Genomic DNA, 54913 nt, shown 5'->3' with positions numbered 1-54913 from the left:
GGTCAGCCAGCGGCTTGCCGGCGGTCTGGCAGGTCGGGCAGTACTGCAGGCTCGAGTCGGCGAAGGAGACCTCCCGGACGGTGTCCCCGCAGACCGGACAGGGCAGCCCGGTCCGGGCGTGGACCTTGAGCCCGGAGCGCTTCTCACCCTTCAGCTCCGCCGCCCGCTGACCCATCGACCGGTCGACCGCGTCGCCCAGGACCTGCCGGGTCGCCGCGTGCAGGGTTGCCAGTTGGCCGTCGGTGAGCTTGTTGGTGAGCGCGAACGGCGACAGCTTCGCCGCGTGCAGGATCTCGTCGGAGTAGGCGTTGCCCACCCCGGCCAGCACCGACTGGTCCGTCAGCACCCCCTTCACCTGGCCGCGCCGGCTGCGGAGCCGCTCGGCGAAGGTGGGCAGGTCGGCGGCGAGCGCGTCCGGGCCGAGCTTGGCCACCCCCGGCACCGCCGCCGGATCGGTCACCAGGTAGGCGGCGAGCTTCTTCTGGGTGCCGGCCTCGGTGAGGTCGAAGCCGGAACCGTCGTCGAGACGGACCCGCACGGCGATCGGGCCCTTGCCGGGGCGCAGCGGCGCCGCGGACGGGAAGGCCTCCCGGTAGTGCAGCCAGCCGGCCCGGGCGAGATGGACCACCAGGTGCAGGTCGCCGTCGAAGAGCACGTCGAGGAACTTGCCGTGCCGCCGGGCGTCGACCACCGCCCGGCCGGCGACCGCGGTCGGCGCCGGGTCGTACGTCTTTAGGGCGCTGATCGCGGCGACCTCGAGCCGGTCGACCCGCCGCCCCACCGCGCGCTGCCGCAGGTACCCCGCGAGCGCCTCAACCTCCGGTAGTTCGGGCACGACACAACGGTAGCCTTCTTTCCGGTGAGCGCGAGGAATGAGCTTGCGAGTCCCGCAGTCGCGAACGAAAGGCGAGCTCCGTGAGAATCGTGGTGGCGCACAACCGGTACCGGGAAGCCCAGCCCTCGGGCGAAAACACCATCGTCGACTCGGAGATCGGCCAGCTCACCGCCGCCGGTGTCGAGGTGCTGCCGTTCATCCGCAGCTCGGACGAGATCCCGTCGATGTCGAAGGCGGCGAAGGCGCTGCTGCCGATCTCGCCGATCTGGGCGCCGCGGGCCCAGCACGACCTGAGCCGGCTGCTCACCGAGCACCGGCCGGACGTGCTGCACCTGCACAACCCGTACCCGTTGCTCTCGCCCTGGGTGGTGCGGACCGCGCACCGGCACGGCGTGCCGGTGGTGCAGACGGTGCACAACTACCGGCAGGTCTGCTCCTCGGGGATCTACTTCCGCGACGGCGTGATCTGCCAGGACTGCAAGGGCCGGGCGCTGGGCGTACCGGCGATCAAGCACCGCTGCTACCGCGACTCGGCGGCGCAGAGCGCGCTGATGGCGACCACCCTGGCCGTGCACCGGGGCACCTGGCGGTCGGTGGACCGGTACATCGCGCTCACCTCGGCGATCGCCGACCACCTGCGTGACTACGGCATTCCGGACGAACGCATCGTGGTGAAGCCGAACGCCGTGCCGGATCCGGGCCGGCCCGCGCCGCTCGGCGACGGGTTCCTCTACATGGCCCGGCTCTCCCCGGAGAAGGGCGTCGACCTGCTGCTGGACGCCTGGCGTCGGCATCCGGTGGGCGCGCTGGGCACGCTGCGGGTGGCCGGCGACGGCGAGCTGCGCCCGCTGGTCGAGGCAGCCGCCGCCGAGCGCCCCGACGTGGTCTACCTGGGCCAGCTCGACCGGGCCGGGGTGCGCGCGGCGGTCGAGGCCAGCGCGGTGGTGATCGCCGCGTCGATGTGGCACGACGTGCTGCCGACCGTGATCATCGAGGCGCTGGCCAGCGGCCGGCCGGTGCTCGGCACCGCGCTCGGCGGCATTCCGTACCTGGTGGGGGCGGACGCTCCGCGCGAGCCGGCCGGCACCGGGCCGGCCGAGGTCGCCTCCGCCGTCGCCGGGGGCGGCGGGTCGCCGATGCCGGCCGGCATCGAGGCGGGAGAGGCCGGCTGGGTGGTGGCCCCGGAGCCGGCCGCGCTGGCCGCCGCCCTGCCGATCGCCCGGGCCGGGGCCGCCGCGCTCGCCCCGGCCGCGCGGACCCGCTACGAGCGGACCTTCCACCCCGACGTGGTCACCAAGCAGCTCATCGACATCTACGCCGGCCTGTCCCGCAGCCCGAGTCGCGCCTGACCCGCCCCGGCAAGATCACGCTCGATCCTGGGAAGAGGGGCTTCGGCGGCGGCCGGACGCCACTACTTCCCTGATCGAGCGCGATCAAGGGAGGGACGGGGGTCAGCGGAGCGAGGCGCGGGCGGAGAAGGCGATGCTGGCGAGCAGGAAGCCGCCGTTGACGACGGTGAAGGCGACCATCACCCAGAGCGCCAGCGCCGGGGCGAGCAGGAGCACCAGCGCGGCCACGAAGATCACCGCGCCGTAGTCGCGGACCAGCTTCACCAGCCGGACCGGCAGCGAGGTCGAGGTGACCATGCTCGCCGCGTTCGGGCCGGCCTGCATCACCGAGGTGACCAGGTTGACCATCCAGGTGCCGGCGAAGGCGGCAACCAGCCAGGTCGGGGTGGACGGCTGCTGGGCCACCGCGGTCGCGGCGAGCGCCGCGACCAGGGCGATCTGGGCGGCAACGTCGCAGAGCACGTCGATCCGGGCGCCGGCCGCGCTGCGCTGGTCGGTCACCCGGGCGAGCTGACCGTCCGCGCAGTCCAGGGCGTACGCCACCTGCCAGCCGACCAGCGCGATCACGCCGACCACCCAGGCCGGCACGTCGCCCGTGGCCACCGGGCCGGCGAGCGCGACCACGGTGACCGAGGTGGCCAGGCCGAGCACCAGGTTGGTGAGGGTCAGCGCGGTCGGGGGCAGCCCCATCCGGTGCGCGCCGACCGCGAAGGCGGCGCCCAGCCACTGGCTGATCGACTCGCTGAACAGCCCACCGCCCCGGTTCGTCCGGTGGAAGTCGGCCGCGGTCGGCCGGGACGGCTCAGCCAAGGTGGTCACGAAGGGCGTCAACATAGTCTCCAAGCCGGGTCCGCAGGCCGTCGGCGGACAGCGAGAGGTGTTCGAGGATGGTGTACCGGTCCGGTCGGGTGCCGGGCGCGTAGTGCACCGCTTCGACGAACTGGTCGTCGGTCAGCCCCAGCTCGGCCGGGGTGACGGCGAGGCCGTGGCGGCGCAGGCAGCGGGCGAGCTGGCTGAACCGCTCGGGGTCGCCGCGGAGGAACGTGCAGAACAGGGCGCCGATCCCGACCTGCTCGCCGTGCGAGGCGGTGCCGGGAAAGAGGTGGTCGATGGCGTGCGAGATCTCGTGGTCACCGCCGCTGGCCGGGCGGGTCGACCCGGCCACCGAACTCGCGATCCCGCCGAGGATCAGCGCCTCGGCGAGCGTGGTGAGGAAGCCGTCGTCGGTGATCTTGCCCGGGTGGTTGATCAACGCCTCGGCACCGGTCCGGGCCAGGGTCACCGCGAGGCCGTCGATCGGCTCGCCCCGGACCTCGTGGGCCAGTTCCCAGTCCGCGCAGGCGTTCACGTTGCTGACCGCGTCGCCGATGCCGGCCTGGGTCTGCCGGTCCGGGCCGTTCTCCACGAAGTCCAGATCGACGATCACCGCGATCGGGATGTGCACCCCGTAGGAGCCCTTGCCGCCCTCGTGGTCCAGCGAGGCCGTCGGCGAGGCGATGCCGTCGTTGGCGAGGCTGGTCGCCACGGTCACCATCGGGATGCCGTACCGGGTGGCCGCGTACTTCGCGGTGTCGATGGTCCGGCCGCCGCCGATGCCGACCACGGCGTCGTAGGACCGGGACCGGAGCCGGTCACCGAGCTCGTTCGCGGCGTCGATGGTGCCGCCGGCGACGGTGAACACGTCGGCCGATCCCAGACTGGGCCGGCACAGCTCGACGATCTTCTCACCCTGACCGGGGCCGACCACCACCGCGACGTCGCCGCCCGCCGAGATCCGCCGGTCGGCGAGGAGCGGACCCAGGTCCGCCACCGCACCCCGCCGGACCTCGATCAACAGCGGGGTGTTGACCGTACGGGCTAGTAGTGGCACGCGATCTCCCGGGCCCGGGCCAGGTCGGCGTGGTTGTCGACCTCGACCCAGGACACGTCGCCGATCGGGGCCGCCCGCACCTCGCCGCCGCGGTCAGCGAACTCCTGGTAGCCGTCCTCGTAGTAGAGGTTCGGATCCCGCCGCCAGGTCGCCTCCAGCGCGTCGGCGAGCGCGTCGGCCACCTGCGGCTCGATCAGGGTCGCGCCGATGTACTCCCCGTACGCCTCGCCCGGGTCCATCACCTTGGTGATCCGGGTGAGCTGACCGGCCGCGTCGAAGGTGGTCTTCATCTCCTCCTCGGCGAGCGGCTTCAGCGTGTCGACGGCGAGCAGGATGCCCGGTCCGCGCTCGGCGAGCAGCGTCTTCTCCACGCTGACCGGGTGCACGGTGTCGCCGTTGACCAGCAGCACGCCCCGGCTGAAGTGCTCCCGGGCCAGCCAGAGCGAGTAGGCGTTGTTCCACTCCTCGGCCTTGTCGTTGTGCACCAGGGTCAGCGTGACGCCGTACCGCTTCTCCAGGTCGGCCTGCCGCTCCCGGACCGCGTCGGCCGCGTAGCCCACCACGATCACGATTTCGGTCAGCCCCACCTCGGCGAGGTTGCCCAGCGCGATGTCCAGGATCGTGACGTCACCGTCCACCGGGATCAGCGCCTTGGGCAGCGTGTCGGTGTACGGGCGCAGCCGGCGCCCCGCCCCGGCCGCCAGCACCATCCCGATCATGCGACATCTCCCGTCGTACATCTCCCGTTCACCGGTGGAGGATAGCGCCGGGCGCGGGTGCGGCTCCGGCCAACCGGGTCAGCCGGGCAGCGCCGCCAGATCGGCGAGCATGATCAGGCGCTCCTCGGCGGTCAACACGGTGTAGGGGCCGGCCGCCCGGCGGTCGGTCTCCAGCTCGATCGCCTGCCGCTCGGGACCGGGCGACAGGGCGGCCACGCTGGGCGCGGTGTGCCCGGCGGCGGCCCACGACGCGGCGTACGCGTCCGCCCGCTGGTGACGCAGCGTGTCGAGCCGGTTGAGCAGCAGCACGCCGGGCGGGGTGCCGTCCGGCTCGTGCGGGGGCGCCAGCGCGGCGAACGCCGTGCCCTCCGTCGCGCCGTTCTCCTCGGCGAGCACCAGCGCGTACGCCAGCAGCCGGCCAAGCGCCGCGACCAGCCGGAGCACCCGATCCTCGTGGCCGGCCCACAGCTCGCCCGTGACCTCGCCGTGCAGATGGTGCAACTCGGCCAGGAAGGTGGCGCCCCGCTCGGTGGCGGAGAGCCCGCCGTCCGGCCGGCGGTGGATCATGCCGTGCGCCACCTGCTTGTCCAGCGCCCGCTGGCAGGTCGCCGGGTCCCGGTGCCGGGTGAGCGCGGCGAACCCCGGCCCGTCGACCGCGCCACCGGGCGCGGCGAGCCGGGTGCGGAACTCCACCAGGAAGCTGGTCGCCGCCGGCCCCCCGTACCGTTGGCACAGCTCCGCGCCACCGCCGTCGCGGGCGGCGCGCATGCCGGCGGCGACGGCCCGGTCCACCGCCGGGGCGGCCAGCCCGGCGAACCGGTGCGGCCCCAGCTCGACGGCCTCGTTCACCGACTGGTCGAACGCAGGGCGGCGAACGCCTCCTCCGCGATCCGGCGGATCAGCCCGTCGTTGACGTGCCGATGCTCGTCGAGGAGGTCGAGGTCCTGTTCGCCGAGCCAGCGGAACTCGGTGTGCTTGCCCGCCTCCAACCGGGGCCGGTCGAGATCCCCGTCGACCCGGACCAGCCAGTCGCTCTCCACCCGTGGCAGGCCGTCGTCGCCGACGTAGCGGTATTCGCCGACCGGGCCGAGCATCTGCGCGACGGTCCAGCCGGTCTCCTCGGTCACCTCCCGGCGCAGCGCCGCCTCGACGTCCTCGCCGGGCTCCAGGTGGCCACCGACCACGTCCCAGCAATCGGGAAAGAGCCGTCGCTCCGGGGATCGGCGCTGGAAGAAGATGCGGCCGTCGTCGCGGACGATCAGGGCGCCGGCGCAGCGCAGAGGCTCGGTGGACACGCTCCGACATTAGCGAGCCCACCGGCGTGGCGACGACGCCCGGTCTTGTCCCGGCAACATCGACGGCCCACCATGTCCGTACCGGATGCCACCGTCCCAAAGGGGTGATGCGTGATGCAGGTACGGGAAGCGATGTCCAGCCAGGTTCTCGTGGTCGGGCCGGAGCACACGCTCCGTCAGGCGGCGACGATGATGTCGACCCGCGGGATCGGGTCGGCGGTCGTGATCGACCCGGACTCCGAAGGGATCGGGATCATGACCGAACGTGATGTGCTCAACGCCATCGGTGCCGGGTTGGACTGCGACGTCGAGCGCACCGGCGCGCACCTGACCTGGGACGTGGTCTACGCCGGGCCGGACTGGACGTTGGAGGAGGCGGCCGCGGCGATGGCCCGGGGCGGCTTCCGGCACTTGGTGGTGCTCGACGGCCGTGAGGTGGCCGGGGTGATCTCGGTCCGCGACATCATGCGGGTCTGGGCGGCCAGCCGGATGATCGCGACGAGCTGAGCCGGCCTCCGGCCCGGGGCCGGCCACCGGCCCCAGGGCCGACGGCCGGCGTCGGGTCGCCCGGTGCCCGCAGGTGTGCCGGGCCGGATCGACGGGTAAGGATTCCCTGCGGGAAGCGGAGACGCCGCGACCGCGGGGGAGGGCGTCATGCGTAGCGCGGAGCGGCTGGTCGAGCAGCAGTACGCCATGCTCCTGCGGCGGGACGTCGCCCGGCTGCCGGACCTCTACGCCCGGGACGCCTTCTATGCGATGCCCGGCGTCACGGTGCGCCCGATCGAGCTGCCCGCCCTGCTGCGTACCTGGACCGGCGCCTTCCCCGACCTGCGGGTGGACCCGACCGGTCGGGTGCAGACGGCCGGTGGGGCGGCCGTGGAGCAGCGGCTCACCGGCACCCACACGGGCGTGCTGCACTCACCGTTCGGCACGGTCGCGCCGACCGGGCGGACGGTCAGCTGGGACATGGTGGACGTGGTCCGGGTCCGGCGAGGACGGATCGCCGCCTGGCGGTCCTACTTCGACTGGGGCCAGCTCCTGGCGGAGCTCGGGCTGCATCTTGAAGGGCTTTCCCGCGAGCCGCAGCACGACCCGCTCGCCCTTCCGGTCTGACTTGCCGCCCACCGGGTCTGCCCAGGTCACCCGACCCGGTGGCTCAGGATGCGGACATCGCCGTGCCGTCCGCGTGCCCCCCGTCGCCGCCCGTACGCTCAACAGCCATGACCGCCGAGCAGCTGATCTCCTTCGCCCGTGGGGCTCCGTCGCTGGACATCGTCGATGTCGAGGGGCTGAAGGCCGCCGCCGTCCGCGCGTTCGACGCCGATCCCGCAGGGGTCACCGCGTACGGGACCTCCGTCGGCTACCCGCCCCTTCGGAAGTGGATCGCGGAGAAGCACGGGGTGACACCCGAGCAGGTGCTGGTCACCAACGGCTCGTTGCAGGCCGACGCCTTCCTCTTCGACCACCTGATCCGCTCGGGTGACGCGGTGGTGGTCGAGCGCCCGACGTACGACCGGACGCTGCTCAACCTGCAGCGGATGGGCAGCGAGCTGCACGGCGTCTCGATCCAGCCGGACGGTCTGGACACCGCCGAGCTGCGCAAGCTGCTGGAGTCCGGGGTCCGCCCCCGGCTGGCGCACATCATCCCGAACTACCAGAACCCGGCCGGCGTGACGCTCTCCCTGGAGAAGCGGCGTGAGCTGCTCGACCTGGCCGCCGAGTACGAGTTCACCATCTTCGAGGACGACCCGTACGCCGACATCCGGTTCCGGGGCGAGGCGCTGCCGTCGATGCTCTCGCTGGACACCCGCAACGTCGTGGTGCACGCGTCCAGCTTCACCAAGACGGTCTGCCCCGGGGTCCGGGTGGGCTACCTGGTCGGCCCGACGGACCTGATCGCGGACATCGCCAGGAACGCGACCAGCCTCTACATCTCCCCGGGCATGGTCGCCCAGGCGATCGTGCACCAGTTCTGCGTCTCCGGTGAGATCGACCGCTCGATCGAGACGGTCCGGGCCGCGCTGGGCGAGCGGGCCGCGGTGCTCGCCGAGTCGCTGCGCCGGCACATCCCGCAGGCCCGGTTCGTCGAGCCGGACGGTGGCTATTTCCTCTGGGTGGAGTTCCCGGACGACGTGCTGGTCGACCGGCTCGCCCCGGCGGCCGCCGAGCGCGGGGTGGCCGTGGTCAAGGGCAGCGACTTCGTGGTCGACGGCGGACAGCACGCCCTGCGGCTCGCCTTCTCGGCGGTCACCGCCGACAAGATCGACGAGGGCGTCCGCCGGTTGGCCGAGGCAGTGGCGGCGGTTCGCGGCTGAAATCTGTCGGGTTTCCGACAGAACGACCGCGCTGGCCGTTCCGGGACTCCCGCCCGGGCGGCCGGCGGCCCACAATGCTGCGAGCGTCATTCACCACGTGTAGCGGACGTCACCCCCCGACCCCGGCACCCTGCGTGCCGGCCGGCGGGCCGGGTCGACGGCCGCGACCGACACGACGAATGGCGTGACCAGCACAACCCCCCGCCCCCACAGGGCGCCGGGTGGGCCGCGTCGTCCCCTCACCCCCCGAAGCGACCCGGCCCGCCCGGCCCCGCCCGCTCACCCGGTCGTCACGGGCGGTGACGGCGTCGTGCGGCGTAACCTGCAAGCCGCAGCGGAGCGTGGAGAGGGGGGCGCGATGACGGATCGGGCGGAGCGGGGCCGGACAACCCCACAGCAGAGCGGGCGAGGGCTCCGACCGAGAGCCTGGGCGGCCCCGGTCCGGGCGATGAGCCGGATCCTCAACGCCGACGGCTCCCCGCCCACCCCGGCCCCCGACGGTCCGGGGCGCAGCGGGGTCGTCGACTGCGCCCTGTACATCGACGGCAAGCGACAGCCCGGCGACTGGCACTACGCCGACGCGCTGGCCGCCGCCCGCCGGGCGGAGCACGGCTTCGTCTGGCTCGGGCTGCACCAGCCCGAGCTGACCGAGATGACCGCCATCGCGGACACCTACGGCCTGCACGAGCTCGCCGTCGAGGACGCGGTGAAGGCCGAGCAGCGCCCCAAGCTGGAGCAGTTCGGCGAGGTCAGCTTCCTGGTGCTGCGCACCGCCCGCTACTGCGAGCACGCCGAGCTGACCGAGAACTCAGAGGTGGTGGAGACCGGGCAGGTCATGCTCTTCATCGGCCCGAACTTCCTGATCAGCGTCCGGCACGGGGACGCCTGCCGGCTCTCGCCGGTCCGCGCCGACCTGGAGACCAAGCAGGACCTGCTGCTCCAGGGGCCGTGGGCCGTCGCCTACGCGGTCACCGACCGGGTGGTCGACCTCTACCTGGAGGTGGCCGACCAGCTCGAGGACGACCTGGACGTGCTGGAGGCCGAGGTCTTCGACCGCAACAGCCACGGGCGGATCCAGCGCATCTACCAGATGAAGCGCGAGCTGGTGGAGTTCAAGCGGGCCGTGGTGCCGCTGCAACGGCCACTGCTGACGCTGACCTCGCAGGTCAACCGGGAGGTGCCGAAGGAGATCCGGCGCTACTTCCGGGACGTGCAGGACCACCTCAGCCGCACCGTCGAGCAGGTCAACTCCTACGACGACCTGCTGAACTCCATCCTCCAGGCGCGGCTCGCCCAGGTCACCGTCGACCAGAACAACGACATGCGCAAGATCGCCGCCTGGGCCGCCATCGCCGCGGTGTGGACCGCCATCGCCGGCATCTACGGGATGAACTTCGATGACATGCCCGAGCTGAAGATGACGTACGGCTATCCGGTCGTGCTCGCCCTGATGCTCGCCATCTCGCTCGGCCTCTACCGGTGGTTCCGCCGCAACGGCTGGCTCTGACGCCGGGTCGGTCCGGCAGCCACTGGCGGACAAACTGGACCGGACGCGGAAGCGCCGGCGTTGCTGGGTGTGACCCCCGCCTCGCCGGCGCTTTCCGCTGATGCCGCGGTCAGCGGCGCCCGTTGGTGCGGGCGGTGTCCTTGCCCGTCGCCTTGCTGAGGTCGTCGGCCGGGCGGCCGGAGGTGTCCTTGGCGCCCTCGGCCACCGAGGGGACCTTCTCCGTCGGCTGGATCTTCGCACCGGTGCTGGTCGCGCCGGCCACCGCCGAGCTGCCGGCGCCGACCGGTCCGCCACCCAGGCCGGCGGACTTGTCGGCCATCTTGGCGCCGCCCGCCGTCGAGCGGGTCTGCACCTCGATGGTGTCGACCTCGTCACGCATCGGCTCGAGCGTGCGGTTGGGGTCGTACTCGGCCCACTCCTGCTGCTCCCGACGGCGTCGCATGGCCATCGCGCCGGCCAGGCCGGCGATCGCGCCGGCGGCGAGCAGGCCGGTCATCATCGAGCCACGACGACGCGGCTGCTTCTTCTTCCCGCTGATCCGCATGTTCCTCGACTTCGCCTTCCTGTTCATCGAGCCCGCCTGCACGGCGCCGTCGCGGGCCGCGGCGGCGAGCGGTGCGAGCGAGGTGAGCGTCGTCCCCCAGCCGGTCGCGGCGCGGTCACGCACCATCGCCGCCGTCGGTCCGACGTAGTCCCGCGCCGACCTGACCCGCGGGCCGACCGTCTTACCGGCACCCCTAGCGGCGTACGTCGCTGCCTGCATCAGGTGACTGACGCTCTGGTTCAGCTCGGCCTTCGCGAGCTGTCCCTGGGACTTGCGTCGACCCATTCCAAACACGGTCCCACCTCCTGGGAGTTGTTCCTTCGTCATCCTCCACCTTCGGATGCCTCCGCGATGCCAGATCGGGCACATGGGAGGATCCGCATGGAACTGACCAACGAGTGAGGAGTACCCGTGGCCGAGGCTGTCTACGCCACCTTGCACACCAACGCTGGCCCGATCCGGCTGGAGCTCTTCCCCAACCACGCGCCGAAGACCGTTCGCAACTTCGTCGACCTGGCCGAGGGCAACATCGAGTACACCGACCCGCGCACCGGCCAGCCGGGCAACGGTCCGTACTACGACGGCACCATCTCGCACCGGGTGATCAGCGGCTTCATGATCCAGATGGGCGACCCGACCGGCACCGGTCGCGGCGGGCCGGGCTACAAGTTCGCCGACGAGTTCCACCCGGAGCTGCGCTTCGACCGGCCGTACCTGCTCGCCATGGCGAACGCCGGGCCGGGCACCAACGGCTCGCAGTTCTTCATCACGGTCGGCCCGACCCCGCACCTGAACAACCGGCACACCATCTTCGGGCAGGTCGCCGACGAGCAGTCGGCGAAGGTCGTCGACTCGATCGCCAACACCCCGACCGGCCCGAGCGACCGTCCGCTGCAGGACGTGGTCATCGAGCGGGTCGAGATCGAGCGCAGCGCCTCCTGAAGCGTCCGCGAGGTACCTTTGCTCGCATGACTGAGCGCTCCGGCGGGTGGGCACGGTGAGCGAGTCGCCACCGACCACCCCGGTCTGCTACCGACACCCCGGCCGGGAGACGTACGTCCGCTGCACCCGCTGCGAACGGCCGATCTGCCCGGACTGCATGCGGGAGGCGTCGGTCGGGCACCAGTGCCCGGAGTGCGTCAACGAGGGACGCCGTAGCGTCCGGCCGGCGCGTACCGCCTTCGGTGGCGGTGCCGCCGGCCGGCACGGCTACGTGACGAAGACCCTGATCGCGCTGAACGTGCTGCTGATGCTCCTCTCCATCGCCTCCGACCGGGGCGGGGACGCGGCCGTCGGCGGCTCCGGCTTCGGCGGTCTGCTGGGCGGCGGCACCCCCCTCACCAACTGGGGCGCCGTCTACGGCATGTCGCCTCCGGGCTTCCTGCCGCAGGGCATCGCAGAGGGCGAGTGGTACCGCCTGATCACCGCGATGTTCCTGCACTACGGCGTGATCCACCTGCTGCTGAACATGTGGGCGCTCTGGGTGCTCGGCCGTTCGCTCGAGGCCAACCTCGGCCCGCTGCGCTTCCTGGGGCTCTACCTGATCGCCGGGTTCGGCGGGAACGTCGCCGCCTACCTGTTCAGCGACCCGAACGCCGCCACCGCCGGCGCCTCGACGGCCATCTTCGGGCTCTTCGCCGCGTTGATCGTCATCGAACGGAAGATGGGCCGGGACGTCTCCCAGGTCATCCCGATCCTGGTGATCAACCTGGTCTTCACGCTGACCGTGCCGGGCATCTCGATCCCCGGTCACCTCGGCGGCCTGGTGATCGGCACGCTGATGGCCCTGGTGCTGGCGTACGCCCCGCGGGGCCGTCGCTCGCTGGTGCAGCTCGCCGGCGGCGCGATCATCGTGTTCGCCCTGATCGGCCTGGCGCTGATCCGCACCGCCCAACTCCTGGCCGGCTGACCCGCCCGCGCCCGCCGCGTCCGCGCCCGCGCCCGCCGCGTCCGCGCCCGCGCCCGCCGCGTCCGCGCCCGCGCCCGCCGCGTCCGCGCCCGCGCCCGCCGCGTCCGCGCCCGCGCCGCGCCGCGCCCGCGCCGCGCCGCGCCGCAAGATCGTGCTGCATCGCTGTTGTAGTGGCATCGAAGGCGCTCTGACACCACTACTTCCCGGATCGAGCGTGATCTTGGGCGGGGCGGAGGTTGCGTGATCTCGGCTCAGCGGAGCGGAGGTTGCGCGAGTTCAGGCCGAGCGGAGTCAGGAGGCGGTGCCCGGGCGGGCGGCGCGCAGGGTCGCGGCGACCTCCTCCGGAGAGGTGCCCAGGTCGTAGCGGCCGAAGAGATGCAGGGACTCGCCCGCGTCGATCTCCAGCACCTCGGTGGTCAGGCCCAGTCGCGGCCGCCGGTCCACGGTGATCGCCTCGACCGCCGGCCAGGGCAGCTGCCGATGCCCGGCGAAGCCGTGCGCGACGGTGAGCCCGCTGCCGTCGACGGCCAGCCGGATCGGCGCGACCAGATCGCGTACCGCCCAGCCGACCAACCCGGCGGCGACCAGCGCTGCCAGCGCCAGCCGTACCGGGTCACCGTCGGCGAAGAGCAGCCCGAGCGCGACCAGCAGCACCGCGCCGGCCAACTTCGCCGCCGGCAGGCTCGCCGGCACCCGCCACTGCCGCACCGGGGTCGCGTTCTCCACCCGTCCAGCATGCCAGCGTTCCCCCGCTCCACGCGGCACCGGCCCAGCGCCGACCCCGCCGGCCCGAGCCGGGGGCGGACGGCCGGTCCGGGAGGACGTAGGATCGAGGGCAGCCCAGGTTACCGGGGAGTAGATATGACTGACGCGGTTATCGTCGGCGCCGTACGCACCCCCGTGGGGCGGCGCAAGGGCAGCCTGGCCGGTGTGCATCCGGTCGACCTGTCGGCGCACGTGCTGCGCGCGCTGGCCGAGCGCACCGGCCTCGATCCGGTCCTGGTCGACGACGTGTTCTGGGGCTGCGTGTCGCAGGTGGGCGAGCAGTCGTGGAACATCGCCCGCAACGCTGTGCTCGCCGCCGGCTGGCCCGAGTCGGTGCCCGGCACAACGCTGGACCGGCAGTGCGGCTCCAGCCAGCAGGCGCTGCACTTCGCGGCCGCGACCGTCCTCTCCGGCCAGGCCGACCTGGTGATCGCCGGCGGGGTCGAGTCGATGACCCGGGTGCCGATGGGCTCCAGCGTGGGCGGCGGAATGCCGTTCAGCGACCAGCTCCGCGACCGCTACCGCGGCGTCGAGGGCTTCGCCGACGACGCCCCGCTCCCGTTCAACCAGGGTGTCGGCGCCGAGCTGATCGCCGAGCGCTGGCGGTTCTCGCGCACCCAGCTCGACGAGTTCGCGCTGGCCAGCCACGAGAAGGCGGCGGCCGCGCAGGACGCGGGTGCGTTCGACCCGGAGCTGGCCCCGGTGGCGCTCGCGGACGGTGGCAAGTTCGCCGCCGACGAGGGCATCCGGCGGGAGACCTCGCTGGAGAAGCTGGGCGAGTTGGCGACCCCCTTCCGGCCCGACGGCGTGGTCACCGCCGGCTCGGCCTCGCAGATCTCGGACGGCGCCGCGGCCCTCGCCGTGACCACCTCCGACTGGGCCAGCCGGCACGGGCTGCGCCCGCTGGCGCGGGTGCACACCGCTGTGGTGGCCGCCGACGATCCGGTCACCATGCTCACCGCCCCCATCCCGGCCACCGCGAAGGCGCTGCGCCGAGCCGGGCTGGGCATCGAGGAGATCGGCGTCTACGAGGTGAACGAGGCGTTCGCGCCGGTGCCGCTGGCCTGGCTCGCCGAGACCGAGGCGGACCCGGACCGGCTCAACCCGCGGGGTGGGGCGATCGCCCTCGGGCACCCGCTCGGCGGCTCCGGCGCCCGGATCATGACCACCATGCTCCAGCACATGCGGGACAACGGGATCCGCTACGGGTTGCAGACCATGTGCGAGGGCGGCGGCATGGCCAACGCCACCATCGTCGAGCTGCTCTGAGCACCGGGGGCGGACCCTCCAGCAGGGACGACGCGCCCGGCGGATAGAAAACGACGACGGTTCGATCTGGACAGAGGCCGACGCGGCGGGCAGGATCAACGCGCTGGTGGAGATCGTGTGACGTGGCGTGAGCGTCCGACCCACCCGCCTCAACCCTCCTCCAGATCGGGAGCCCCCGTGACGATGAGTTCTGCCCGACCCGGCCTGCGTCGATCCGTCCGTCAGGCCCTCGCCGTGGCCGCGGTCGCCCTGCTCGCCGCCGGCGCCGCGGTCACCGGCACCGAGACGCCCGCACGCGCCGCCGGCTACACCGGCCCGCATCCGGGAACCTTCACCGGCTACGGCTTCGACACCTGCACCGCCCCCTCCGACGCGGCGATGACCGCCTGGCTCCAGTCGCCCTACCGGGCGATCGGCGTCTACATCGGCGGGGTCAACCGGGGCTGCGCCCAGCCCAACCTGACCGCTGCCTGGGTGAGCAACCAGCAGGCGGCCGGCTGGCGGCTCTTCCCGCTCTACGTGGGCCTCCAGGCGCCGTGCTCCGGCTACTCCCGGCACATCGATCCGGCGCAGGCGGCGGCCCAGGGCATCGCCGCAGCGGACGACGCGGTGGCGAACGCCCACGCCCTCGGCCTGGCCGACGGCAGCACGCTCATTCTCGACATCGAGCACTACGACGCCGGGGACGCCGCCTGCAGCGCCGCGGTCCAGACCTTCGTGAGCGCCTGGACCACCCGCCTGCACGACCAGGCCTTCTACTCCGGCCTCTACACCAGCGTCGGCTCGGCCGGCCTTCAGGACCAGGTGGCGGTCTACGACAAGCCCGGCTACGCCCGGCCCGACATCATCGACTTCGCCCGCTGGGACGGCGTGCCGACGGTGTCCGACCCGGCCATCCCGGCCACCTACTGGTCCCCCGGGGCCCGGATGAAGCAGTACCAGGGCGATCACTACGAGACCTGGGGCGGGGTGCGGATGAACATCGACAGCAACTACCTCGAGCTTCAGGACCCGCGCCGGTACCGCTCGATCACCGTGGAGCGGCCCCGCCCCCGGTGGTAGTCGGCCACTCGCCGCTCCGGCGGCCCCTGTACGCGGGGGCCGCCGGCCGGCCTCCGGACGTCGCACAACCGGTGCGATCCGGCGCGTGGAACTTCCAAAATTCCCGCGTGACCCACGTCACCCCTGTGCGGAGATCGTTGGGCAGAGCATGGACGTCTTCTCCCGAACGTTCCTCCCGGCCGCCGCCGAGGCCGGACTGGCGGTCCAGGCCGTCAGCCGGCACATGCCCATCTTCCGCCGCTGTGTCGGCTCGGGTGACGCCACCATCCTGGTCACCCGGTGCGGCCGTCCCGACCGTCCGGTCGCCGGCGAGTACCTGCTCCTGCTCACCCACCGGCGCCTCGTGGTCACCCAGCAGACCCGGGTGCTGCACCGGCTCCGCCTGCACCTCAACACCGAGCTGCGCGAGCTGAGCAACGTCACCTGGAGCCCGGACCCGCGGCTGCACTCGGTCGAGCTGGCCGCCACCGCGATCGACGGGATCCGCGAGCGGTTCGTCATCCGGACCACCCACCCGAAGCAGGTGTGGCAGCTCGACGCGCTGCTCAACCACGCCTTCCGCACCCGACTCCGGACCGCCCGGGAGCGGCTGGTCGCCACCATCGGCGACGCGCCGTCCGGCGTACGCCCGGCGACGTTCCGGCCGGCCGCCGTCCGCTGACCGTCCGCAGCCTTTACCGAACTCGAACACCCCACGCCCGCGTCGCCCCGGCCCGGTCGGCAATCATGGGCCGGTGACCGTCGATGCGCCGCACCGCGGGCTCGTCCTCGTGGTCGAGGACGAGCCGGCCATCGCCGATTTGGTTCGGCTCTACCTGACCCGGGACGGCTTCGGCGTACACCTGGAGCGGGACGGCACGGCCGGCCTGGCCGCCGCCCGCCGGCTGCGCCCGGTGGCCTGCGTCCTGGACATCGCGCTGCCGGGTCTCGCCGGCACCGAGATCTGCCGGCAGCTGCGCGAGGCCGGTGACTGGACGCCGGTCATCTTCCTCACCGCGAGGGACGACGAGGTGGACCGGATCATCGGCCTGGAGTTGGGCGCGGACGACTACGTGACCAAGCCGTTCAGCCCGCGTGAGCTGGTGGCCCGGGTCCGGGCGGTGCTGCGGCGCACGGCGGGCCCACCCGACGGGATGGACCGGCCCCGCGTCGTCGGCGCGGTGGCTCTCGACCCGGCCCGCCGGACGGTGACCGCCGCCGGGGCCCCGATCCAGCTCACCTCGACCGAGTTCGACCTGCTCGCTCACCTGATGGCACGTCCCGGTCGGGTCTTCACCCGCGAGGAGCTGCTGGCCGGTGTCTGGGGGTACGCGGCGCACGCCGGCACCCGCACGGTCGACGTGCACGTGGCGCAGGTCCGGGCGAAGCTCGGCCCGGCCAGCGTGATCCGGACCCACCGGGGTGTCGGGTACGCCGCCGATGCCTGAGCACCCCACCGACCCCCGACGTCCCGACCCCGGTGCGCCGCCCCCGCCTGCCGGGCCGGTGCGGGCGGAGTCGCCCACCATCGCGCTCCCGGTGCTGGGCGGGCCGCCACCCGGGCCACCCCGGGCCCGGTTCGGCCGGACGCTGACCGCCCGGGCGGTGCTGGTCACCTGCGCGGTGGCGCTGGTGTCCGTGCTGGTCACCGCGATCGTCGCGGTGCCCCTGGCGGTACGCGGCGTCGAGCGGCGCGACCAGGAGGCGCTGGCCGCCCAGGCCCGGCTCGCCGCCGAGGTGCTGCGGACCCGGCTGGACCGGGGCCGCACCGCCGACGAGGAGCGGCTGATCCGTCAGCTGCGCGCCCAGGAGATCGACGCCTACCTGATCCGGGGCGGCACGGTGGACCGGGCCGGTCTGCCGCCGCGGGTGGTGCAGCGGGTCGCCGAGGGCCGCAACGTCTCGGCCCGCCGTTCGGTGAACGGGCGGCGCGCGCTCGTCGAGGGGCGCGCCCTGCCGGGCGGGAACGGGGTGGTGCTGTCCCGGCCGGTGGCCAGCGGGCTCTGGCGGCAGGTGCTGCTCAGCCTCTGGCTGCCGCTTCTGGCCGGGCTGGCCGCCGGTGTCGTCGCCGGGCTGCTGCTCGCCCGCCGGCTGGCCCGGCCGATCCGGGTGGCGGCGGGTGCAGCCGCACGGCTACGCGCCGGCGATCGCGCGGTCCGGGTGCCCGTCGAACCGCCCGACGAGGTGGCCGACCTGGCCCACGCGTTGAACGGACTGGCCGCCGCGCTGGCCACCAGTGAGGGGCGGCAGCGGGAGTTCCTGCTCTCCGTCTCGCACGAGCTGCGTACCCCGCTGACCGCGATCCGGGGCTACGCCGAGGCGCTGGCCGACGGGGTGATCGAGCCGGACGACGTGGCCGGCACCGGGCGCACCGTGCTCGCCGAGGCCGAGCACCTGGATCGGCTGGTCCGCGACCTGCTGGCGCTGGCCCGGCTGGAGGCGGCGGACTTCCCGCTGGAGCCGGTCCCGGTCGACCTGGCCCGGTTGGCCGCCGACGCGGAACGGACCTGGGCCGACCGTTGTGCCGCGGTCGGCGTCCCGTTCTCGGTGGAGAGTCCCGGCGGCCCGGTGCCGGCGTACACCGATCCGGGGCGGATCCGGCAGGTGGTCGACGGGCTGCTGGAGAACGCGCTGCGGGTCGTACCGCCGGGGGCGCCGGTGGTGCTCGCGGTCCGGCCGGCCGGACCGGATCCGGCGGCCGGCGGGGTGGTCGAGGTCCGCGACGGCGGGCCCGGCTTCACCGACGACGACCTGGCGGTGGCGTTCGAGCGTGGTGCGCTGCACCAGCGGTACCGGGGGGTGCGCAAGGTGGGCAGCGGGCTCGGGCTGGCGCTCGCCGCCGGGCTGGTCCGCCGGCTCGGCGGTGAGATCGCGGCGGGGCACGCGCCGGAGGGCGGCGCGGCGTTCACCGTGCGGCTGCCGGCGGATCCTTACCCGATCCGAACATCGGCCTGACGGTCCGCTCGTCCGGGCGCGGGAGGCTGGGCGCATCGACGGACGAGAGGGAGAGTCATGGCACGTTGGGGTTTTGTTGCCGGCACCGCGCTGCTCGGGGCGGTCGCGCTCGGCGTCAGCGGATGCGGCGCGGCCGAGGTTGCCAGCCAGCCGGCCCGGGAGGCGGCCGTCGAGGTGGCCGCGGCGATGGGCGCCGAGGGTCAGGCGCTGACCGCGATGGGCTTCGACGCGGACGACCTGGACGTGACGGAGGTCGCCGCGCCGGCGTCGCCGTCGGCCGCGCCCAGCGCGAACGGCGACAAGCCGCGCCGCGAGCGGGCCGAGGAGCTGCGCAAGCGCCGCCAGGCCCGGGTGCTGCTGCGGCGGAACACCCTGCACGGCGAGGCCGTGGTGCAAACCAAGGACGGTACGAAGACGGTCGCCGTGCAGCGGGGTGAGGTGACCGCGATCGACGGGGACTCGATGACCGTGAAGTCCACCGACGGGTTCACCATGACCTGGCGGTTCGGCGACGACCTGCGGGTGGTCGAGCGGCGGGCCGCGATCCAGTCGACCGACGTGAAGGTCGGCACCACCGTCGGCGTCGCCGGTGCCAAGGACGGCGACGCCGGGGTCGCCCGGCTCGTGGTCATCCCCAGGGCGAAGTGACCCGCGCGCCCCCGCCCCGGGCGCGCGGGCCGGGGGCGGGGGGGGGGGGACCCCCCCCCCCCCCCCCCGCCGACACCATAACCCCGCGCCGCTGAAAAAGGGGGGGGCGGTGCCCCCCCCCCGGGGCGGCCCGGGGGACCCCCGGGGCGCGCGGGGGGCGGCGCGGCGGGGGGCCACCCCGCGGGGGCTGGCCCCCCCGCGCCCCCGGCGGGGGGCCCCCCGGGCCGGTGGCGGGAGTGGCGGTACCGGCCACTCCCGCCGCGTCGATCAGTAGACCCGGGAGCCGATGAAGTCGTCGTGGCCGTAGCCGACCGGGTTGGCGAAGTTGCGGGACTCGAAGGACCACTGCTGGCGGGTGCTGCTGGAGCAGTTGGCCAGCCGCAGCCGTGGGGTGCCCAGCCAGGGGCTGTCGAAGGCCAGGCAGAGCGCGGTGTTGCCGGCCGCCTTGAGCTGGTTGCCGGCCAGCACGAACTTCTGGTTGGCGCCACCGTGGCAGTCGTGGACGTTGACCGCGGTGCCGGCGGTCAGCGAACCGTTGGCGACGTCCAGGCAGCGGTCGTGGGAGAGTTCGGAGTGCAGCGACTGGCGGGTCGGGTCGTACCAGAAGCCCTGGTTACGGCCGCCGTGACAGCCGTACGACTGTTGTGCGGTGCCGTTACGTGAGTCGTATCCCTTGCCGTCGACACAGGTGCCGGTGGCGAGGTTGCGCAACTGCTTGAACTCGAACAGCCCGTTGTACAGCACCCCGGTGCCGGTGCTGGCCGGGTCGACGCAGGTGGCCCGCTGCTGCCCGGAGTTCCAGAACTGGGTGATGCACTGGGCGAACATGCCGTGCCCGCGGGCGTTGGGGTGGAACGACTGCCGGGCCGCGTTCTCGTCCCAGATGCCGATCTCGATGTAGAGGCCGCGGACCGACGTGTTGTCGGTGCAGACCTCGTGGCCGTGGAAGAGCCGGCTGGCGTCCAGGTAGCGGGTGCCGGTGTTGGTCGCGGCGGTGCGTAGCGCGGACTCGAAGAGCGGTACCGCCTTGTTCCGGGCGAACGCCGCGTCGGCCAGATAGAGCAGGCAGCCGCCGGAGTACCAGCCCGGGAAGTTCGGGTTGTCCTCCACGTCCGGACTGCCGGGGCTCGGGTACGACATCAGCACCAGCTCGTAGTCGGTGTTCAGGTAGCCGGCCCTGGTCATGGTGTTCCGGATGTCGTTGAGCGCGTCCTCGACCGCCTGCCGGCTGCCGTCGGTGCGGATCGTCCACTCGTCGGTGTAGGTCGGGTAGCAGGGGCCTTGGAAGAAAACCCGGCTGATGGCGCAGTCGGTGGCGACCGGGCCGAACTGGATCGTGCCGTCGCCGTTGGCGCCGACCACCACCCAGATCAGCCGGATGTGCGTGTTGCGCGCCTTGATCGCCAAGTGGTCGCCCTGGTTCAGCTCGTTGTGCTGGGTCGGGCCGCCGGCGATCAGGTTCCACGGGGTCGCCCCGGAGCAGGCGATGTTGTACTTCTCGTCAGCGGTGATGCCGGTGCGGAACACCGCCTGGTCGTACGAGCGGTCGCACCAGTTGCCGGGTTCGTGGGTGCCGGGCACGTAGTTGCCGACCCCTTCTCCGGAGATCTCGCTGTCGCCCATGGTGATCAGCGAGGTGCGGCGCTGTTCGATCGGGCGGATCTGCGGCGCGCCGTAGAGGGCGGTCGCCTCGGCGGCGCGGATCGCCTCGAGGTTCGTCGGGAGTGGCTGGACGGCGGGTCGGTCGGCCGCGGTGGCGGGGGTGGCCGTTCCGACGAGCATCGGCAGGACGAGAGCGGCGGCGACGGCGGCGGTCAGCGACCGTCGTCGGGTCGCACGTTCGCGCCTGGCAGCGGAACCAAGCATCGACGCACTCCTTTCGGCTCGATCGCGGGACGTCGATCGAGTTACCGGACGGTAACGCGCGTCATGCAGGTATGTGAATGTCTCTCGGAAGAGTTTCCGTCATCTGCGCCGCGGGCCGGCGGGCGAGCTCACCGACGTGGGCACGCCGCCGTCCCGGCGGCCCGGGACGGCGGCGGTGGCCGCGTGTTCAGCGGACCGGACCGGGACGGCGGGAGTGGGCGCGTCAGCGGCCCGGCGGCAGCGCGTAGCCGACGTAGCCCCGGTACTCGACCCGCCAGCCGGGCGGGACCAGCTTGGCGCAGGCCGCCTGCGGGCCGGTGCAGACGATCGCGTCCATCGAGGACGGGTCGGCCGGCGGCCGCTTGGGCAGCTCCGACTTCAGCGACAGCAGCTCCGGTGGCCGACCGTCGGCGTCTCGCAGCAGCAGCCACCACGGGTACTCCCAGTTGTCGTTCTGCTCGACCAGGCCGATCCGGCGGGCGCCGCTGGCCCGTACCGCCTCGGCCGCCCAGCGGAACTCGTCGGTCCACTGCGGGCGGCGCAGGAACCGGGTGTCCCACTCCGAGGTGGTGAAGACCGAGCCCGCGCCGACCAGCCGGCGCGGGAAGCCGTACGACAGCGCGAGCACGCCGGCGAGCGCTGAGGTGGCCAGCACGGTCACCGCCACGCCGACCGCCACCGACCTCCGCCGGCCGTCCGCCCGGGCCGGGGTCGACGCCGGGGTGGCCGGGGCGTCGGAGCCGCCGGCGCGGTGGCGGAACAGCGCGTCCAGCCAGAGGCCGGCCAGCGGGACGGCCACCACCAGCGCGTAGAGCAGCAGGCGGTTCCCCCACGGCTGCCACTTGATCATCGCGGTGTGCAGCACCACCGCGACCACCACCACCACGGCGTACGCCCGCAGTGCCCCGGACCGGCTCGGGCTGATCCGGCCCGGCCTGGTCAGCGCGAAGATCGCCCCGAGCAGCGCCAGCGAGCCGGCCAGCGGGAACGCCACCCGGTCCTCGTCCGGATACCACGCGCGCACCGGGAAGACCTGCCGGACGAAGGTGGTGTCCGGGTCCTGGGGATCGAGGCCGACCGCCTCCGCGCCGCGGATGATCGCCTCAGCGCCCACCCACCGCAGTGGCGTCAGCGGGGTGTCGAACGCGGTGTGTCCGATCCGCAGCGCGTTGACCAGGATCGACGGCGGATCGTGCCGCTCCATCGGGATCGACTCGCGCAGCCCGGGCGGCCCGAGCGGATGCCCGAAGTCGGCGGTCATCCGGGCCAGGTACGGGCCGACCAGGATCGCCCCGACCAGCAGGATCAGTACCGATCCGCCGACCGTGCGAGCGAACCCGACGGCCGGTGACGGGCCGGATTTTGGCCGGTCCTCCGACGTCCCGCCGGCGTCCGTGTCCCCGGCGGCTTCCGTCCCGCCGCTCCCGGCCACCCGGCCGGCCCGGGACAGCCGGAGCTGGGCCAGCCCCCAGAGCACCAGCAGCGGGCCGACCGCGATCAGCCCGCTGGTCTTGGTGACCGCGGTCAGCCCGGTCGCCATCCCCAAGCCGAGCATGGTGCCCAGCCCGGTACGCCGGCGCAGCCCGTCCAGCACCAGGGTCGCCGCGCAGGCGACCCAGGCCGCGACCGTCAGGTCGGTCTGCGTGCTGGTCGCCTGAAGCGCCACCATCGGCGTGGTGGCCAGCAGGAACGCGGTGAGCAACTGGGCCCGCCGGCCGCCGCCGAGCTGGGCGGTGATCCGGGCGGCCAGCAGCAGGCAGAGCACCCCGGCGGCCCACTGCACCAGGTTGTGCAGCGCGTCGCCGTCGGTGAGCAGGCGCAGATGCAGCAGCAGGTACTCGGCGCCCGGCGGAATGGTCACCTGCCGGTGGATGGCGGTCGGCCAGAAGTCGAGGTCGCCCTGCGCGACCCAGCGCTCGACGCGGGGCAGGTGGTAGGTCTGCGAGTCGAAGTTGTTGGGTTCGGCGAGCAACGCGATGACCAGCTCCACCAGGACCAGCCCGCCGACCGTGCCGGCCAGCAGCCGCTCGCCGCGACTCAGCGCACGCCAGCGCTCGACCAGCCGTCCCGACCAGCCGGCACGGGTCGACCCGGGAGTGGTCGCGGGCCGCGGCGCGGTAACGGCCGGCGGGGAGTCGTCCGCCGGGCCGAGGGCGGGGCCGTCGCTCGCCACGCCGGCGGTCGCGCCGACCAGCGCCCGTCCCGGGGTGGCGGCGAGCGCCGCCTGGCCGCGCGCCGTGTCCCGCCGGTGCCGCCACCCGGCAGCCACCGCCGTGCCGACGAGGAAGAGCAGCCAGGCGACGGCGAACGCGGTCCGGGTCAGCGCGTGCAGCGCGCCGAGCACCTCGACCAGAAGTATCGCGAAGGCTCCGGTGAGCAGCGCGGCCCGGGCCGCGGCGAGCCGCAGCGGCGCCACCACGCCGTTTCCACCGGGGCGCATCACGAACAGGAGCAGTAGCATCGCGGCGACGGGCGCCACCGTTGACATCGAGCCGGCTGCCGACATGGCGGGAAGTAAACACCATCCGCGTTAACCTGCGTTGCCGGATGCCCGAGGTGGCGGCCACCGCTGCGCTGACCAGCCAGGCTAGGCTAGGCCCGACATGCTGTCGCCACCGTGGAGATCCCCGTGAAGCTCTCGATCCTCATGCCGGTCTATAACGAGGAAGAACGCATCGCGGATGCCCTCAAGCAGGCATTGGCGGTCGACTACCCGTGCGAGATCGAACTGGTGGTGGTCGACGACGGCAGCCGCGACAACACCGGCGAGATTCTCGGTCGGGCGGACGACCAGCGGCTGCGGGTGATCACCCACCAGCGCAACGCCGGCAAGGGCGCGGCCATCAAGACGGCGGTCGACAACGCCGAGGGTGAATACATGGTCATCCTCGACGCCGATCTGGAGTACGACCCGCAGGACATCCCCAAGCTGCTCGACCCGGTGCTCGACGGTCGCGCCACGGTGGTCTACGGCAATCGCACCTTCGGCAGCCACAGCGCCTACAGCTTCTGGTACGTGATGGGCAACAAGGGCGTCACGATGGCGGCGAACGTGCTGTTCAACTCCTACATCGGCGACCTGGAGACCTGCTTCAAGCTGATGCCGGTCGCGCTCTACCGCTCCCTCGAGGTCCGCTCGCGCGGCTTCGGCATGGAGGCCGAGGTGACCGGCAAGCTGCTGCGCCGGCGCATCCGGCCCTACGAGGTGCCGATCAGCTACCGGGCCCGGGGCCGCGAGGAGGGCAAGAAGATCACCTGGAAGGACGGCGTCGAGGCGATCTGGATCCTCGGCCGCGAGCGCGCCCGCCGGCGTCCGGTCACGCCGGCCCGCTGAGACCCACCCCCGCTCCCGCCCACCCCGCCGGCCCCGGTTCACCGGCCGGCGAGCGCCGGTTCCAGGAACCCGTCGACCGCACGGCGTAGCCCGGCGGCGTCCAGTCCGTGCCACCGGGTGTGGTCATCCGCCGCGCCGTAGCGGCGCAGGTCCTCCCGTCCCACCCCGAGGGCCAGCAGTCGGTGCGGCCGGTCGACCAACGCCGCCGACACCACCCGGCTCGACGTGCCGGCCAGACAGGGCTCGACCAGGATCACCTCGCTGCCGACCAGCACCCGCAGCCCGGCGGTGTCGAACGGCCGCGGCCGGTGGGTGTACGCCACGGTCACCGGCAGGTCGGCCACCGCCGCCATCGCCGCGTCGAGCACCGGCCCCACCGCCACCAGCAGCGGCGCCCCCGGCCCGGCGTCCCGGAGCACCCGCAACGCGCCGTCGCCGCGGTGCGCCCGCCCGTTCTGCTGGGTGGAGAGACGCAGGTACGCCGGTCCGTCGGCGGCCACCGCGGCGCGCAGCAGGTCCGCCACCTCGCCGGGATGCCCGGGCACGTGCACGGTCCAGCCGTGCAGCGTGTCGATCAACGACACGTCGGCCGGGGCCAGGTGCGTCCGTCCCGCCGCCGCCCGGTCGTACGACGCGCCCACGCTGACCAGCACGGCGCTCACGTCCTGGTGGTCCAGGTCCAGCTTGATCTGCTCGTACGCCCGCTCCACCAGGAACGGCGCGTAGCTGTGCACGATCGGCCGCAGGCCGGTGAGCGCGAGCCCGCCGGCGACCCCGATCATCAACTGCTCCCGGATGCCCACGTTCACCACCCGGTCCGGGTGTCGCCGGGCGGCCGGCTCGAAGGCGGCGGCGGAGATGTCGGCGAGCACCACGGCGGTGCGCGGGTCCTCGGTCAACAGGTCGGTGGCGGTCTCGATGAAGGTCTCCCGCACGGTCACTCCTGTGTGTCGACGACCGCCACGACGACGTGCGGTCGGTTGTTGTCGTGTCCGGTGAGAGCACGGTGCAGGGCGTCGTGGTCGCGACCGTCGACGGTGGCGGCGGTCCAGCCGTTCACCGTGAACCGGGCCGCCGCGCCGCCGCCCGGCCAGCCGTGCGTGGCGGAGTGGTTGTCGACCACCACCGCGGTCAGGTTGGCCAGGCCGGTGGCACCGGCGTACGCGATCGCCTCGTGGTTGGAGCCCTCGTCCAGCTCCGCGTCGCCAAGCAGCACGTACGTCCGGGGGGTGAGGAGGCCCTGGGCCCGCAGCCCGAGCGCGGTGCCGACGCCGAGGCCCAGCCCGTGGCCGAGCGACCCGGAGCCGATCTCCACCCCCGGCACCATCGTCCGGTCCGGGTGGTCGCCGAGCCGGCTGGCCGGCCCTCCCTGGTCGTCCAGCCAGTCGCCGGGGACGAAGCCCTTCGCGGCGAGCACCGCGTAGTAGCCGGCGACGGCGTGCCCCTTGGAGAGCAGGAACCGGTCCCGGTCGGGGTCGTCGACGGTGTCGGGGGTGATCCGGAGAATCCGGTCGTAGAGCACCCAGAGCACGTCGACGGTCGAGTACACGTTCGCGCCGAACTCCCGGCCGGCGCCCAGCCGGCGCAGCGGGGCCGCGACCGGCTCGGGCACCGGCGGTGGGGCCGGGGCGGTGTCCGGCGGCGGTGCCGGGACGTCCGGCCGGGGCACGGTGGCAGCAGTTGTCGTCATGCGACTAGCCTGCAAGTTGAAGTCCACTTCAACTCAAGGTGAATGATGCACGAGTCCCTCACCATCGGCCAGCTCTCCGACCGCAGCGGGGTGGCGCCGTCCGCGCTGCGCTACTACGAGCGGCTCGGTCTGATCCGCGCCGAGCGCACCGGCGGCAACCAACGCCGGTACGCCCGGATCGAGCTGCGCCGGGTGGCCTTCATCCGGATCTCCCAGCAGGTCGGCATTTCGCTGGAGGAGATCCGGGCCGCGCTCGACTCGCTGCCCGCCTCGCGTACCCCGACCGCCGCCGACTGGGCCCGGCTCTCCAGCGCCTGGCGTCAGCGGCTGGACGAGCGGATCCGGCTGATGACCAAACTCCGCGACGACCTGGACGGCTGCATCGGCTGCGGCTGCCTGTCACTGGATCGCTGCACCCTCTACAACCCGGGCGACACCCTGGCCGGCGAGGGCCCCGGCGCGCGGCTCGTGCTGCCCCGGTCGGCGGCCGGCCCCGCGCCGGAGCAGGAGGTGGGCGTCAGGCCGTCGTGAGCAGCACCTTGCCGAGGTGATGGCTCCTCTCGACCAGCTCGTGCGCCGCAGCGGCCTCCGCCATCGGCATCCGGCGGTCCACGATCGGCCGCACCTTCCCCGCCTCGACCAGGGGCCACACCTCGTCGCGGACGCCCCGGACGATCGCCGCCTTCTCGTCCAGCGGCCGGGACCGCAACGAGGTGGCCGTGACGGTGGCCCGCTTGGTCAGCAGGGCGCCGAGGTCCAGTTCGCCCTTGCGCCCGCCCTGCAGGCCGATCACGGCCAGCCGGCCGCCGGTGGCCAGCGCGGCCACGTTCCGGCCCAGGTAGGACGCGCCCATGATGTCGAGGATGACGTCCGCGCCCCGGCCGTCGGTGGCCCCGCGGACCTCGTCGACGAAGTCCTGCTCCCGGTAGTCGATCACCTGGGTGGCGCCCAGCTCGCGCAACCGGTCGTGCTTCGCTCTCCGGGCGGTCGTCAGCACCGTGGCGCCGAGCGCCGCCCCGAGCTGGATCGCGAAGGTGCCGATCCCGCTGCCGCCGCCGTGCACCAGCAGCGTCTCGTCGGCACGCAGACCGGCCAACCGGACCACGTTCGACCAGACCGTGCAAGCCACCTCCGGCAGCGCGGCCGCGTCGACCGGATCGACGCCGGCGGGCACCGGCAGGAGCTGCCCGGCGGGCACCGCCACCCGCTCGGCGTACCCGCCGCCGGCCAGCAGCGCGCAGACCTCCTGGCCGACCTGCCAGCCGGTGACGTCCGGCCCGATCGCGCTGATCACCCCGGAGCACTCCAACCCGGGGTACGCCGGTGCGCCCGGCGGGGGCGGGTAGTGCCCCTGCCGTTGCAGCAGGTCCGCCCGGTTCACCGCGCTGGCCCGCACGTCGACCAGCACCTCGCCGCTGCCCGGCGCGGGATCGGGCACCTCGGTCCAGACCAGCGCGTCGGGTCCACCGGGCTCCGGGACAGTGATCGCTCGCATGGCCCAGTCTTACCCGATCCGCCCCGCCGTCCACGCCGGGGTCGGGATCTGACGGGGACTCGTCAGGGGGGTGCCGGGCCGGAATGGGGCCGTCAGGCGGACGCCTCCGCAGCGCCACTGTGGACCCGGCACGGCCACGATCCCGGTGGTCAGCCCGATCGAGGAGGTCTGTCAGCCGACGCCGGCCGCCCTCGCCGCCGTGCAGCCCCCGCTCGCCCGACCGGCCGGCATGGCAGACTAGGCACGGCCGTGTACCCGCGGGTCGTGGCCCGGGAGGGTTCGCCTAGTGGCCGATGGCGCTGGTCTTGAAAACCGGTAAGGCAGCGATGTCTTCGTGGGTTCGAATCCCACACCCTCCGCCTCCTTGAACAGGAAACACCCCCTGACCAGCTCGAACGCCGATCAGGGGGTGTTTTGCGTACGCCGAGCCGAGCGTTATCGCTGCGTCTGCGTGCGTTGTCTGTCGACGGCGCGCCCGAGTTCGACCATTGTGCGGACGTGTTCACGGCGGTGGACTGCGAGTACACCGATCGCGAGCGTGACGAGCGGCACGCCGACAAGAGCGATCCACTGGACGGGCTGGAGATGGATCGCGTGGTCCAGGTGGTTGTTGGAGGTCATCCAACCGGCAAGGGTGGCGTTGATGAGCACCATCAACGAGATCACCGGTGCGAACAGGGCTCCGATGCGCAACCGTAGGGGTGCAGCGAGGCTGGCAACGGAGATCAGACCGATCAGGCAGGCGGTCGCGATGCCGGCCAGATACAGCCACATCACCGCGTCGGACGTGGCCTCCAGGTCGTAGAAGACGTACACGGCCTGACCCTGCCCGGTGGAGAGCATCGGGGGACGGTTGAGCCGATTGGACAGGAAGACCGCTCCCACGATGGCTGCCGCGAGCAGGAGCGCCGACATGCGTCGTGCACCGAGCAGGGCGAATGCGCGGCGGCGCGACGCGGGGATGGTGAGCGTGGCCGCTGCGATCAGGGTCAGCGTGAACTGCCACAGCGTGTTCACCACCGATACCGGGTCGTCTTCGTAGCGCCACGTCAGTGACGTGGTCTCGGCGACGACAGCGATCCAGGCGAGTCCCGCAGCTGGCCACCGCCAACCCGCCACTATCGCGGCACACACCGTCCCCCAGCCGGCGAGCCGTGCCCAGTCGACGGCTTCCCGCTGCCATCCCGGATCCGATGCGGTCGGGAAATGTGGGTGCTCCGTCAGGGCATGCAACGACAGCGTGAAGAGCGCGAACGCGGTCAGGAGCCCGGTCACTGCTGCCGCGTCGGCCCAGCCGGCTCGTGTCAGCCCTCGCCAGGTGTGGTTGAGCCGGACGCGAAACGCGCCAGCCAGAAGGTTCCACGCTTCTGCGATGCCGGGGCGTCGTTGGTGGGGCGGTGTTCGAGTTCGCGGTAGGCCGCCGGCGAATGGCGCCGGGCTTCACCGATCCGTCGGGCAGTCGAATTCGATGCGTAGCTTGTCGAGCTCATCGGCAATTTGCTTGCCGGTCGGGCTCTGCGGGGGAGTGTCCCGATAGGTGTCGTCGAGGGTCGTCACGATGCCGCACCATCTGTGCTCGGATTCCCGAGCGACGGCGTTGGCGTAGATCATGGACGAGGCGGCAGCGAGGGCCGCGAAGACAAACGAGGCGACGAGGATTCGCCAGGCACGGTGAGTCATTGTCGGTCACCCGCCCCTGATGGTGATGATGACGGCGGCGGCGGCGAGTCCGGCAGCCGAGGCGATGAGAGCGAGCTGGTTGTACCGCCGCCACCATTGTTGCGCAGCGAGATCAACCCCACGCCCGCCGGAATTCCAAGGATCGCGAGGAAAGTCCCCAGGAGCACCGGGCTTGCCTGCCCGGGGGGCGCGACCGCCGTCTGGTGCACGATTCCACCGAGCCCGACGAGAATGCAGCCGCCGTCGAGGCATACGCGGATCATTCGTTCTGTCTTCACTGCTCACAGTCCCTAACCTTTCGCCACCACCAGATGGCTGCCCTGCTGCTGTCGGAGTCAACAGCGAGGTGTCCGTTGGTCACACCACGAAAATGATGTGGCTGACGTGAATCCGGATGGGCTGAGAAAGGTCAGTCGGCCGGCGCCAGTCCAGGTGACGCACCGCGCCGGGCGCTGATTCCACAGTATCGAGCGGAAACGGTAAACGACCAGGTCAGAGGCCTGTTCGCCGCCGGTCCTAGCGTCGGCGGTCAGCAACTTGACAGAACTTCGACCCGGAAAAGGAGTGACGGAGCCGTGACCGGGCGCGCCATGGATTGACGGGCGCGCGGCTCCGGATTTCCGTTACTCCGACGGGTCCGCCGAGCCCCGCTCCTGGCGGATCTTCTCCTCGGCCAGGCGCTGGACCGCGCGGCGGCGCTCCTCGGCGATGGCCCGCTCGTCCGGGCGTCGCCGGACCGCGGTCACGACCGCGACCACGAAGTCACGCCAGATGCGGGTCACGAGGCTTCTCCCAGCGCTGTTGCTATAGGACAACGGTAGTGAGCCGAACGGTCCATCGACACCTGGCGCTTCCGCTCGATTGCCGGGCCGCGGCGGGGTAAGAAGGGCGCAGGACTCTGCGCGCAACATCGGAAGGACGCGTCTCGATGACCTTGGAACGATCGATCGCCCCGGACCCCTACGAGCTGCTGCCGACCGTGCCGTCGTTCACCCTGAGCAGTGACGACGTACAGAATGGCGAGCCGATGGACGTGCGGCACGCGCATGGCAGCACCGGCGGCGAGAACATCTCCCCCCAGCTGAGCTGGTCGGACTTCCCCGCCGACACCCGCAGCTTCGCGGTGACCTGCTACGACCCCGACGCACCGACCGGCAGCGGCTTCTGGCACTGGGTGCTGGTCAACGTGCCGGCCACCGTCACCCAACTGCCGCAGGGTGCGGGCGGTGGCGGGGGCGCCGACCTGGGTGGGGCGTTCGCCGTCCGCAACGACTACGGAGAGCAGGGTTACGGCGGCGCCGCGCCGCCGCCCGGGGACCGGCCGCACCGCTACGTCTTCGCGGTGCACGCCCTGGACGTCGACCGTCTCGACCTCACCCCGGAGGCCAGCCCCGCCTACGTGGGCTTCAACCTGACGTTCCACACCCTGGCCCGCGCGGTCATCCGGCCCACGTACCAGATCAAGGAATGATCTGACCGGCGACCTGGCGGTTGGCGGGCTGACCGCCAACCGCCGGGTCGACCAGCAGAGCCGGTTCAGGCCGGAACCCGGGCCACGGCGAAGACCGACTGCCCGAAGGGCGGGCGGACCAGCTGCTCGGCGGCCTTGGTGGCGGGCAGCACGACGGTGTCGTAGACCTTCACCATCGGCCCCTCCTTCGGCATCAACCGGAACACCTTCGTCGCCATGAAGTATCCGAGCAGACCGAGCGCGTTGGCGTAGTGGATCTTCTCCACGGTGAGCCCGGCGTCGGTCATCGCCGCGGAGAGGGTCTTCTTGGTGTAGCGGCGCACGTGCCCGGTGGCGATGTCCGCCGGGCTCATCGCGAACTCGAAGGCCGGCACGATGATGATCACCGCGCCGCCGGGCCGGACCAGCTCGCGCATGCTGCTCAGCGCGCCCACGTGATCGTCGATGTGCTCCAGCACGTTGTACGACACCGCGGCGCTGTAGTCACCCCGCTCCGAGTGCGGCAGCAGCATCTCCCGCACGTCGATGCCCGGGTGATCGGCCAGCCGCTCCTTGAGCTGGACCAGCCGATCCGGGTCCGCCTCGGTGGCGGTGAACCGGGGCAGGCGCTCGGCCCACTCCAGCGCGTAGTCGCCGAGCCCACTGCCGATCTCGATGGGGTTGTCGCCCAGGTAGGGCACGGCCAGCTCGACGAACCAGCGGCGGTGGTTGACCGCTGTCGCGAGGCCCTCCAGCACCTCGGACTGGACGCGCTGGTCCCCAGTGATTTCTGCCATGCGTCGATTCCTCACGGTATGAACTCGACCCGCGCCTGACCGACAGAGTGAATCATCCGCGCGGGGGGCAGAAGAATCGGGGCAACGTGGTCGCCGAATTGCGGTCGGGGGGTGGCACGTGATCGGCGGTCAGCGAACCCGGCACATAGTACGGCAGTACCCCGAAACATGTCACGGTGCTGCCATACGCTGACTACGCTATGAATTGTTATGACTACACCTGATTCGGACCTCCCCGCAGGCGCTTCCGGTGCCGGGGCGCAGGGCGGGCCCGACCGGGGCGACGACGCTGGGCGGGGGCGGCGGGTCGACCTTCTCGCCGTGCTGAGCTTCGTCGCGCTCGGCTTCTGGGTCACCGCGCGGCTCTGGCTCGACCCGCGCAACGGGGTCCGGGACAACCGCTCCGATCAGGCGCAGTTCGAATGGATGATGGCGCACGGTGCGCGGGTCGTCACGCATTTCGCGTATCCGTTCACCTCGGACCGGATGAACGTCCCGGACGGCGTCAATCTCATGGCCAATACGTCCGTATTATCCGTGTCATTGCCAATGACGCCGATAACGATCCTGTTCGGGCCGCGTACCTCGTTCCTGCTCTTTCTCACTCTCGGGATGATCGCCACCGGCGTGGCCTGGTATTTCCTGCTTTCCCGGGTGCTGATCGGTACGCGCGCGCCGGCCTGGCTCGGGGCGGCGTTCTGCGCGTTCGGGCCGGCCATGGTGTCGCACGCCAACGCCCACCCGAACATCGTGTCGCAGTTCGTGGTGCCCCTGATCATCTGGCGGACCCTGCGCCTCGCCGAGTCCGGCCGCTGGCTGCGCAACGGCGTACTGCTCGCTCTGGTGATCGTCTGGCAGGCGTTCCTCAATCTCGAGGTGCTGCTGATGGTTGCGATCGGGCTGGGGGTGGTGGTGGCCGCGCTCGCCATCGGCCGGCCGGAACTGCGTCGGCAGGCCGGCCCCTTTCTCGCCGGCCTGGGTGTCGCCGCCGCCGTCGCCCTGGTGCTGCTCGCGTACCCGCTCTATGTCCAGTTCTTCGGACCGGGGGCGTACACCGGGCTGCCCCGGCTGATCCGTGGCTACTCCAGCGACCTGGCGTCGTTCGTGGCGTACTCGCGCGAGTCGCTGGCCGGCAGCCCCCGGACCGCCGCCGGCTTGGCCAAGAACCCCACCGAGGAGAACAGCTTCTTCGGCTGGCCACTGGTGGTGCTGGTGATCGCGCTGGTCTGGTGGCTACGGCGCAACGTGGTGGTGCTCGGCCTGGCCGTGCTCGGACTGCTCTTCGCGGTGCTCTCGCTCGGCCGTGAGGTGATCTTCGACGGGCGGGAGACCGGCGTGCCGAGCCTCTGGGCGCCGCTGGAGAACCTGCCGATCCTGCACTCGGTGGTGCCGACCCGATGGGCGCTGGCGATCACCCCGATCGTCGGGCTGCTGCTCGCCTACGGCGCCGAGCGAGCGCGGACGCTGGCCACCCGGCACCCGGTGGCCCGGCCGCAGATCCGCTTCGCGACGCTGACCATGCTCGCCATGGCCCTGCTGCCCCTCCTGCCCACCCCGCTGCCGGCGACCCACTTCGATCCGGTTCCCCGGTTCGTCACCTCCGGGGCGTGGCGGCCCTACGTGACCGGCGGGCGCAGCGTGGTGACCCTGCCGCTGCCGGACACCAACTACGCCGAGCCGCTGCGCTGGTCGGCCGCGACCCGGCTGGACATGCCGCTGGCCCGGGGCTACTTCCTCGGCCCGGACACCCGGCCAGGCACCGACGAGGGCCGGGTCGCCCTCTTCACCGCCCCGCCCCGCCCCACCAGCAGCTTCTTCACCGTCATCCGGCAGACCGGCGCGGTGCCACCGATCACCCCGCAGAGCCGGGTGAACGCGGTCGACGACCTGCGGTTCTGGCGGGCCGGCGTGGTGATCCTCGGGCCGCACCGTCACGCCGACGCGCTGCGTCGTGGGATGACGGAGATGACCGGGATCCAACCGGTCTACCGCGGCGGCGTCTGGGTCTGGGACGTCCGAGCGCTGACCGACTGAGCGTGCGGGGTGGGGCGGGCGGGCCCGTGGCCGACCGCCGGCGTCAGTCCTGACGGACGCAGCAGCCCTGACAGACCTTCGGCCGCGGCAGGGTGAAGGCCAGGCAGCAGGTGCGCCGCTGCACGGTCGGCTCGCCGGCGGGCCCGGGCACCAGCTCGACCAGGTCGCTCAGGTCGAGCGCGCCGAGCAGGGCGTCGATGGTCTCGACCGAGGGGCCGGGCAGGACGTCCGTGGCCCGCAGGATGCCGTGCGCGATGCCGGAGGCCACCGAGCCGAGCAGGGTACGGGTGCCGATCCGCACCTCCGCCTGGATCGACGCGATCATCGGGGCCAGGTGGGCGTCCAGCAGCGAGGCGCGCAGCGCGGCGAGCAGCTCGGCCTCGCCGGCGACGACCCTGACCTCGGGATTGCCGGCGAGCGCCAGTGGGTCGCTGGGCAGCACCGCGACGGTCGTCGAGCGGCGCAGCCCGAGGGTGACCAGCGGCCGGTGGTCCTCGAAGTGGATCAGCACGTCGGACGGGTCGAGCAGCGGCACCCGCCGGGCTGAGGCCCAACCAAGCACCACCGGCAGCGCCGTCCAGTAGCTGTACGACTTCCAGGCCAGCGCGGCGCAGGCGTGCGGGGTGCCGCCCCAGCGCTGGGTGGCCGAGTGCAGGAACTTGGGCAGCCGGGTGCCGTCGACCAGGGTGGTCGCCGGGGCCCAGCCGAACTCATCGGTGACCAGCAGGCCGGGGGCGAGCCCGGGCACGTCGTCGGTGCCGAACATGGCGCGCATGGTTGCCGTGACCGGGGCCAGCGGCGTGGCGGTGAGATCCCGCCCCGGCATCACCGCTGTCACTAGATCATCCCCTGTCCCCAACGCGGATCGTTGAGCTAAGGCTAGCCTAACCACAGTTTCCCGGTCTGAGGAAGGTCCGATCCCGGCCGGATCGGGAGTCCTGGGTCACCCGGCACCGGCCCGTAAGTGCTGCTCGACGCCCTGCCGGTACTACCCTCGGCCGGCCCGGAGAAACGCCGTACCGCGTCCAGCGGGCGCGGCAGGATCGAGGGCCGTCGGTGGATTGTCAAGCAGAGTGTCGGCAAAGTGGCAGTTCCGTGTGCGCCTCGCCACGGAACGTGAAACTGAGACTCCCGGCCACGAGGAAGCCGATGACGACCTCACCCCTCGATCGTGCTGCCGACTCCTTCGCCGCCGAGCTCGCCCGCCAACGGACCACGCGGGGACTCTCGAAGAAACAGCTGGCCGTGCTGATGGGCTTCGACCCGTCGTACGTCAGCCACGTCGAGGGGCGGCGGCACCGCCCGACCGAGGACTTCGCCCGGCGCGCGGAGGCCGTCCTGGAGGCCAGCGGCGCGATCTGGCAGCGCTTCCGCGAGTACGACGACCTGCGGCAGGCCCGCAACGGGCAGGCCCACCGCGAGCTGCCGCTGCCCGGGCAGTGGCTGCCGCCCGGCACCGGCCTGGTCGTCGAGCGGGAACTGGCCACCCTCGTGCACACCGACGACGGCTACCGGTGCGTGATCCGGCGGGAGCTCTACAACGCGGGCACCGAGCCGGTCACCCGCTACCTGGTCCGGGTGGCGGTGGACCGCTACCCCAACGACCCGGGCCGCTCCAACCGGCACCACCGGGAGCACCCGCTCACCTTCGCCGAGTTGCAGCTGCGCGCGCACCGGGACGACGGCGGTGGCGAGCGCGAGCCGATGCACTGGCGGGCCAAGCACGACCGGGACGCCTTCAAGGAGATCTGGCTGCTCTTCGAGAACGGCGACCGGCGGTTCCCGCTCTATCCGGGTGACCGGGCCACCATCGAGTACGCCTACCGGGTAGGGGCGGAGAAGTGGGGGCCCTGGTTCCAGCGGGCCGTCCGGCTGCCCACCCGCCATCTGGCCGTACGCCTGGACCTGCCGGCGGCCCTCGACCCGCAGGTCTGGGGCGCGGAGACCTCACTCTCGGCGGAGGAGGGCCCGCTGCGCACCCCCGTCCAGCGGCACGACGACGGCGACCGCGCGGTCTTCGACTGGCAGACGGACGATCCGCCGCTGAACGCCCGATACCGGATGCAGTGGCGGTTCCGGGCCCGACCCGAGCCGGAGCACGACGCCACGCCGTCCGGACGGATCCGGCCCAGCGACCGGATGCGCGCTGCCGGGGTGCTGCAGCGCGGCGCCGACCTGCTCCGCCAGCCGGCACGGCCGCTCGACCTGCCCGCCGAGGAGTTGGTCGCCCGGGACCTGGTCGAGCGGCTCTCCGCCGCGCTGGTCCGCCTCGACGAACTGCACCCGTTCAGCAAGGGCGTCGGCATCGCGGCGCCGCAGCTCGGCGTCGGCCGGGCGGTGGCCGTGGTCCGGCCGCCGGATCGGGCCGCCGAACCGGTCGTGCTGCTCAACCCCCGGGTGGTCGACGTCTCGCCGGACACCGACGAACAGTACGAGGGCTGCCTCTCCTTCTTCGACCACCGGGGGCTGGTCCCCCGGCCGCTGCGCGTCGACGTGGAGCACGCCCAGTGGGACGGCAGCCGCATCATCACCTCGTTCGAGTACGGCATGGCCCGGCTGGTGGCGCACGAGATCGACCACCTGGAAGGGCGGCTCTACGTCGACCGGATGACGCCCGGGGTGCCGCTGGTGCCGGTGGAGGAGTACCGCGAGACCGGCCACCCATGGCGGTACTGACCTCCCGGTCCGCCGCTGCCGTCGCGGACCGCGTCCGGGAGCGCGCCCGAGCGGGGGCCGGGGCGCGTGCCCCAGGGGGCAGGGGCACGCGCCCCGGATGGGGGGAGGAAAGTCTCTAGAGTTCGCCGAAGGTGTCGTACCGGATGTGCGGCGGCGGGACGTCGTCGGCGGCGAGCACCCGCAGGGTGGACCGGACCATCCGCGCCGAGCCGGAGACGTAACAGTCGTGCGCCGTCCACGGGCCGAACCGGGCGACCACGTCGGAGATGTCCCCCTGCTCGCCGTCGAAGTCCGGGTCCTCGCTGCACGCCGGGGTGACCGACAGCCACGGGTGCGCCGCGACCAGCTCCTGGAGCCCGGGCAGCCCGTACAGGTCCGCCGGCCGGCGGGCGCCGTAGAAGACGTGCACCCAGCGGGTCCGGTTGTAGCTGGTCAGCTCCTCCACCAGCGCCTTGATCGGAGCGAGCCCCACCCCGCCGGCCACGCAGAGGATGTCCCGTTCCGAGGCGCGGTCCAGGGTCATCGAACCCATCGGCGCGGCCAGCCGGAGCAGGTCGCCCGGCTTCACCCGGCGGACCAGCGCCCCGGACACCCAGCCGGCCCCGGGCGACCGGACGTGGAACTCCAGCACGTTCTCGTCGTTCGGCGCGTTCGCCACCGAGTACGTCCGCCACACCCGCGGGTGGTGCCTCGGCACCTCCAGGCTCACGTACTGGCCGGCCTTCCACGGCAGCGGGTGCTGTAGGGCGCGGACGGTCAGCACCGCGCTGTCCGGGCCGTACCGCTCGTGGGTCAGCACCTCGGCGTGCCAGTACGGCGGGTTCTCGTCGGCCGCCGCCCCGGCCAGCATCTTCTCCGAGATCGCCGAGTACGCGTCCCGCCACGCCTGGTCGTACTCCAGGTTCCAGCCGTCGCCCGCCGTGCTGCGCAGGGCATCCAGCAGGGCGACACCCATCGTCGCGTAGTGCTCGGCGTCGACCTGGTACTTGCGGTGGTCCCGGCCGAGCGCCCGAAGGAACTCGTCGAAGCTCTCCGGGTCGCCGACGGTGTGGATCGCGGTGATGATCGCTTCCAGCAGCCGGTCACCCTGACCGGTCATCTGCACCGGGAAGAGCTGCCGCAGGTCGGGGTCGAGCAGGAACAGTCGAGCGTAGAAATGACCGCTCAGCCGCTCCCGGTGCTCCTCGACCAGGGTCCAGCTCTCCTTCAGCAGTCGCGCGAAGTTGTCCACGGGCGCGCTCCTTCTCCGGACGGCGAATGGGCGCCCATAGAATCTCCACGGAGCGTGCCGACCGGTCGCACAGAATGTGCGATCGGCTCGCGAGGGGTCTTCGCCCGTGTCGACGGGCAGTTCCGTCAGGCAGAGTGGTGCCGTGACCCTTGAGCTCACCCGCCCGGTGTCCCGCCGGATACTGGGGACCGAGACGCTGCTGGTCCTCGGCCTCTCCCTCGGCCAGTCGGCCGTCTACGCGGTCGTCTCGATCATCGCGAAGCTGACCGCCGAGGGCGGGCTCTCCAACCAGACCGCCGCGCTGAACACCTCCGCGTCTGCGCGGCCGTGGCTGGACCTCACGTACCAACTGCTCGGCATCGTCTTCGCGTTGCTGCCGGTGCTGCTCGCCGTACACCTGCTGAGCCGCGACCCCGGCGACCCGGTGCGGACGCTCGGCCTGGACGCCGGGCGGCCCGGGTCGGACCTGGCCCGCGGCGCCGGGCTGGCGGCGCTGATCGGCCTGCCCGGCCTCGCCCTGTTCTGGGCGGCGGCGCAGCTCGGCGTCAACGCCACCCTGGTGCCGGCCGCGCTGCCCGAGGTCTGGTGGGCGGTGCCCGTGCTGATCCTCGCCGCAGTGCAGAACGCGGTGCTGGAAGAGGTGATCGTGGTCGGCTACCTGGTCACCCGGCTGCGCCAGCTCCACTGGCGGCTCGGCGCGGTCATCGCCACGAGCGCCCTGCTGCGCGGCTCCTACCACCTCTACCAGGGCTTCGGCGCGTTCCTCGGCAACGCCGTCATGGGCGTGGTGTTCAGCCTCTTCTACCTGCGTACCCGGCGGGTGATGCCGCTGATCGTCGCGCACACCCTGCTCGACGTGGTCGCCTTCGTGGGCTACTCGCTGCTGCCCAAGGACTGGTTCGACTGGCTCTGACGGTCCGCCGGTCCTCGCCGCCGGCCGTCCTCGCCGCCCGCCCGGCTGGCCTGCTCGCCCGCCCGTCCGTCCGGCCTGGTCGCTCACCCGCCCGGCCAGTCCTCGTCGCCCGCCGTTCGCGCCCGCCGTCGGCGCGTCTGGCGCGGCCCGGGTCGCTCCCGGCGGCGCGTGATCGACTCGGGGTCGGCGACATCGCGGTATCGCGCACGCCGAGACACCGCCATTTCGGCGACCTGGAGTGGATCATCCGCCGGCCTGACCAGGGCGGTCGGGTGCTCCGTCGCGCGCCATCGGTCCGGTCCGGGCCGGCGGCCGGTCAGCCGTTGCGGGCCGGCCGGTAGGTGGTGACCGCGCGAGCCGCCAGCCGCTCGGCCGCCGCCGCGTCGCCGCTCGCCGCGGCGAGCACCGCCGCGCCCGGTAGCAGCCGGGACGCCAACCGCAGCGCCAACCAGCCACCCGCCTGCGCGGCCAGCGGCGCCGCGAGCCGCCAGGCAGCCTCCGCCGCGCGTGGCCAGGGCGCGTCGGCCGGCTCGTCCGCCGCCCGTGCCGCATCCAGCGCGGTACGCGCGCTCGCCGCGTCCGGGTGCACCTGGGTCAGCACCAGAAGCTCCGCCGCCCGGTCCGGGTGGGCCGGGTCCCGTCCGTACGCCGCCGCCAGGTGCAGCACCAGGTTGGCCTGGGTCCAGAGCACCGCGGCCAGCTCGGCGAACGGGGCGAAGAACCCGGCGAGCGCCGCGCCGGCCCCGCCCGCGCCGGCCAGCCGGACGAACCGCCGGGTGGCCAGCCGGGCCAGCCCGTCCGGCGACGCCTCGGGGTACGCCGACCGCAGCCGCTCGGCCCAGTCCCGGGCACCCGGACCGAGCGCCTCCACGGCGGCCAGCGCCAGCAGCTCCGGCGCGAAGCCGGGATGCTCGAGCACCCGCCCGGTGAGCACCCGAAGCTCCGGCTGCGACGGCGTGGCCGCCGCGGTCCTCGGTACGGGTACCTTGCCGATCGTCGCCGCCTTCGTGAGGTCGGAGGCGTCCTTCGATACGCGGACCGCCTTCGCGGCCGGTGCCGCCTTCGCGGCCGGTGCCGCCTTCGCGGCCGGTGCCGCCTTCGCGGCCGGTGCCGCCTTCGCGGCCGGTGCCGCCTCCTCGGCCGATGCCACCTTCGCGACCGGTGTCGCTTCCCCGGCTGGTGCCGCCTTCGCGACCGGTGTCGCGTCCCCGGCCGACGTCGCCTTTCCGGCCGTTGTCGATTTCCGCGCCGGAGCTGTCTTCCGCGCCGGCGCTGCCTTCCGGCCCGGCGCTGCCTTGCGGGCAGGTGCCGCCTTACGGGCCGGTGTCGCGCTCTCCGTAGCTGCGGACACCGCCGTCGTGGCCGCGGCCGACTCTGCTGCGGGCGCTGCCTCCGGTGTGGGCGCTGCCTCCGGTGTGGGCGCTGCCTCCGGTGTGAGCGCTTCCCCTGGTGCGGGGGCTGCCTCCGGCGCGACTCTGGCCGATGGGGGCGCTGCGTCTGGTGCGGGCGCAGCCTCCGGCGTGGGGGGTGCCTCCGGCGTGACAGCAGGCGAGTAGCCGCGCTGGTCCGAGGCGGAAACCGTCTCCCCTTCCGCGCTTGCACCTGCCTCGACGGGGGCTGCCAGCGTTGCGGCGGGCAGTATCGCGGCGGCCGGTGCGGCCGGGGCTGCCCGGCGGGCCGGGGTCCGCTTCGTGCCGGAAGCCGCCTTCCTTGCTCCGCCGGCCTTCCTCGGTGTCGCCGGCTGCCCGGCCGCCCCTGGCGTCGTCGGCGCGTCGTCGGGCGGTGCCGCAGTCGTGGCCGCTGTCGCCTGCCGAGGCGATTGCGGCGCGGTCGCCGCCGACGGGGTGGCGGCCTCTTCGGCGGTCACCGGTTGCGCGGAAGCCGCGATCGGGGAGCGCTGAGTCCGATCGCTGGCGGGTGCTGGCTCCTCGGCGGGTGTGACGCTCGCCGCATCCGCCCGCTTTTGCGGGCCCGGCTGCCGGGGCAGCGGCTGATCGGGATCGGGCGGCCGGAACAGCACCGGCGGGGCGGCCTTGCCGCGCCGGGCTCGTTTCGTACCGTCTTCTGCGGCCGGCGGTGCCGGCTCGACGGCGGCCGGTGGGGTGAAGGTCGCCTTCGGGGAGCGCCGCCGGGCACGCTCAGCAGGCTCGCGGCGGGTCGGCTCGCTCGGGGGCTGCTCCTGCATATCGATGGAGAGTAGTCCCGATCACGCTCGCGCACAGCGTGGAATCGCGGACGCCGTGGGCTGCCCCGGCAGCACTGGGGAAGTCGCTTTGCTCCCGGTGGGTGGCGACCTGTATCCTCGGGCGCGGTGGTCTGCGGGTCACCGAGGAGACTTCGCCTAGTCTGGTCTATGGCGCCGCACTGCTAATGCGGTTGGGGTCTTAAAGCCCCTCCCGGGTTCGAATCCCGGAGTCTCCGCGCGAAGGCCGGGTGTGTAGACTGGCCGAGCACCAGCGCCCGTAGCTCAATGGATAGAGCATCTGACTACGGATCAGAAGGTTAGGGGTTCGAGTCCCTTCGGGCGCACAGAGCAAGGGGAAGCCCCCGACCAGCCGAAACGGCACGGTCGGGGGCTCTTTCGTGTCCGCCAGAATCACGCTTCGAGCGGCCATGGGCGAGCATGAGCGATGCCCCTGAATGGCGAAGTTCGTGCGGGTGCCAGTGCCCGAGCCCGGCCCGCTTGCACAGCGCCGAAAACCGGTGGGAGAAGTTGTCCGGATCAAGGCGACCCGCAAAGCGGGCCGCGCCGGACCGGCCCCGGCCTGCTGGCGACCTCGGCCGGCCCCGGCCGGGCCGACCGGCCACGTTGAGGGACGACGGACCTTGGAACACCTCGGGGTTCCGCCCCGAACCCCGGCCCTCCTCAGAGGTCCGCTTGAACGGGCTACAGCCCTCGTTGCCGACGAGGGCCGTCAGAGTGGGGCGAGGCGGCGCTTGAGCAGGCAGAACTCGTTGCCTTCGGGATCGGCGAGGACGTGCCAGGACGCATCCGCAGGCTGACCGATGTCGACGAGTTTGGCCCCGGCGGCCAGGAGGCGTTCGAGCTCGGCGTCCTGATCGCGGTCGGTGGCGTTGACGTCGATGTGCAGCCGGGCATACCCGTTATTCGGCTCGTCGTTGCGGATGAGGAAGATCGTCGGCTGCGGGCCCCCGAACCCTTCGCGCGGGCCTATCTCGATGTAGACCTCCTCTTCGCGATCGAGCTCTATGAAGTCCAGGACCTCGCACCAGAACCGCGCCAGCACCTCGGGGTCGCGGCACTTGAGCACGAGCTCACTGATACGGCATGCCATTGACGAAACCTACTCTCAGGGTGGGAACTGCAGGGGTGCCGCACGCGCATCTCATGGGCTCCCGCAGTGAGAACGTTTCGCGACCGTACCGGGCGAGGCGAGCAGGGGCGAAGTGATTCCGGGCCCTCGCCTGGCCGGGCTGCCAGGCGAGGGCCGTAGGTCGCGCAGTAGGGCAGCTGACTGGGTGCCCAGTCGGTCGGCCCTCGTTGACCTGAGCTGGCGCAGGGTGGCGAGCGGGGGTCGGGATGTTGCCAACTTCAGTAGCCACCGACAACACCGGTCCGCTGGTCGTGGCACTGAACGCCAAGGCCGCTACCTGAGCTGTCTGGACTGTCCAGGCACACTTGCGTCGTGGAACGGCACGAGTTCGGCGCCGCGGTGCGCCAGTTGCGGGAGAATACGGCCCCTGCGACTGTCGGGCTACCGGTCGGCCGTCGGCGGGTGCAAGGGTTGCGGCGGGAGGAGCTCGGCGAGCTCGCGGGGATGTCTGCGGACTACGTACGCCGGTTGGAGCAGGGGCGCAGCCATCCGTCGGTCGGGGTGGTGAACGCCATCGCCCGTGCATTACGAACCGGGCGGGCGGAGTACGAGCGGCTCTGCGCGCTGGCCGGCTACGCCGCCGCGGACGGGCAGGTGCCGAACGAAATCGGTCCGGGTGCGATGCGGCTGCTGGAGCGGTTCACGGACACTCCGATGTTCGTCTCCGATGCGGCGATGAATCTGGTCGCCGTGAACAGTGCGTTCATGGCCCTGGGGCACTGGGATCTCACCGGGGACCCTTGGGAGTGGAACATCGCCTGGCGTACGTTCTGCGATCCGTTCAGTGGTTTCAAGCAATCCGCGGCTGACGCGACCGATCATGAGGCGGTCCTCGTTGCCCGCTTGAAGAGCGCGCTGTTGCGCTATCCCGCTGACGCGTCGCTCGCCGCGCTGGTGAACGAGATGCGGAGCCGAAGCCGCCTGTTCGACACCTTGTGGCGCACGCCGCGACCGGTGGCGGCCTACGAGAGCAGTGCCGCGTTCATTCATCCGGACGGTGGCGCCGTCACGCTCGTCGGCAGCCTTCTCGCCATCCCGGGCGACGATTTGGCGGCTCTGATGCTCACCGCGGCACCGGGTTCGGCCGATTCGGCGCGTCTCGCCGAGATCGTCGGCGACGCCGGCGAGCCGACCATCATCAAGGTGGGCCAGCCCGGCCCAGGCTAACCGCGCCGGATCCTGCCAGATTGAGTGACGTCTCCAGCGACCGCGGATCCAGCGGCTGCCTCCGGGCGGCCCTGGTGACGCCGGACTGGACGCCTTCGCAACTCCAAGCAATGCCGCAGGGGGTCACCTCCGCGTCGGCGCTGCTTCAAGTTCGAAGCACATTGATGGCGCTCACGGGAGCAGGTTGAGTAATGAAGGCAGTGCGTTTTCACGAGTTCGGCGGTCCCGAGGTGCTGCGCTACGAGGACGTCCAGCAGCCCACCCCCGGCGCCGGTCAGGTCCGGATCCGCGTCGCCGCCACGTCGTTCAACGGCGTCGACGGCAACATCCGCGCGGGCTACATGCAGGGTCCGATCCCGGTCGAGCTGCCACACACTCCCGGCATCGACGTAGCCGGCACGGTCGACGCGCTCGGTGACGACGTGGACGACGTCGCGGTCGGCGACCGGGTGATCGGCTTCCTGCCGATGACGGGGACCGGAGCGGCCGCCGAGTACGTGATCGCGCCGGCGAAGATCTTGACGGGGGCGCCCAAGAACATCCCGTTGGCCGACGCGGCGGCGCTCCCGCTGGTGGGCCTGACCGCGTGGCAGGCGCTGTTCGACCACGGCAAACTGACCGCCGGTCAGCGGGTGCTGATCAACGGTGCCGGCGGAGCGGTCGGCGGATACGCCGTGCAGCTGGCGAAGGAGGCCGGTGCCGAACTGATCGCCACGGCCAGCCCACGCAGCGCCGACCGTGTCAAAGCCGCAGGCGCCGACCAGGTGATCGACCACACCAACACCGACGTGACCGCGGCGGTGACCGAGCCGGTCGACCTGGTACTCAACCTCGCGCCGGTCGCCCCGGAACAGCTCGCCGCGCTGGTCACGCTGATCAATGACGGCGGGACCCTCGTCAACACCACCGTCTGGATGCCCGCCCCTTCCGACGAGGGGCGCAGCGTGCGCGGCATCGACCTGTTCGTGCGCAGCGACGCCGACCAGCTCGCCGACCTGGCCGCCCGCGTCAGCACCGGTGAGTTGCGCGTCGACGTCGCCCGGCGGGTGCCGCTGGCCGAACTGCCCGCCCTGCACGGCGAGGCGCTGCCCGGCGGCAAGGTCGTCATCACCGTCGCCGACGCCTGATCACCAGCACGGACCACAAGGAGACGAACCACCATGATTCCCGACGACGACCCGTCCCGCTCACTGACCGTGGCAAACCCCGACGACCCCGCCACGACGTACATCTCGCTGGTGGGCAACACCTACGGCATGCTGATCACCGGCGAGCAGACCAACGGCCGGTACTGCCTGATCGACATGCACGTGCCCGACGGCGGCGGCCCGCCGCCGCACCGGCACGACTTCGAGGAGATGTTCACGATCCTCGAGGGCGAGATCGAATTCACCTTCCGCGGCGAGAAGCACCTCGTACGGGCTGGGTCCACCGTCAACATCCCGGCCAACGCGCCGCACAACTTCCGCAACGTCTCGGGCGCACCGGCCCGGATGCTGTGCATGTGCACCCCCGCCGGGCAGGACGAGTACTTCACGCGCATCGGCGACGTCGTCGAGGGCAAGGACGCGCCGCCGCCGCAGCTGACGCCGGACGACCTCGCTGAACGCCGCCGCCGTGCGGCAGAGCTGGCCTCGACCTACCGCAGTGAATTTCTGTGACTACCGCGACGAGCAACCCGCTACCGCTGACCGCCACGAGTCGCGCATCGGCGGTGACCGCACCTACGCGTGCGGCCACCGTCGCGGCCCGGCCGGGCCCGCGTCAGCTCGTTCAGCCGAATTGAAACGTCCGCCTCACGGGGTCGCGGGTGGCGAGCTCGGCCGATAGGACGTCCAGAGGGAATCGGCGACCGCGACGCCCATCAGCACCATGCTGCCGGCGACGCTCAGGCCCAGACCCGGGAGGTGCGGCGCGAGTGGCGTGATGGCGACGGCCACGACGATCCCGACGAGGTGGGAGCGCGGGACGCGCAGGAAGACTTCGTGGTCGAGGGTGGCGCGACCGGCGAGGAAGAGAGCGGCGCCGCCCAGGATGAGCGCGGTCAAGGTGGCGTCCGGCCGCGCCAGGGGGTCGTCGATGACCCGCTCGATGCCGGCCGCGGTGGCGACCACCGCGACGACCATCAGCCAGTGGGCGTACGGATTCGTCTGCACCAGCCGGCTCCGGTGGGCGGACGTCTCGATGGCGTCCCGCAGGATCGCCCCTGTTCGGCGGGCGTAGCTCCACCAGAGCACCACCGCCGTCAGGAAGGCGATGACGAAGGCGGTGATGCGGGGCGCGTCGAACGGCATCCGGCTCAGGGCCAGCACGGTGATCAGGACGAGTTCGCCCAGGGTGAGGATGTAGATCTGCTGGTACCGCTCGGCCAGATGCTCCGGGGCCACCGCGTACTGGGGCAGCGGTGGCCGGCCCGGGATCGGGAAGCGCAGCCCGAAGCCGACGTAGTCCACGGTCAACGCGGCCAGCCACACGACGAGTCGTGGCCCAGGCTCGGGCACCAGGCCACCGGCTATCCAGAGGACGCCGGAGACGGTGGTCCAGAGCAGGACCCGTAGTGGCCGCTCCTGGTCGCGGCGACCACGCAGCGACGGGATGAGCACCAGGCCGCGACCCCAGTTGATCGCCGCCCAGGTCGCGCCGAAGACCAGTCCGTGGTTGCTGAACGCGTGTGGCAGCGCGGCGGACATCAGCATGCCGCCGAACATGATGCCCAGGATCACGAACCGGATGCGTCGCGCCTGCGGGGTGTACAGGTCGGTGAAGGAGGTGGTGGTGACCCAGACGGCCCAGAGCGTCGACAGGGCGATCAGCGCGTGGGCCATCGACGTCCAGGTCGGCTCGGTGGCCATCTTCTGCGACGTCAGGGCAAGGCTGGCGATGAACGTCAGGTCGAAGAAGAGTTCCAGCAGGTCCGCGCGCTGTGGCCCCTCGACCATTCGGGTCAACGGCCGGCGTGCGCCATCCATCACCGAAAGCTTCCTCGATCTCGCGATGCCACGGCTGGGGCGCTGGGTGATCCGAGGCTCACCCTAAACGGGCATCGCGCCCTTCGAGGACGAACCGCGGAAGCCGGCGGCAGCGGGCGTCACGCGGGCGGGAGTTGATCGAGCCAGATCACGATCCCGGTCAGGTCGTTGAGTACGGCCGCGACGCCCGCCCGGATGGCGGCCGCGCAGCGCTCGCCGGTGAAGGAGTCGGCGTCGTACGTCGAGGACATGCCGAGCCCTTCGCCCCGGAAGGACGCGCCGGACCAGTCGACCGCCGTGACGTTGTGGGTGGGCTCGGCCAGCTCGGCGCCGACCACCAGGAACTGCTGCGACAGGTGGCTCGGGGTGACCAGCGCGAGCGGGTCGATGAGGTCGTTGCCCGCGCTGACGATGAGGTCCGGACTCATCTCGAGGGCCTTGACGATGCTGGCGACGGGGTTGTGGGCGTCGGGGACCACCGTCCTGAGGTCGACGTGCTCGTCGTCGGCCCACTCCTCGACCGCGGTCACCAGGGACCTGGTCGGGCGATCGTCGCCCATGGTGAGCAGCACCACCCGGTAGTCCTTGGAGGGATGCACGCCGGCCCAGGAGCCGGGCTGTGGCGTGACGGTCGACTCCGGGGCGGGCCGGGCGGAGGGGTCGATGAACCCGGGGCCGAGAGCGCCGACGGCGCTGGGCTTGGGGTGCGGCCGGGACCAGTCGTTGCCGGAGCTGCATCCGGTGACCAGTGCGGCGGCCGCGGCCAGCATGGCAACGGCCCGAAGCGGGGGGCGCAAGGCGGTCGTCCTCTTCAGTGGTGGCGGAAAGGTGCGCGTGTCTTTCCCCGTATTCCTATCCCAGTTCCGGCCGGCTTCAATCCGCCGGCCGCCGATACGGCCGCTTGTTCTCCGGCGGTTCGCCAACGGTCGGGCCCTTGTTCACCCGTGCCATGCAACGTGCACTGGCCATAGCGAGGGAGCAACAAATGTTACTGGGCGTCCGCCGTACCGTTATCGTCGCCGTTGTCGGAATCGCCGCGGCGGTGATCGCCTTTCTGAGCGCCGGCCCGGCGTTCGCCCACGGGTTTTCGTCGACTGTGTACGCGAAGGTGACCGCGGGAGACGAGGGTCACATACGAACGGCGTTGGGGCTCGAATACGACCTCTTCGTCGTGTCGGCCGCTGATTCCGAGGACGACGACCCGCTCTTCCGGACGGGAACCGCCGCGTTCGAGGCGGGTGACGCCGGCGGGCAGGCGGCCGCGCTCGACACCCATGCGTCGTCGGCCGTCAGGTACGTCACCGAGCGCTTCTCGGTCACCTCGGGCGGCAAGGCCTGCACACCGACCCAGGTCGGCGACTTCACCATCGGCGAGCAGGAGGGCGTGCCGTACGCCGATCTGCTGCTCGACTGGGCGTGCGCCGAGCGGAGTGACGAGCACGCGGTGCGCAGCGAGCTGTTCTCCGACGCCGAGGGCTACGTCAAGGGCACCAAGACGATCGTCACGTACGAGATCGACGGCCGGTCGGGTAGTGCCGCGCTCGACGCCGGCCGCCCCTCCTTCTCGACCGCCCAGTCCTGGTACGAGCGGTTCTGGGAGTTCTTCCGCCTGGGCGCCGAGCACCTGCTGACGGGGATCGACCACATCCTGTTCCTGCTGGCGCTCATCGCCGGGTCGCGGCGCCTGCGGGAGGTCGTGCTCGCGGCCACGAGCTTCACCCTCGCGCACTCGGTGACCTTCCTGCTCGCCGCCCTCGGCCTGGTCGACGTGCCCGCCAGGGTCGTGGAGCCGGTCATCGCGCTGTCGATCGCGGTGGTCGCCGGCTGGCACCTGTGGGGGATCTGGCGGCGCGGCGACCACGCCACCGACCTCGAGCCGGCGGGGCGCGGTCACTTCAACCTGGACCGCTCCGGCTGGATCCGCCTCGGCGTCGTGTTCTGCTTCGGACTCGTGCACGGACTGGGTTTCGCGGGCGCGCTCGGGATCGACGAGGCGTGGTCGTGGACGTTGCTCTGGTCCCTGCTGGTCTTCAACGTCGGCATCGAGACGGTGCAGCTGGCGATCATCGCCGTTGTCTTCCCACTGCTGATCGCGTTGCGGCACCGTACGCCGAAAGCGGGCCTCTGGGTGACCGGCGCTATTTCTGCTGGCGTGTCCGCTATGGGGCTGGTCTGGTTCGTGGAACGCGTGTCTGGGTCCTGAGTATGGCTAACTAGTTCGGGAAGTGCAGCCAGTCGCAAGATCGCGTTCATGGCCGGTTCATGACGCGGCGAAAGTTTGAGATTGCTTCTCCGTCATCGGGAAAGCCAATCCATTTCTCTATTTGAAGAGGGAAAACAGTCGATGGCATTGAGCACCTCGACGCGAGCCTCCGGGCTCGTGCGGCACCGCGTGGCCGCAGGGGTCACAGCGGGAGTTCTGGGCCTGGCCGCGGCCCTCGGTAGCGGCCTGACGGCCACCGCGAGCGCTGCCGAATCCACCACGCTCACCGGCGTCATCCTCGGTGTGGGCGCCAACGAGACCCAGCGCATCGTGACCTGGTACTCCTCTGCGGACACCGCGCAGAAGATCCAGGTCGCCCCGACCGCCGAGATCGTCAACGGCGAGTTCCCGGCCGGCGCGGTCAGCTTCGACGCCGTCGGTGCGGCGAACACCTCCACCACCGGTTTCAACCGGCACGCCACGATCACCAACCTGCGGGAGAACACGGCGTACACGTACCGTGTCGGCTCCGAGGACAGCTGGTCGCCGGCGTACTCCTTCAAGACGCAGGACTTCGAGGGCAACTACGACTTCCTGTTCTTCGGCGACCCGCAGATCGGCTCCTCCGGCGACCGGCTGAAGGACCAGGCCGGCTGGGAGGAGACCCTGAAGGTCGCCACCGCGGCCAACCCGAACGCCGAGCTGCTGGTGTCGGGCGGTGACCACGTGGAGAGTGCCAACGACGAGGGTCAGTGGACCTCGTTCATGGCGCCCGACCAGCTGCGTCAGTACCCGGTCGTGGCCACCATCGGTAACCACGACGTGGGCGGCAAGTCCTACGAGCAGCACCACTTCACCCCGAACACCGACCGCACGGCCCCGTACTACGACAACGGGAACCCGGCGGGCACCAAGTCCGGTGGCGACTACTGGTTCGTCTACAAGGACGTGCTGTTCATCGACATCAACAGCAACAGCTACAACCCGGCCTCGGGTGGCGGCGGCGACGCGGCGCACGTCGCGTACATCACCGACGTCGTCAACAAGCACGGCTCCGAGGCCAAGTGGAAGGTGCTGGTCTACCACCACTCGATCTACTCGCCGGCCAGCCACGCCACCGACGGCGACAACAAGCAGCGGCGGGAAGACTTCACCACCGCCTTCTCCAACCTCGGCATCGACATGGTGCTGCAGGGCCACGACCACAGCTACTCCCGCAGCTACGCCATCAAGAACGGCCAGAAGGCGAACCCGGCGGAGCAGCCCGGCGCGGCCGAGGTCTACCCCGGCCCGGGTGGCGTCATCTACGTGACGGCGAACTCGGCCTCCGGCTCGAAGTACTACGACATCAAGAAGCCGGACAGCACCGGCACGGGCATCCGTGGCAACGGTCCGGACCCGCTGAACCCGAACAGCTACTGGTACAACTCGGTGCAGAACCAGGAGCACGTCCGCAGCTACGTCAAGGTGCAGGTGCGGGGCGACAAGCTCGTGCTGGAGAACCTCCGCAGCGGCACCTGCGCTGCGCCGAACGCGGCGGTCGAGAAGGGCCTCTCCTGCACCAACACCGCCGAGGGCCAGCCGATCGGCTCGATCGTCGACAACGTGACGGTGCACCCGTACCACGGTGACGGCCAGGCCATCCAGGTCAACGTGCCCAACCCGGCTCCGGGTGAGTTCGGCTGGACGATCGACGGCTACAACGGCCTGGTCGACCTCGGCACCGCGCAGGAGCGCAACGGCACCTACTTCGGGGCGACCGGCAAGATCAACCCGATCCTCGTGTCGGACAGCCGCCGCTCGCTGGCCCCGTGGTCGATCTCGGCCAACGTGGGTGACTTCCAGGACGGCGACAAGACCTTCTCCGGCGCCAACCTGGGCTGGACGCCGTACGTGCTCGACGCCGGCGCGGGTGCCGAGGCTGGCGCCCCGGTTCTGTCCGGCTACGACGACCAGGGCAAGGGTCTCTCGGTCTCCAGCGCCCTCGGTTCGGCCGCACAGGGCCACCCCCGCGGTGGGGCGAAGCTCGGCGCCGACCTGGACCTGAAGATCCCGGACAGCGTCGCGAAGGGTAGCTACCGCGCCACCCTCACGATCACTGCGCTGAGCAGCTGATCGAACTGTTCCACCGGGCGGGGTAGGACCTTCGGGGCCTACCCCGCCACCCGTGGCAAACCACCCAAGATCACCTCAAGGATCCGAGATGCATGCGCCCCTGACCCGTTGGAAGACCAGGACCGCCACCCTCCTCCGTACGACCGCCCTGTCCCTGCTCGCCGCCGTCGCGGCCGTCGGCGTCGGCGCCGGCCCCGCCGTGGCAGCGGACGGTAACGTCGCCTGGACGGTCCGGACGGCCTCCAACAGCTACGGCGCGGCCCGGTCCAGCTACAGCTACAACGTCAATCCCGGCGGCATGGTCGAGGACGCCATGGTCGTCGCCAACCGCGGCCCCGCGCCGCTGAACCTCTCCGTCTACGCCGCCGACGGGTTCACCACCGACGCGGGTCAGCTCGACCTGCTCACCAAGGACAAGAAGTCCGTGGCGATCGGCGCCTGGGCCCACCCTGGTGCGGGCAACGTCGTGATCCAGCCCGGGAAGACCGCCCAGGTTCCCTTCAAGATCACCGTTCCGGACAACGCCACGCCCGGCGACTACGTCGGGGGCATCCTCACCTCCCTGACCCAGCCGGACCAGGCGCAGGGCATCAACGTCGACCGGCGCCTCGGGATCAGGATCAAGCTGCGGGTCGGCGGTGAGTTGAAGCCGAGCCTCGCGATCGAGGACCTGAAGGTGAAGTACGACGGCACCTTCAACCCGTTCAGCAAGGGCGACGCCACCGTCACCTACAAGATCCACAACATCGGCAACGCCGCCCTCTCCGGCCAGCAGGCGGTGTCGGTGTCGGGTCCGTTCGGGTCGCTGCGCGCCGAAGCGGGTGAGATCGGGGCGCCCCCGGAGCTGCTCCCGGGCGAGAGCTGGAACGTGACGGTGCCCGTGCACGGTGCGGCACCAGCCGTCCGGCTCGCGGCGACCGCAACCCTCACGCCGCTGCTCACCGACGCATCGGGCTCCACCACCTCGCTCGAGCCGGTCCGCGTCACGGCGCACGGCTGGGCCATCCCCTGGACCCTGTTGCTGCTGCTCGTCGTGCTGGCCGCCGTCGTCACCGGGGCGGTCCTCCTCCGGCGCCGCAACCGCGTGCAGCGCAAGCTGCGCGAGGATGCACGCGTGCGCGAGGCGGTCGACCAGGCGCTCCGCGACCAGGAGGCGCCGACGAGCTGACCCCGACGGGAACCGGCCGGACCCGGCTCGCAGCAGAGTTGGTGCCGTCACCTGCGCGCTGCCCGCGGACCGGCCGGTGACCCTCACCGGGGCGCTCGCCGCTGGGGCTGAAGCCGGGGAGCGGGGGCCCCGATGGACGCGGCCGGGACCGCGCCGTCAGCGCGGCGGCTCAGCCGGCCGGCGGTAGACGCCGTACCACCAGGTGGCGGCGAGTTCCCGGGCCGCCGCCGCATCGCCGCTGCCGTCGTCGACGGTGATGTGCTGGGCCAGGAACCGTTCCCCGCCGATGACGATCAGGCGGCTGGTCTGGACCGGATCCATCTCCTTCGGCAGTTGGCCGCTCTGCTGCCCGGCCACGATCAAGTCCTTGGTGTTGCGGACGAACTGGTCCAGCCGGGCGGTCCAGAACTGGCGCACCTGCGGGTCGTAGCCGGAGACCTCGTTGATCGCCGCCAACACCGCCGCGTGCTGCCGGTAGACCCGGATGACCTCGCTGAAGACCTCGGTCAGGGCGGCTGGGCCGTCGGCGTCAGCCCCGGGCTGCCAGGCCGCCGCGATGTCGAAGGACATCTGGCTCATCGACTCGGCGAGCCGCATCAGCAGCTGGGTCTTGTCGGCGAAGTGGGTGTAGAAGGTCGACCGGGCGACCCCGGCCTCCCGGGCGATGCGCTGCACACCCAGCTCGGTGAAGCTCACCCCCTCGGCGAGCAGGCGCTCGGTGGTGGCGAGGATCCGGGCCTCCACCGGGACGCGGCGGTCGCCGGACGCGGAGGGCCGCCGGGTGATGGATGGCATAGCGGAATCCTAGGCACCTGGTGGGCCGGGACGCCGAGCGCGACCTGGTGGCGAGGGCGTGGGGCTGCTGGTCTGGAGCCCGCTGGCCGGCGGCTTCCTCCGGGAGGACATGGCCACCGAGGTGACCCGCCGCGGCGCCGCCGGGCCCGGGACCGCCGCTGCGGCCCGGACCCGGCGCGCGTCGTACCCCAAGGTCAGACCGCGGTGGCCGCGGTCCGCCGGGCCCGCTCGGCCCGCCGGCGCAGCTGCTGGTACGCCCCGGTCAGGCCCATCGCCCGACGGACCTCGACCAGGGTCTGATGCACCTCGCGGCGAGTTCTCTCGGTGCCGTCCACGATCAACTGGTCGACCAGGCCGCGGTCGGCCTCGATCTCGGCGCGGCGTTCCCGGATCGGGTCCAGGAACCGGTTCACCGCCGCCACCAGCTGCTCCTTGACCTCCACGTCACCCACCCGGCCGGCCCGGTAACGCTGCTTCAGCTCGTCGACCCGGGCCCGGTCCGGGTTGAACACGTCGTGGTACGCGAAGACCGGATTCCCCTCGACCGTGCCGGGCACGTCGGCCCGCACCCGGTTCGGGTCGGTGTACATGCTCATCACCTTGCGGCGCACCGCCGCCGGATCGTCGGAGAGCAGGATGCTGTTGCCGCGGCTCTTGCTCATCTTGCCCTGCCCGTCCGTGCCGACCAGGGTCGGCGTCTCGGCCGGGATCAGCTCCGGGACGGGGAACACCTCGCCGTAGAGGTGGTTGAACCGTCGGGCGATCTCGCGGGTCACCTCGACGTGCGCGGCGTTGTCCTTGCCGACCGGGACCACCCGCCCCTTCACGCAGAGGATGTCCGCCGCCTGGAGCACGGGATAGCCGAGCAGCCCGTACGGCATCTCCTCCTTCCCCGCGTCCCGGGCCATGTCCTTGAGCGACGGCACCCGTTCCAGCCGGGGCACGGTCACCAGGTTCTGCAGGAGGGTGTTCAGGTCCCCGACCTCGGGAATCGCCGACTGGAGGTAGAACGTGGCGCGGGCCGGGTCGACGCCGGCGGAGAGGATGTCGGTGACCATGTCGCGGGCATTGCCGGACACCCGCCCGACGTCCTCGCGGCTGTTCCTCGTGGTGAGCATGTGCAGGTCGGCGATGATGAAGAAGCTCTCGTACCGCTGGTGCAGCCGCACCCGGTTGGCGATGCTGCCGACGTAGTGACCGAGGTGCAGCCGCCCGGTCGGGCGGTCCCCGGTGAGCATCCGTGCAACGGACATGGTGATACGCCTTTCGTGCCTGGTGGAAGGTGGTTGACGCGTTGCGCGCACCGGTGGGGACAGCTCGGCCCCACCGGTCAGCGTGATCGGCTCAGGAAGCCGTCCGCCATCGCGCGCCGTCGCGGAACCGCGGCCCGCCGGCACGAAGGACGTCGATGATCTGCTCGCGGCCGTCGCCGGAGCTGGTCGGAACGGTGAGCACCACGCCGAGCGGGAGGCCGTCGACGACCTCGACAGCCTCGGGCGCGTAACTGCTCGGCCGGACCATGGCTCCACGGTAACCCGTACCGTGCTGCCGGCTCAGCCCTGCCGGTAGCTGTCCGCGTAGTAGCTGCCGACCCGCTGCTGGTAATCCGGCTGGCCGTACTCCTGCGGGTCGAACGCCAGTGAGTCCTTGACCTGCTGGCGGGTGCGGTCGACGTGCACCGTCCGCGTCTGGTGATCGACGCGGGCGACGGTGCCGGCCGGCAGTAGGACCTTGTGGCCGAGGATCCACGGCCCGGTGTCCACCACCAGGTAGCGCGCGTCGGTGTCGTCGCTCGCCCGGTCGATCGAGCCGATCCGGCCGTCGGTGGCCTCCACCCAGTAGCCGACCAGGTCGATGGGGGTGCCGGGGCCCGGGGCGTCCGGGCCGTCCGCGCCGCCGGCCGGCCCGTCCGCCGGGCCGTCGTCGGGGCCGGCTCCGCTGTACCCGCCAGCGAGGGCGGACGGGTCGCGCCAGGCCCAGGGATTGAACGGGGCGGACGGCATGGGCACCTCCGATGGGTCTGTCTCTGCTCCTTCAAGCAGTGCCCGCTCCGTTTCCTCAGGAAACGCGGGGCAACAGAACGTCTCCGCGCCGAGGGCGCGCACCCGCCGGCCGCGGGTGCATCGGGGCTTGCCCATCGCAGGCCGGCTGGCCTGGGGTTCGGCACCGGTGGTCGGATCAGGACGCTGGCATACTCGGCTGCCATGGTGCTGTCGCGTGGCTGGGCTCTCTTCCTCACCGGGGTCGGCGTCTGGACCTGGGTGATCTGGCCGAGGTTCGCCCTCGCCATCTGGAACGACCCACGTTCCTGGTCGACCGGGACCGTCGCGGACGGCGCCGGCACCAGCTTCCTGTGGGTGCACGCCCTGCTCATCGCGGCGTCGCTGGCGATCGGGACCACCGTCGGAGTGCTCGGCGTGCGGGGCTGGCTCGCGTCTCGGCGCCGGCGCAACGCATCGCCGTCCTGAGCGTTGTACGGGCTGACGGGGACGGTGTGACGCGGGACGCTCCGCGCCGATTTGACGATCAAACCCACGGACGCGTAACTTTCTCTCTGCCAGCGCGGAACGGGGCAAACGGGACGAAAGCCCGGGAGCTCCGATACCGGGACTGGCACCGGAACCGGAGGGGTCAGCCTCTGCGGGATCGGACCGGGCGGTGCCCCGGATTCGCCGCGAGGCGGATTTGGCGAGGCGCAACCGACCGGGTAAGGTTGACGACCGGCAGGGCACCGGGCGAGCTTGCGGGAAACCGCAGCGGCCGGCCTGTCGAATCCGATGATCAAGCCAGTGGTTCGCCGCTGCGCGTGTTCAGCGGAGCCAACCCGTACGAAGCACGACAGACCGGCACAGACCGGTTTGACACGGCGGAGACGGTGAGGTAACGTAGTAAAAGTGCCCGGCGCGGGAGCGGCGGGGATGGTGAACGGAATTGCCCCGGATGGGGGCCTCCTGGTGGGGGTTCTTCTGATGGT

The 54913-nt window shown here is 72.0% G+C and carries 54 protein-coding genes and 3 tRNA genes (1 of these 57 cut by a window edge); 29 read left to right on the top strand and 28 right to left on the bottom strand.

Annotated features, from left to right (window positions below; genetic code table 11):
• Positions 1-835: the 5' portion of an Fpg/Nei family DNA glycosylase gene (locus tag ACIBBA_RS18505; protein ID WP_396698670.1), read on the bottom strand. The gene continues 26 nt to the left of window position 1, outside the view; the window shows 835 of its 861 coding nt (coding positions 1-835); its start codon is at positions 833-835; its stop codon lies off the left edge, out of view.
• An 80-nt stretch (positions 836-915) separates the two neighbouring features.
• Here ACIBBA_RS18505 and ACIBBA_RS18500 point away from each other — a divergent pair, with 80 nt between their 5' ends.
• Positions 916-2184 (top strand): glycosyltransferase, encoded by a 1269-nt coding sequence (locus ACIBBA_RS18500; protein WP_396698668.1) that lies wholly within the window; start codon positions 916-918, stop codon positions 2182-2184.
• Positions 2185-2286: 102 nt separating this feature from the next.
• On the opposite strand, the gene ACIBBA_RS18495 is transcribed toward ACIBBA_RS18500, so the two are convergent.
• From ACIBBA_RS18495 to ACIBBA_RS18475, 5 genes are all read right to left on the bottom strand, one after another.
• Positions 2287-3003, bottom strand: coding sequence for a CDP-alcohol phosphatidyltransferase family protein (locus ACIBBA_RS18495; RefSeq protein WP_396698666.1), 717 nt, complete (start codon positions 3001-3003; stop codon positions 2287-2289).
• The gene (locus ACIBBA_RS18490; protein WP_396698664.1) at positions 2987-4054 is read right to left on the bottom strand and encodes an iron-containing alcohol dehydrogenase family protein; all 1068 of its coding nucleotides are present in this window, start codon (positions 4052-4054) and stop codon (positions 2987-2989) included. Before ACIBBA_RS18490 ends, ACIBBA_RS18495 begins: the two co-directional genes overlap by 17 nt.
• Complete coding sequence (locus ACIBBA_RS18485) at positions 4042-4773, bottom strand: sugar phosphate nucleotidyltransferase (RefSeq protein WP_396698662.1); 732 nt, start codon at positions 4771-4773, stop codon at positions 4042-4044. Before ACIBBA_RS18485 ends, ACIBBA_RS18490 begins: the two co-directional genes overlap by 13 nt.
• A 78-nt stretch (positions 4774-4851) precedes the next feature.
• Positions 4852-5622, bottom strand: a complete 771-nt coding sequence (locus tag ACIBBA_RS18480) for a hypothetical protein (protein WP_396698660.1) — start codon at positions 5620-5622, stop codon at positions 4852-4854.
• Complete coding sequence (locus ACIBBA_RS18475) at positions 5619-6068, bottom strand: NUDIX hydrolase (RefSeq protein WP_396698658.1); 450 nt, start codon at positions 6066-6068, stop codon at positions 5619-5621. Before ACIBBA_RS18475 ends, ACIBBA_RS18480 begins: the two co-directional genes overlap by 4 nt.
• 114 nt (positions 6069-6182) lie before the next feature.
• Here ACIBBA_RS18475 and ACIBBA_RS18470 point away from each other — a divergent pair, with 114 nt between their 5' ends.
• The 4 genes from ACIBBA_RS18470 (at position 6183) to corA (ending at position 9890) form a co-directional block, all read left to right on the top strand.
• Positions 6183-6575: a cyclic nucleotide-binding/CBS domain-containing protein gene (locus ACIBBA_RS18470; protein ID WP_396698656.1), complete on the top strand. Its 393-nt coding sequence runs from the start codon at positions 6183-6185 to the stop codon at positions 6573-6575.
• 147 nt (positions 6576-6722) lie between these two features.
• A complete protein-coding gene (locus ACIBBA_RS18465) occupies positions 6723-7181 on the top strand; it encodes an ester cyclase (RefSeq protein ID WP_396698654.1) in 459 nt (152 codons plus the stop codon).
• Positions 7182-7288: 107 nt separating this feature from the next.
• Positions 7289-8383 (top strand): PLP-dependent aminotransferase family protein, encoded by a 1095-nt coding sequence (locus tag ACIBBA_RS18460; protein ID WP_396698652.1) that lies wholly within the window; start codon positions 7289-7291, stop codon positions 8381-8383.
• 358 nt (positions 8384-8741) lie between these two features.
• Complete coding sequence (corA, locus tag ACIBBA_RS18455) at positions 8742-9890, top strand: magnesium/cobalt transporter CorA (RefSeq protein WP_396698650.1); 1149 nt, start codon at positions 8742-8744, stop codon at positions 9888-9890.
• A gap of 109 nt (positions 9891-9999) precedes the next feature.
• Here corA and ACIBBA_RS18450 read toward each other — a convergent pair whose 3' ends face one another.
• Positions 10000-10761 (bottom strand): hypothetical protein, encoded by a 762-nt coding sequence (locus tag ACIBBA_RS18450; RefSeq protein ID WP_396698648.1) that lies wholly within the window; start codon positions 10759-10761, stop codon positions 10000-10002.
• An 84-nt stretch (positions 10762-10845) separates the two neighbouring features.
• Between ACIBBA_RS18450 and ACIBBA_RS18445 the strand changes: the two genes are divergently transcribed.
• Complete coding sequence (locus ACIBBA_RS18445) at positions 10846-11376, top strand: peptidylprolyl isomerase (protein WP_350876858.1); 531 nt, start codon at positions 10846-10848, stop codon at positions 11374-11376.
• Between the two features lie 55 nt (positions 11377-11431).
• Entirely contained in the window at positions 11432-12343 is a 912-nt protein-coding gene (locus ACIBBA_RS18440; protein ID WP_396698646.1) for a rhomboid family intramembrane serine protease, read from the top strand.
• Positions 12344-12634: 291 nt separating this feature from the next.
• Here the strand turns inward: ACIBBA_RS18440 and ACIBBA_RS18435 are convergent, their stop codons facing one another.
• Positions 12635-13069: a PH domain-containing protein gene (locus ACIBBA_RS18435; RefSeq protein ID WP_396698644.1), complete on the bottom strand. Its 435-nt coding sequence runs from the start codon at positions 13067-13069 to the stop codon at positions 12635-12637.
• A 135-nt stretch (positions 13070-13204) separates the two neighbouring features.
• Between ACIBBA_RS18435 and ACIBBA_RS18430 the strand changes: the two genes are divergently transcribed.
• The 6 genes from ACIBBA_RS18430 (at position 13205) to ACIBBA_RS18405 (ending at position 19021) form a co-directional block, all read left to right on the top strand.
• Positions 13205-14377: an acetyl-CoA C-acyltransferase gene (locus tag ACIBBA_RS18430; RefSeq protein WP_357046404.1), complete on the top strand. Its 1173-nt coding sequence runs from the start codon at positions 13205-13207 to the stop codon at positions 14375-14377.
• A 183-nt stretch (positions 14378-14560) separates the two neighbouring features.
• Positions 14561-15439, top strand: coding sequence for a DUF1906 domain-containing protein (locus ACIBBA_RS18425; protein WP_396698881.1), 879 nt, complete (start codon positions 14561-14563; stop codon positions 15437-15439).
• 148 nt (positions 15440-15587) lie between these two features.
• On the top strand, positions 15588-16100 hold the full coding sequence (locus ACIBBA_RS18420; protein ID WP_396698642.1) for a hypothetical protein: 513 nt from the start codon (positions 15588-15590) through the stop codon (positions 16098-16100).
• A gap of 73 nt (positions 16101-16173) precedes the next feature.
• Positions 16174-16866, top strand: coding sequence for a response regulator transcription factor (locus ACIBBA_RS18415; protein ID WP_357046400.1), 693 nt, complete (start codon positions 16174-16176; stop codon positions 16864-16866).
• Positions 16859-18373, top strand: a complete 1515-nt coding sequence (locus tag ACIBBA_RS18410; protein ID WP_396698640.1) for a sensor histidine kinase — start codon at positions 16859-16861, stop codon at positions 18371-18373. The genes ACIBBA_RS18415 and ACIBBA_RS18410 overlap by 8 nt, the downstream gene beginning before the upstream one ends.
• A gap of 57 nt (positions 18374-18430) precedes the next feature.
• Complete coding sequence (locus ACIBBA_RS18405; RefSeq protein ID WP_396698638.1) at positions 18431-19021, top strand: hypothetical protein; 591 nt, start codon at positions 18431-18433, stop codon at positions 19019-19021.
• A gap of 267 nt (positions 19022-19288) precedes the next feature.
• Here ACIBBA_RS18405 and ACIBBA_RS18400 read toward each other — a convergent pair whose 3' ends face one another.
• Both ACIBBA_RS18400 and ACIBBA_RS18395 read right to left on the bottom strand, forming a co-directional pair.
• Positions 19289-20887 carry a ricin-type beta-trefoil lectin domain protein gene (locus tag ACIBBA_RS18400; RefSeq protein WP_396698636.1) on the bottom strand — a complete coding sequence of 533 codons (1599 nt, stop codon included), beginning with the start codon at positions 20885-20887 and terminating at the stop codon, positions 19289-19291.
• A gap of 223 nt (positions 20888-21110) precedes the next feature.
• On the bottom strand, positions 21111-23348 hold the full coding sequence (locus tag ACIBBA_RS18395; protein WP_396698634.1) for a hypothetical protein: 2238 nt from the start codon (positions 23346-23348) through the stop codon (positions 21111-21113).
• 168 nt (positions 23349-23516) lie between these two features.
• On the opposite strand from ACIBBA_RS18395, the gene ACIBBA_RS18390 reads away from it, so the two are divergent.
• Positions 23517-24221 (top strand): glycosyltransferase family 2 protein, encoded by a 705-nt coding sequence (locus ACIBBA_RS18390; protein ID WP_357048999.1) that lies wholly within the window; start codon positions 23517-23519, stop codon positions 24219-24221.
• A 38-nt stretch (positions 24222-24259) separates the two neighbouring features.
• Here the strand turns inward: ACIBBA_RS18390 and ACIBBA_RS18385 are convergent, their stop codons facing one another.
• A complete protein-coding gene (locus ACIBBA_RS18385; protein WP_396698632.1) occupies positions 24260-25156 on the bottom strand; it encodes a transketolase family protein in 897 nt (298 codons plus the stop codon).
• A gap of 2 nt (positions 25157-25158) precedes the next feature.
• On the bottom strand, positions 25159-25911 hold the full coding sequence (locus tag ACIBBA_RS18380; RefSeq protein ID WP_396698630.1) for a transketolase: 753 nt from the start codon (positions 25909-25911) through the stop codon (positions 25159-25161).
• A 45-nt stretch (positions 25912-25956) separates the two neighbouring features.
• On the opposite strand from ACIBBA_RS18380, the gene soxR reads away from it, so the two are divergent.
• Positions 25957-26442 (top strand): redox-sensitive transcriptional activator SoxR, encoded by a 486-nt coding sequence (gene soxR / locus ACIBBA_RS18375; protein ID WP_396698629.1) that lies wholly within the window; start codon positions 25957-25959, stop codon positions 26440-26442.
• On the opposite strand, the gene ACIBBA_RS18370 is transcribed toward soxR, so the two are convergent.
• Positions 26429-27406 carry an NAD(P)H-quinone oxidoreductase gene (locus ACIBBA_RS18370; protein ID WP_396698627.1) on the bottom strand — a complete coding sequence of 326 codons (978 nt, stop codon included), beginning with the start codon at positions 27404-27406 and terminating at the stop codon, positions 26429-26431. The genes soxR and ACIBBA_RS18370 overlap by 14 nt on opposite strands.
• 272 nt (positions 27407-27678) lie before the next feature.
• Here ACIBBA_RS18370 and ACIBBA_RS18365 point away from each other — a divergent pair.
• Positions 27679-27765 (top strand) — tRNA-Ser (locus tag ACIBBA_RS18365).
• Positions 27766-27841: 76 nt separating this feature from the next.
• On the opposite strand, the gene ACIBBA_RS18360 is transcribed toward ACIBBA_RS18365, so the two are convergent.
• From ACIBBA_RS18360 to ACIBBA_RS18350, 3 genes are all read right to left on the bottom strand, one after another.
• Entirely contained in the window at positions 27842-28681 is an 840-nt protein-coding gene (locus tag ACIBBA_RS18360; protein WP_396698625.1) for a hypothetical protein, read from the bottom strand.
• A 165-nt stretch (positions 28682-28846) separates the two neighbouring features.
• Positions 28847-29086: a hypothetical protein gene (locus ACIBBA_RS18355; protein ID WP_396698623.1), complete on the bottom strand. Its 240-nt coding sequence runs from the start codon at positions 29084-29086 to the stop codon at positions 28847-28849.
• A gap of 623 nt (positions 29087-29709) precedes the next feature.
• On the bottom strand, positions 29710-29868 hold the full coding sequence (locus tag ACIBBA_RS18350; protein WP_396698621.1) for a hypothetical protein: 159 nt from the start codon (positions 29866-29868) through the stop codon (positions 29710-29712).
• Positions 29869-30014: 146 nt separating this feature from the next.
• Here ACIBBA_RS18350 and ACIBBA_RS18345 point away from each other — a divergent pair, with 146 nt between their 5' ends.
• Positions 30015-30557: a YbhB/YbcL family Raf kinase inhibitor-like protein gene (locus ACIBBA_RS18345; protein ID WP_396698619.1), complete on the top strand. Its 543-nt coding sequence runs from the start codon at positions 30015-30017 to the stop codon at positions 30555-30557.
• A gap of 65 nt (positions 30558-30622) precedes the next feature.
• Here ACIBBA_RS18345 and ACIBBA_RS18340 read toward each other — a convergent pair whose 3' ends face one another.
• Positions 30623-31333 carry a class I SAM-dependent methyltransferase gene (locus ACIBBA_RS18340; RefSeq protein ID WP_350877139.1) on the bottom strand — a complete coding sequence of 237 codons (711 nt, stop codon included), beginning with the start codon at positions 31331-31333 and terminating at the stop codon, positions 30623-30625.
• Between the two features lie 210 nt (positions 31334-31543).
• On the opposite strand from ACIBBA_RS18340, the gene ACIBBA_RS18335 reads away from it, so the two are divergent.
• Positions 31544-33367: a hypothetical protein gene (locus ACIBBA_RS18335; protein WP_396698617.1), complete on the top strand. Its 1824-nt coding sequence runs from the start codon at positions 31544-31546 to the stop codon at positions 33365-33367.
• 43 nt (positions 33368-33410) lie between these two features.
• Here the strand turns inward: ACIBBA_RS18335 and ACIBBA_RS18330 are convergent, their stop codons facing one another.
• Complete coding sequence (locus ACIBBA_RS18330; protein WP_396698879.1) at positions 33411-34193, bottom strand: IucA/IucC family C-terminal-domain containing protein; 783 nt, start codon at positions 34191-34193, stop codon at positions 33411-33413.
• A gap of 323 nt (positions 34194-34516) precedes the next feature.
• Here ACIBBA_RS18330 and ACIBBA_RS18325 point away from each other — a divergent pair, with 323 nt between their 5' ends.
• On the top strand, positions 34517-36043 hold the full coding sequence (locus ACIBBA_RS18325; protein WP_396698615.1) for a peptide deformylase: 1527 nt from the start codon (positions 34517-34519) through the stop codon (positions 36041-36043).
• 115 nt (positions 36044-36158) lie between these two features.
• On the opposite strand, the gene ACIBBA_RS18320 is transcribed toward ACIBBA_RS18325, so the two are convergent.
• Entirely contained in the window at positions 36159-37274 is a 1116-nt protein-coding gene (locus tag ACIBBA_RS18320; RefSeq protein ID WP_350877133.1) for a globin domain-containing protein, read from the bottom strand.
• Between the two features lie 142 nt (positions 37275-37416).
• On the opposite strand from ACIBBA_RS18320, the gene ACIBBA_RS18315 reads away from it, so the two are divergent.
• Positions 37417-38187, top strand: coding sequence for a CPBP family intramembrane glutamic endopeptidase (locus tag ACIBBA_RS18315; protein WP_396698613.1), 771 nt, complete (start codon positions 37417-37419; stop codon positions 38185-38187).
• A 316-nt stretch (positions 38188-38503) separates the two neighbouring features.
• Here the strand turns inward: ACIBBA_RS18315 and ACIBBA_RS18310 are convergent, their stop codons facing one another.
• On the bottom strand, positions 38504-39337 hold the full coding sequence (locus ACIBBA_RS18310; RefSeq protein WP_396698611.1) for a hypothetical protein: 834 nt from the start codon (positions 39335-39337) through the stop codon (positions 38504-38506).
• 1180 nt (positions 39338-40517) lie between these two features.
• Between ACIBBA_RS18310 and ACIBBA_RS18305 the strand changes: the two genes are divergently transcribed.
• Both ACIBBA_RS18305 and ACIBBA_RS18300 read left to right on the top strand, forming a co-directional pair.
• Positions 40518-40608 (top strand) — tRNA-Ser (locus tag ACIBBA_RS18305).
• Positions 40609-40643: 35 nt separating this feature from the next.
• A tRNA-Arg gene (locus ACIBBA_RS18300) sits at positions 40644-40716 on the top strand.
• On the opposite strand, the gene ACIBBA_RS18295 is transcribed toward ACIBBA_RS18300, so the two are convergent.
• Both ACIBBA_RS18295 and ACIBBA_RS18290 read right to left on the bottom strand, forming a co-directional pair.
• The gene (locus tag ACIBBA_RS18295) at positions 40690-40995 is read right to left on the bottom strand and encodes a tyrosine-type recombinase/integrase (protein ID WP_396698877.1); all 306 of its coding nucleotides are present in this window, start codon (positions 40993-40995) and stop codon (positions 40690-40692) included. The two genes, ACIBBA_RS18300 and ACIBBA_RS18295, sit on opposite strands and share 27 nt — an antisense overlap.
• Before the next feature lie 107 nt (positions 40996-41102).
• Positions 41103-41483, bottom strand: a complete 381-nt coding sequence (locus tag ACIBBA_RS18290; protein ID WP_396698609.1) for a VOC family protein — start codon at positions 41481-41483, stop codon at positions 41103-41105.
• Positions 41484-41834: 351 nt separating this feature from the next.
• Here ACIBBA_RS18290 and ACIBBA_RS18285 point away from each other — a divergent pair, with 351 nt between their 5' ends.
• From ACIBBA_RS18285 to ACIBBA_RS18275, 3 genes are all read left to right on the top strand, one after another.
• Positions 41835-42689 carry a helix-turn-helix domain-containing protein gene (locus tag ACIBBA_RS18285; protein WP_396698607.1) on the top strand — a complete coding sequence of 285 codons (855 nt, stop codon included), beginning with the start codon at positions 41835-41837 and terminating at the stop codon, positions 42687-42689.
• A gap of 191 nt (positions 42690-42880) precedes the next feature.
• Entirely contained in the window at positions 42881-43816 is a 936-nt protein-coding gene (locus tag ACIBBA_RS18280) for an NADP-dependent oxidoreductase (RefSeq protein ID WP_396698605.1), read from the top strand.
• Between the two features lie 33 nt (positions 43817-43849).
• Entirely contained in the window at positions 43850-44350 is a 501-nt protein-coding gene (locus ACIBBA_RS18275) for a cupin domain-containing protein (RefSeq protein WP_396698603.1), read from the top strand.
• Positions 44351-44485: 135 nt separating this feature from the next.
• On the opposite strand, the gene ACIBBA_RS18270 is transcribed toward ACIBBA_RS18275, so the two are convergent.
• Both ACIBBA_RS18270 and ACIBBA_RS18265 read right to left on the bottom strand, forming a co-directional pair.
• Complete coding sequence (locus ACIBBA_RS18270; protein WP_396698601.1) at positions 44486-45658, bottom strand: low temperature requirement protein A; 1173 nt, start codon at positions 45656-45658, stop codon at positions 44486-44488.
• Positions 45659-45777: 119 nt separating this feature from the next.
• Positions 45778-46455: a hypothetical protein gene (locus ACIBBA_RS18265; RefSeq protein WP_396698599.1), complete on the bottom strand. Its 678-nt coding sequence runs from the start codon at positions 46453-46455 to the stop codon at positions 45778-45780.
• A 104-nt stretch (positions 46456-46559) separates the two neighbouring features.
• On the opposite strand from ACIBBA_RS18265, the gene ACIBBA_RS18260 reads away from it, so the two are divergent.
• The 3 genes from ACIBBA_RS18260 (at position 46560) to ACIBBA_RS18250 (ending at position 51144) form a co-directional block, all read left to right on the top strand.
• Complete coding sequence (locus tag ACIBBA_RS18260; RefSeq protein WP_396698597.1) at positions 46560-47861, top strand: HupE/UreJ family protein; 1302 nt, start codon at positions 46560-46562, stop codon at positions 47859-47861.
• A gap of 141 nt (positions 47862-48002) precedes the next feature.
• Complete coding sequence (locus tag ACIBBA_RS18255) at positions 48003-49976, top strand: fibronectin type III domain-containing protein (protein ID WP_396698594.1); 1974 nt, start codon at positions 48003-48005, stop codon at positions 49974-49976.
• An 88-nt stretch (positions 49977-50064) separates the two neighbouring features.
• Complete coding sequence (locus ACIBBA_RS18250) at positions 50065-51144, top strand: WxL protein peptidoglycan domain-containing protein (protein ID WP_396698592.1); 1080 nt, start codon at positions 50065-50067, stop codon at positions 51142-51144.
• 156 nt (positions 51145-51300) lie between these two features.
• On the opposite strand, the gene ACIBBA_RS18245 is transcribed toward ACIBBA_RS18250, so the two are convergent.
• The 4 genes from ACIBBA_RS18245 to ACIBBA_RS18230 form a co-directional block, all read right to left on the bottom strand.
• Positions 51301-51939 carry a TetR/AcrR family transcriptional regulator gene (locus tag ACIBBA_RS18245; protein ID WP_396698590.1) on the bottom strand — a complete coding sequence of 213 codons (639 nt, stop codon included), beginning with the start codon at positions 51937-51939 and terminating at the stop codon, positions 51301-51303.
• A 194-nt stretch (positions 51940-52133) separates the two neighbouring features.
• Positions 52134-53192 carry a tryptophan--tRNA ligase gene (gene trpS / locus ACIBBA_RS18240; protein WP_396698588.1) on the bottom strand — a complete coding sequence of 353 codons (1059 nt, stop codon included), beginning with the start codon at positions 53190-53192 and terminating at the stop codon, positions 52134-52136.
• Positions 53193-53283: 91 nt separating this feature from the next.
• On the bottom strand, positions 53284-53460 hold the full coding sequence (locus ACIBBA_RS18235; RefSeq protein WP_396698586.1) for a hypothetical protein: 177 nt from the start codon (positions 53458-53460) through the stop codon (positions 53284-53286).
• Between the two features lie 32 nt (positions 53461-53492).
• Positions 53493-53942: a PRC-barrel domain containing protein gene (locus tag ACIBBA_RS18230; protein ID WP_396698584.1), complete on the bottom strand. Its 450-nt coding sequence runs from the start codon at positions 53940-53942 to the stop codon at positions 53493-53495.
• Positions 53943-54143: 201 nt separating this feature from the next.
• On the opposite strand from ACIBBA_RS18230, the gene ACIBBA_RS18225 reads away from it, so the two are divergent.
• Positions 54144-54407, top strand: a complete 264-nt coding sequence (locus tag ACIBBA_RS18225) for an SCO4848 family membrane protein (protein ID WP_396698582.1) — start codon at positions 54144-54146, stop codon at positions 54405-54407.
• The last annotated feature ends 506 nt before the right edge of the window (positions 54408-54913 follow it).

The organism is Micromonospora sp. NPDC051006, from assembly GCF_044456245.1.
Lineage (GTDB): Bacteria > Actinomycetota > Actinomycetes > Mycobacteriales > Micromonosporaceae > Micromonospora.
Note: the sequence above shows the minus strand (reverse complement) of the source record. Positions and strands in the feature narration are given on the sequence as shown.

Excerpts from the sequence above, each read along its gene's own strand:
- ACIBBA_RS18485 (WP_396698662.1), bottom strand. The coding sequence starts at position 4,773 with ATGATCGGGATGGTGCTGGCGGCCGGGGCGGGGCGCCGGCTGCGCCCG.
- ACIBBA_RS18470 (WP_396698656.1), top strand. The coding sequence starts at position 6,183 with ATGCAGGTACGGGAAGCGATGTCCAGCCAGGTTCTCGTGGTCGGGCCG.
- ACIBBA_RS18465 (WP_396698654.1), top strand. The coding sequence starts at position 6,723 with ATGCGTAGCGCGGAGCGGCTGGTCGAGCAGCAGTACGCCATGCTCCTG.
- ACIBBA_RS18460 (WP_396698652.1), top strand. The coding sequence starts at position 7,289 with ATGACCGCCGAGCAGCTGATCTCCTTCGCCCGTGGGGCTCCGTCGCTG.
- corA (WP_396698650.1), top strand. The coding sequence starts at position 8,742 with ATGACGGATCGGGCGGAGCGGGGCCGGACAACCCCACAGCAGAGCGGG.
- ACIBBA_RS18450 (WP_396698648.1), bottom strand. The coding sequence starts at position 10,761 with ATGACGAAGGAACAACTCCCAGGAGGTGGGACCGTGTTTGGAATGGGT.
- ACIBBA_RS18430 (WP_357046404.1), top strand. The coding sequence starts at position 13,205 with ATGACTGACGCGGTTATCGTCGGCGCCGTACGCACCCCCGTGGGGCGG.
- ACIBBA_RS18425 (WP_396698881.1), top strand. The coding sequence starts at position 14,561 with ATGAGTTCTGCCCGACCCGGCCTGCGTCGATCCGTCCGTCAGGCCCTC.
- ACIBBA_RS18420 (WP_396698642.1), top strand. The coding sequence starts at position 15,588 with ATGGACGTCTTCTCCCGAACGTTCCTCCCGGCCGCCGCCGAGGCCGGA.
- ACIBBA_RS18410 (WP_396698640.1), top strand. The coding sequence starts at position 16,859 with ATGCCTGAGCACCCCACCGACCCCCGACGTCCCGACCCCGGTGCGCCG.
- ACIBBA_RS18405 (WP_396698638.1), top strand. The coding sequence starts at position 18,431 with ATGGCACGTTGGGGTTTTGTTGCCGGCACCGCGCTGCTCGGGGCGGTC.
- ACIBBA_RS18400 (WP_396698636.1), bottom strand. The coding sequence starts at position 20,887 with ATGCTTGGTTCCGCTGCCAGGCGCGAACGTGCGACCCGACGACGGTCG.
- ACIBBA_RS18395 (WP_396698634.1), bottom strand. The coding sequence starts at position 23,348 with ATGCTACTGCTCCTGTTCGTGATGCGCCCCGGTGGAAACGGCGTGGTG.
- ACIBBA_RS18380 (WP_396698630.1), bottom strand. The coding sequence starts at position 25,911 with ATGACGACAACTGCTGCCACCGTGCCCCGGCCGGACGTCCCGGCACCG.
- soxR (WP_396698629.1), top strand. The coding sequence starts at position 25,957 with ATGCACGAGTCCCTCACCATCGGCCAGCTCTCCGACCGCAGCGGGGTG.
- ACIBBA_RS18370 (WP_396698627.1), bottom strand. The coding sequence starts at position 27,406 with ATGCGAGCGATCACTGTCCCGGAGCCCGGTGGACCCGACGCGCTGGTC.
- ACIBBA_RS18355 (WP_396698623.1), bottom strand. The coding sequence starts at position 29,086 with ATGACTCACCGTGCCTGGCGAATCCTCGTCGCCTCGTTTGTCTTCGCG.
- ACIBBA_RS18345 (WP_396698619.1), top strand. The coding sequence starts at position 30,015 with ATGACCTTGGAACGATCGATCGCCCCGGACCCCTACGAGCTGCTGCCG.
- ACIBBA_RS18340 (WP_350877139.1), bottom strand. The coding sequence starts at position 31,333 with ATGGCAGAAATCACTGGGGACCAGCGCGTCCAGTCCGAGGTGCTGGAG.
- ACIBBA_RS18335 (WP_396698617.1), top strand. The coding sequence starts at position 31,544 with ATGACTACACCTGATTCGGACCTCCCCGCAGGCGCTTCCGGTGCCGGG.
- ACIBBA_RS18330 (WP_396698879.1), bottom strand. The coding sequence starts at position 34,193 with ATGCCGGGGCGGGATCTCACCGCCACGCCGCTGGCCCCGGTCACGGCA.
- ACIBBA_RS18325 (WP_396698615.1), top strand. The coding sequence starts at position 34,517 with ATGACGACCTCACCCCTCGATCGTGCTGCCGACTCCTTCGCCGCCGAG.
- ACIBBA_RS18290 (WP_396698609.1), bottom strand. The coding sequence starts at position 41,483 with ATGGCATGCCGTATCAGTGAGCTCGTGCTCAAGTGCCGCGACCCCGAG.
- ACIBBA_RS18280 (WP_396698605.1), top strand. The coding sequence starts at position 42,881 with ATGAAGGCAGTGCGTTTTCACGAGTTCGGCGGTCCCGAGGTGCTGCGC.
- ACIBBA_RS18275 (WP_396698603.1), top strand. The coding sequence starts at position 43,850 with ATGATTCCCGACGACGACCCGTCCCGCTCACTGACCGTGGCAAACCCC.
- ACIBBA_RS18270 (WP_396698601.1), bottom strand. The coding sequence starts at position 45,658 with ATGGATGGCGCACGCCGGCCGTTGACCCGAATGGTCGAGGGGCCACAG.
- ACIBBA_RS18255 (WP_396698594.1), top strand. The coding sequence starts at position 48,003 with ATGGCATTGAGCACCTCGACGCGAGCCTCCGGGCTCGTGCGGCACCGC.
- ACIBBA_RS18250 (WP_396698592.1), top strand. The coding sequence starts at position 50,065 with ATGCATGCGCCCCTGACCCGTTGGAAGACCAGGACCGCCACCCTCCTC.
- ACIBBA_RS18245 (WP_396698590.1), bottom strand. The coding sequence starts at position 51,939 with ATGCCATCCATCACCCGGCGGCCCTCCGCGTCCGGCGACCGCCGCGTC.
- trpS (WP_396698588.1), bottom strand. The coding sequence starts at position 53,192 with ATGTCCGTTGCACGGATGCTCACCGGGGACCGCCCGACCGGGCGGCTG.
- ACIBBA_RS18235 (WP_396698586.1), bottom strand. The coding sequence starts at position 53,460 with ATGGTCCGGCCGAGCAGTTACGCGCCCGAGGCTGTCGAGGTCGTCGAC.
- ACIBBA_RS18230 (WP_396698584.1), bottom strand. The coding sequence starts at position 53,942 with ATGCCGTCCGCCCCGTTCAATCCCTGGGCCTGGCGCGACCCGTCCGCC.
- ACIBBA_RS18225 (WP_396698582.1), top strand. The coding sequence starts at position 54,144 with ATGGTGCTGTCGCGTGGCTGGGCTCTCTTCCTCACCGGGGTCGGCGTC.